This window comes from Vibrio eleionomae (assembly GCF_009874545.1).
GTDB classification, from domain to species: domain Bacteria; phylum Pseudomonadota; class Gammaproteobacteria; order Enterobacterales; family Vibrionaceae; genus Vibrio; species Vibrio nitrifigilis.
The window spans coordinates 1-48,451 of sequence record NZ_WEKT01000038.1; the positions used below are offsets into that span (position 1 = coordinate 1).

Here is a 48,451-nt window from a genome sequence, read left to right on the forward strand (position 1 = left end):
TGATGATGTCAGTGAAGTCTATTTTTCCTTCATGAAAATAGGATTATTGGATGAAAGACAGAAGAGAATTGTTCGACTAAGCTAGGGACAGGTGTAAACCATGTCCCCGGTTTAAAACGTAAACGATGTCCACTTTGTACAGGGGTTANTTCAGCGATCTCTCAGAAAAATATATCTCTAAATCATCTAGTTAAAAAACACACTTCAATATCACGATTTCCTAAGCCACGGACTCGCTGTAAGCCCCCTCCCCAACCCTCCCCAAAGGGAGGGAGCTAGTGCATTACTTACTTTAACAGCAACGAATACCGTTACATCAACGATTAGCAAACACAAAAAAGCCCCGCTAATTAGCGGGGCCTACTTTGTATCTTACTTAATGAATATTGGGATTAACCAAGATTCTTACGTGCGTTTTGGAACATACGCATCCAAGCGCCGTTTTCGCCCCAGTTATCTGGGTGCCATGAGTTCGCGACAGTACGGAATACACGTTCTGGGTGCGGCATCATGATAGTTACACGGCCATCTTCAGTCGTTAGACCTGTGATAGCGTTTGGTGAACCGTTCGGGTTGTTTGGATATTGTTGCGTTGCGTTACCGAAGTTATCCACGTAACGAACCGCTACTGTACCTGATTGTTCAATCGCAGTTAGGTGCGCATCATCGCGAACTTCTACACGACCTTCACCGTGAGAAACTGCGATAGGTAGTCGAGAACCTGCCATGCCATCGAAGAAGACGGAATCAGATTTCTGTACTTCAACAAGTGCGAAGCGAGCTTCAAAACGCTCTGATTCGTTGCGAACGAAACGAGGCCATAGGTCAGCACCTGGGATAAGATCTTTCAGGTTTGACAGCATTTGACAGCCGTTACATACACCTAGAGAGAAGGTATCTTCACGGTGGAAGAAGTTTTGGAACTGTTCACGCGCTTGTGCGTTAAACAGAACAGACTTCGCCCAACCTTCACCAGCACCTAGTACGTCACCGTAAGAGAAGCCGCCACAAGCCACAAGACCGTTGTACTCATTAAGTACTGCTTTACCAGTCAGGATGTCGCTCATGTGAACGTCAACGGCATCAAAGCCAGCACGGTCAAATGCTGCTGCCATTTCAACGTGAGAGTTCACGCCTTGCTCACGCAAGATAGCCATGCGAGGTTTCGCACCAGTTGCAATGTAAGGTGCTGCAATATCTTCGTTCACATCAAAGCTTAGTGACACGTTCAGACCTGGGTCTGTGTTGTCTTTCTTCGCTGCGAATTCTTGGTCAGCACACGCTGGGTTATCACGTAGTGCTTGCATTTTGTGCGTCGTTTCTGCCCAGATAGTACGCAGTTCAGTGCGTGAACGGTCAATCACAACGTCGTTGCCAGATTTGATAACGAATGCGTCAGTTGCTTCTACTTGGCCAATCACGTGTGAACACGCTTCTAGACCAAATTGCGCTAGAGTTGCCAATACATCGTCAAGCTCAGTGTTCGCCACTTGAACAACCGCACCCAATTCTTCGTTGAATAGTGCAGCCAGTGCATCATCACCCAATTTCGCGATATCCGCTTGGATACCACAGTGACCTGCGAACGCCATTTCAGCTAGAGTCACAAACAAGCCACCGTCGCCTTTATCGTGGTAAGCGATCAGTTTGTCGTTACGAACCAAGGTTTGGATAGCGTTGAAGAAGCCTTTTAGCTGTTCTGCGCTGTCTACGTCTGCTGGTTTGTCGCCAAGTTGTTTGTAAACTTGAGCAAGAGCCGTTGCACCTAGGCGGTTTTTACCGTTACCTAGGTCGATAGCGATTAGGCTGGTTTCACCTTTGTCAGTGCGAAGTTGTGGAGTCACTGTCTTACGCACGTCTTCAACGCGAGCAAATGCTGTGATCACAAGAGATAGCGGAGAGGTTACTTCTTTCTGTTCGCCGTTCTCTTCCCACTTAGTCTTCATTGACATTGAGTCTTTACCAACAGGAATCGTTAGACCCAGTGCAGGACATAGCTCTTCACCTACTGCTTTCACTGCTTCGTACAAACCAGCATCTTCACCAGGGTGACCTGCTGGAGACATCCAGTTTGCAGAAAGCTTAATGCGTTTTAGATCGCCGATGTCAGTCGCTGCCATGTTGGTTAGCGACTCTGCTACTGCTAGACGAGCAGAAGCGCCGAAGTCTAGAAGAGCAACTGGAGTGCGCTCACCCATTGACATCGCTTCACCGTGGTAAGTGTCGTAACTTGCTGCAGTTACCGCACAGTTCGCCACTGGCACCTGCCAAGGACCGACCATTTGGTCACGAGCAACCAAGCCCGTTACGCTGCGGTCACCGATGGTGATAAGGAAGGTTTTCTCAGCAACAGCTGGAAGACGCAGTACGCGGTCAACCGCTTCGTTGATTTCGATACCAGAACGGTCAACTGCCGTACCAGTCACTTTCGCCGTCGTTGCTTCACGAGACATTTTTGGCGGCTTGCCAAGTAGAATGTCCATTGGCATGTCAATTGGCGTATTGTCGAAGTGTGAGTCTTCTAGAGTTAGATGACGCTCTTCTGTTGCCGTACCAACCACTGCGTATGGTGCGCGTTCACGTTTACAAATCGCATCGAAACGCTCCATGTTTTCTGGCGCAACAGCCAAAACATAACGTTCTTGAGATTCGTTACACCAAATTTCTAGAGGGCTCATTCCCGGTTCGTCGTTTGGTACGTCACGTAGTTGGAATTTACCACCACGGCCGCCATCATCGACAAGCTCTGGCAATGCGTTAGAGATACCGCCTGCGCCCACATCGTGGATAAACGCGATAGGGTTCGCTTCACCCATCTGCCAACAACGGTCGATCACTTCCTGACAACGACGTTCCATTTCTGGGTTTTCACGTTGAACAGAAGCAAAATCCAAATCTTCAGCTGATTGGCCAGACGCCATTGAAGACGCAGCACCACCGCCAAGACCGATGTTCATTGCAGGTCCACCCAGTACGATTAGGCTCGCACCAACTGGGATCTCTTTTTTCTGTACGTGTTCATCACGGATGTTACCCATACCACCAGCAATCATGATTGGCTTGTGGTAACCACGGATTTCGTCACCAGCGTGAGAGGTGACTTTTTCTTCGTAAGTACGGAAGTAACCAAGTAAGTTTGGACGACCAAATTCGTTGTTAAATGCCGCGCCGCCAAGAGGGCCTTCTAGCATGATGTCTAGCGCATTAACGATACGACCTGGTTTACCAAAATCGGTTTCCCAAGGTTGAACAAATTCAGGAATACGTAGGTTAGATACCGAGAAACCAACCAGACCAGCTTTCGGTTTACCACCGATACCCGTTGCGCCTTCATCACGGATTTCGCCGCCTGAACCTGTCGATGCGCCCGGCCATGGAGAGATAGCCGTTGGGTGGTTGTGCGTTTCCACTTTCATCAAGATGTGTGCATCTTCATGATGGTAACCGTATTCGTTGCTGTCTGGGTTCGGGAAGAAACGACCCACTTTAGAACCTTCCATTACTGCCGCGTTATCTTTGTATGCAGATAGCACGTAATCTGGGTGAGTTTCCATGGTGTTCTTGATCATTTTGAACAGCGACTTATCTTGCTTCACGCCATCGATAGTCCAATCTGCATTAAAGATCTTGTGACGACAGTGCTCTGAGTTTGCTTGAGCAAACATCATCAGTTCGATGTCGTTCGGGTTACGACCAAGCTTAGTGAAGTTCTCAACTAGGTAGTCAATTTCGTCTTCTGCAAGAGCAAGACCAAGGGAAACGTTTGCTTCTTCAAGCGCAACACGACCGCCATTTAAAATATCAACTGGAGTCAATGGTGCTGGTTCTGCGTGGCTAAATAAAGCTTCTGCGGCTTCAAGTTCAGTAAACACCACTTCCATCATACGATCGTGGATAAGCGCTTTAACCGCTTGAACTTGTTCGTCAGTCAGAGGTTGCTCTGATTGAATATAGTAAGCCGTACCGCGTTCTAAACGTAATACAGCATCTAGACCACAGTTGTGTGCAATATCTGTTGATTTAGAAGACCAAGGAGAAATAGTGCCTGGACGAGGAGTCACAAGAAGTAGCTGACCTTGAGACTCGTGTTCTTGAATTGTTGGGCCGTAAGTTAACAGCTTTTCAAGCTTTTCAATTTCCTGACTGTTCAGTTCAGTGCTAAGGTCAGCAAAGTGCATAAACTCAGCATAGATGTCTGTCACAGGTAGGTTTTGTTCACGGCAAGTCTCAAGCAATTTTTGAACTCGAAACTCTGAAAGAGCTGGGGAACCACGCAAAATTCTCATGTGCTTAGGTCTCTATTAACTAGTGAATGAGATAGAAATTGGAATAAATTTAATCTAAACAGTAAGTTAAAGTTTAAAAACTAAACATATACCAATTTCATCTCTGCTATGCGTGCGCATTATAGAGGATTTTTTTTTGTGACGTAACACCAAAAGCAACCGTTTGCGTCATTTTTTTTATGAATTTTGAAATTTGCCCGTTTTGACGACAAATCGTACACCCTTTCACCAATCCACAAAGAATGCACAAAAATAGGAGGGGTCTCTATCCCTTTAAGTCATTAAAAAAACTGACTAATTAGAGGTATTTTAAATCGGTGGTGCGTGATCTTACATCATATTTAACGCGACAATATGACAAAAACTCTGCGTTAATGGGTATACTTACCGAACACAACATACATGGCGTACTGGTGTGTCAGAACTTTGCCAAAAGAGCCGCCTTTGATATAAAGGCCACAATAGCAGTAAAGAGATACCGAATTAATGACAAAGCTTTCTTCCGATACACTGAGCCGCACCCTGCTTCTCATTTTCATCACCCTTTTGTTAGCAGGTTGCCAGATCGACTCAGATCCGAAAAGCGAACTCGACCAAATTCGTGAGCGTGGCGTTTTACGAGTGGGAACACTTAACAACCAACTCTCCTACTATATTGGTACAGATGGTCCAGCCGGGTTAGATTACGAGCTTACCCGTGAATTCGCACGTGAATTAGGTGTGAAATTAGAAATAAAACCAGCCTATCGCCTTTCTAGTTTGTTCCCCGCATTAAAAAACGGCGAAATCGACATCATCGCGGCGGGATTAAGCCAATCGCCCGAGCGCGTTAACGAATTTCGAGCAGGCCCAGCTTACTACTATGTGTCGCAACAATTGGTGTATCAAAAAAATCAGTGGCGACCACGAACGATTGAGCAATTGATCGATCACCAAGACGAATTAGACAAAGAAACCGATGGTAAGCCAATTTTAAGTGTCGTTGAGGATTCTCATTTTGAGAGCACCTTATCGATGCTCAAACACACCTATCCCAATTTTCGCTTTAATGTCGATAAGAACTCAGACATTAATGATCTTCTTAAGCAAGTCTCCCAAGGTGACCTAATGTTCACCATGGCCGACTCGGTACAGGTCTCTCTCGCGCAACGTGTTTATCCCGATCTGGCCGTTGCCTTTGAAATGACAGAAGACCAACCTATCTCTTGGTTTATGCGTAAATCTGATGACGAAAGCCTTTACGCATTGATGATCGAGTTTTTCGGCAACTTAAAACAGTCAGGTTATCTTGCCTCTTTAGAAGAAAAATATATTGGCCATATCGGCACGTTCGATTACGTGGATACGCGAGCATTTATTCGCGCTTTAGATACACGCCTGCTGAAGTGGGCTCCACTATTTCAAAAATATTCCGGAGAATTTGATTGGCGCTTAATCGCGGCAGTCGCCTACCAAGAATCACATTGGAACCCTCGAGCAAAATCACCAACAGGCGTACGCGGTATGATGATGCTAACCCTACCAACTGCACGCAGCGTGGGTGTTGTTAATCGCTTAAATCCAGAACAATCGGTGCGTGGTGGCGTATCCTATTTGCATCGGATGGTCAGTCGAATCCCAGATACGATTCCTGAACACGAAAAAATTTGGTTTGCGCTAGCTTCATACAATGTCGGTTACGGCCATATGATGGATGCTCGCCGCCTCACCAAACTACAAGGTGGCGATCCTAACTCATGGACAGACGTAAAAGACCGCTTACCTCAATTGCGCCAAAAACGCTATTTCCGTGAGACACAATACGGTTACGCACGGGGTGATGAAGCACTTGTCTATGTGGAGAATATTCGCCGTTATTACCAAAGTATTATTGGTCATTTGGAACAGAAACAGATTCTTCCGACCGATGCGAGCACTGATGATTTAACGGTCATTTCTGTTGCCCCGATTACTGATGATAAAACAGTGCTAGGTGACGACCAAACGGATCAAAATGATACTCAACAAGATGAAGATGTGACCACATCCGAAAAAGCCCAATAAAAACCAGAGTTGTCACATAATTATCACTTGATCTTTAGCAATAAAAGCCATACAAAGGTATTGAGCTCGCAAGAAATTGCCCCCATATAGGACATAGCTTGCGAGCCTTTTTGTATCGATATCTATAACTTTGATACATATTCATTATTAACAGATAGCAATATAAACAGATAATAATAAGCCAGTTCAGAATCTCTTCTTTTTGAACATTTCGGAAGCACGACAGATTACGCGCCTCAAGATGGAATACCATTATTTGAGCAACGACGTAGTGCGTGTAAGGAATGAACAAATCTGACTTAGTATTCATCACTGATAATACGGCAAACATCAGCCCACACGAGATGTAACGCGTGGGTGTCATACCAGAAAAGAACGGTAACCGTATCACTGATAAATCTGTCTTAGGGAGTATCGCAAGTAAAAGTGCAAAAAGGCGCGTTCAACCCTAAAGGATAGATAAACAACGGTTGGTACACCGATGAATGTTGTACAGAAAGACACTAGGCCAGTGGGAGGTCTGAAACGATAGAGTTTTATATCTGTGCTTAAACATAGGAGGTTGTTATATGCTTAAACGTAGACAACAATCAAAACTCTTTAAAAAAGCCGTATCAGCCAATCGTCGTCGTCGCATGTTAGCGAACAATAAGAAAAAAGTGATTGCTCGTCATAGAGCGTTCGTACAATTTGTCTGCTGATACTTATAGACCCGCAAACATCTACCTTTGAGTAGATGTTTGCTCACTACCCTTCTTTTTCATTACCTTGTTTATTTTCCTGTTCTACTAAACGCAATTTCTCTGCCTGTCTTTTCGCTTTAATCTCTTTACGACGACGTTTAAAGAACTGTTGTAATTGTGCTCGACACTCTTCTTCTAATAACCCAGACTCAATAGTGGCGTAATGGTAAGAGGCTTGACTATCAAATAGGTTAAGCACCGTTCCAGCTGCACCCGCTTTTAGATCAGGCGCGCCATACACAATACGTTTAACCCGGCTATGCAACAGAGCCCCTGCACACATCGGGCAAGGCTCAAGCGTGACATAGAGCGTCGTATCCAGTAGACGGTAATTTTGCAAAGCTTGTCCCGCAGCGCGAATGACCTGAATTTCTGCATGTCCAGACGCATCATGACTGCCTACAGACTGGTTTCGTCCTTCAGCAATAATGTCACCATCTTTGACCAACACAGCTCCTACCGGCACTTCTCCCTCTAGTTCCGCTTGATGAGCTAGCTCCATGGCTCGGCGCATAAAAGCGACATCGTGTTCTGAAAATGGGCTAACATCTTGTGTCATAGTGGTCTCTCTTCATTTGGGAGCGCGATTATACCGATTCCCCAACATTTTAACCAAACCGTTTTCATTCTGGTTTCTTGCGCTCAGGCATCGGTTAAATGCTCAGCTAAATAATCGAGCATTAAGCGAATCTTAGGAGATAATAACCGATTCTCGGGATATAACGCCCACACTCCTTCCCGGTCATCTTTTAAATTACTGAGCACCTCTTGTAAACGCCCACTTTGTAAGTAATCACTTACATAATAATCGGGCAATTGGGCTAACCCCATGCCTTTGAGTGTGGCATCAAGCAACACGTAGCCGCTATTACAGTTGACTCGCCCACTGACTTTCAGATTTCGTGGATAACCATTCACCTTAAACCGCCAATGATCGTAAGTGCCCACTAAGCACTGATGATAATTCAGCTCAGATAAAGTATGAGGAGTACCGCTGTGCGCTAAATATTCTGGAGTAGCACAGACATATAACTGGCGATTACATAACTTACGTGCAATAAAGCTAGAATCCTCGAGTTGACCAAGGCGTATTGCCACATCAACTCCCTGCTCAATTAAATCGAGCTTTTTATTGGTGAGAATCAGTTCAAGTTGTAACTCGGGATAACTCAAAAGAAAGTCATGCAAAATTGGGGCGACTTTACGTTCACCATAGGTGACCGGAGCGGTCACTTTAATTTTTCCTTTCGGCGTTGCTTGCATTTGCGTGACTGCAAATTCTGCTTGAGCCAATCCTTCAACCAATGAGCGACACTGCAAATAATATAACTGCCCAGCTTCACTCAAAGAGACTTTGCGGGTTGTTCTTTGCAACAACTTAACCCCCAACCGTTGCTCTAATGCATTCACACGCCGACTAACATTCGCCACAGACGTCGATAATCGATTTGCTGCCTGAGTAAAACTCCCAGTATCAGCCACAGTGACAAACTCATTTACCCCTTCCCAACTTGCCATAATTCCATTCATTATTACTAATATGTAAAAGTTATTCTCATTTTGCCCTAATTATCATTCAAATTGGAATAACTATACTGATATTTATCCAAAGTAAGATGCATTCGTCGCATCACGTCACATTATATCAATGAGGGATTACACCATGTCTGAGGATAAATTCATTAAATCACGTGCGGCCGTCGCTTGGGGGCCAAACCAGCCACTCAAAATTGAAGAAGTCGACGTAATGCTGCCGCGCAAAGGCGAAGTATTAGTAAAAATCATTGCTACCGGCGTATGCCACACGGATGCATTTACTTTATCTGGTGATGATCCTGAAGGCGTATTCCCAGCGATCCTTGGTCATGAAGGTGGCGGTATTGTTGAAATGGTCGGTGAAGGCGTGACTAGCGTCGAAGTAGGCGATCACGTAATCCCACTTTACACCGCAGAATGTGGTGAATGTAAATTCTGTAAATCAGGCAAAACCAACCTTTGCTCTGCAGTACGCGAAACTCAAGGTAAAGGCCTAATGCCAGATGGAACAACTCGTTTTTATAAAGATGGTGAGCCTATTTTCCACTATATGGGCTGTTCAACATTTTCTGAATACACCGTTCTACCTGAAATTTCACTCGCTAAAGTAAACAAAGCTGCACCACTTGAAGAAGTGTGCCTGCTTGGCTGTGGTGTAACAACCGGTATGGGGGCGGTGCTAAACACTGCAAAAGTTCAAAAAGGCGATACCGTCGCTATCTTCGGTCTTGGCGGTATCGGTCTTTCTGCCATCATCGGTGCAAAAATGGCTGGCGCAAGCCGCATCATCGGTATCGATATCAACGAAAGCAAATTTGAACTAGCGAAAAAGCTAGGCGCAACCGACTGCATCAACTCTAAAAACTACGATAAACCAATCCAAGAGGTAATCGTTGAAATGACTGACGGGGGTGTAGATTTCTCCTTCGAATGTATCGGTAACGTTAACGTGATGCGTTCTGCTCTTGAGTGCTGTCACAAAGGCTGGGGTGAATCCGTTGTCATTGGTGTCGCTGGCGCAGGCCAAGAGATCTCAACTCGCCCATTCCAATTGGTAACGGGTCGGGTATGGCGCGGTAGTGCATTTGGTGGTGTGAAAGGTCGTTCACAACTACCAGGAATTGTAGACCAATACCTAAACGGTGAATTTGGTCTGCAAGAATTCATCACTCACACCATGAGCCTTGATGAAATTAACGATGCCTTTGACCTAATGCACAAAGGCGAAAGTATTCGCTCAGTGATCCACTTAGTAGAACAGCAATAAAGCTTAAGCCATACCGTCAATGCGGTATGGCTAATTTGCTTACCGCTCAACTTCAGCAACGAATAGGATTGGATTATGGATTTAACCAATTTAAGCCAAGCGAAAGTGTTTGGCGGCTGGCACAAACAATATCAACACCATTCAGCTGTGCTCAACTGTGACATGCGCTTTGCCGTATTTCTTCCTCTTAAAGCCACATCTTCATCCCCTGTTCCCGTTTTATATTGGTTATCAGGCTTAACCTGTACTGATGAAAACTTTATGCAAAAGGCCGCGGCATTCCATAAAGCGGCAGAACTTGGTATCGCCATCGTGGTACCGGATACTAGCCCGCGCGGTGAAGGTGTACCCGATGATCCCGAAGGCAGTTACGACTTTGGTTTAGGCGCAGGTTTCTATCTTAATGCCACTCAAGAACCATGGAAGAAAAACTACCAAATGTATTCTTATGTGGTGGACGAGTTACCTAAGCTTATCGAAGCCAATTTCCCAATTACCGACAAACGTGCCATTGCTGGCCACAGCATGGGCGGACATGGGGCATTAACTATCGGCATACGTAATCCAGAACGTTATGTGTCCATTTCAGCATTCAGTCCAATTTGTCATCCAACAACGGTTCCTTGGGGTGAAAAGGCATTTCGTCACTATCTAGGAGAAGATAAATCAACGTGGCAACAATACGATGCCGTTGAATTACTCAAACACGCTTCGACTAAACTGCCTATTTTGGTAGACCAAGGTGATGCTGATGGCTTTTTAGAAGAACAGCTAAAACCACAAACATTAGTTGACGTTGCCCAAAAGCAACAAGTACCGCTGACGCTGCGGATGCAGCCAGGGTATGACCATAGCTATTTCTTTATTCAAACTTTTATTGGCGAGCACTTAGAATTTCACGCAGCTCGTTTGCTCGCTGAAGATTAACCATCTTGAGATAAAGTAGGACGATATATCGGCAAAACACCTCGTTGATATATCGTTTTTATTTCTATTGATTGTTCGCCAAACTGTTTATCGTTCCAACTTACCTTCAACTCGACTAATTTAAGATGAGCGTTCATCAAAGAGCTGACTCGCCAATGCATCGTGTAAGCATCCACGACTGAATGGCCCGAATGTAACCGTTCATCAAACCATGTTTCTGAATAACTTTGCCGTTGCCACTCAGACAACTGTTCGTGAGCGACTTGGTACGCATGCTGCTTAACCAGAGCCGCATCCTGATGTTGTAGCAAATAAAGGTGACTCTTCATTAAGCCCAGTACACTGAGTGAAATGAGCAACATCGTCACTAATACTTCGATTAATCCTATTCCCTGATGGCGTTTAATATTCATAAAAGCCACCTTGGATTTGATACGCGATATCATTATGCCAATGTATCTGCTGCTCAACACGATAGTGTCCAACCAGGCTTTCAAGTTGGCTATCTTGCCAATGTAACGCCCCCTCTAGACCATATGATTGGCACACATCCAAATTGAAGTGTCTCCCCTGCTGCTTCAAGCCCTCTTTAGCACAGTTGACCATTCCTAAAGCCTGCCAGCGAGAATTCATCAATTGACCATAATTTTTAGCCTGCTTTAAGTGAAACAATTGCGTTTGGTAAGCCGTTGCAGTCAGAGCAAGTAATGCCATTAAAAGCAGGATCACCACCAAAAGTAATGCCGCGCCACTCTGTTTCGATAAATATCCGGTCCTTGCTACCACGACCTTACCCCTTCTGGCGTAACAAAATATCCGTTCGTCCCCCATTGACTCCAATGGTTTGAAAACGCTATGTCAGGGTGTGACGTCAATGCTGCTCGGTAATTAACTGTTATCCATTGACGAATCTCCATGCCTTGAGAAATAGCCTGACTATCGACGACAAAATCTTTTAATTTTATGTAGCTACCGTCGAATATTTGGTAACAAGGAGCGATGCGGGTAGATTGAACGACTTCGCTGAAACTCAATAAAATGGCAGATTCCCTTTCACAAACGAGCAAGTTCTGATTTTCGGGATCATAACGATAAACAACATGAAAATAGGCAGCGGTGGTTACTTCATCAGGTTGAAAGTAGACCACACCAAAAGAGCGATGATCATTGCTGACCGCTACAACATGTGTGACATCTGTAAACGTGGCAGCTTTCCCCTCCTGCGAATTGTAACCCGCTCTATGCAGATCAATCGTTAAAGAGTGCAATGATTGCTCAACATGCTGTTGCAATACGAGAGGTTGTTGAAGAGTCAGTAACGAATGATGAGTTTGAAGAAAATAAGCGGATAAACTGGTTAACGCGAGTGAAGAAAGGGCAAGAGCCACCAAAATTTCCAATAATGAAAAGCCTTGAGATTTAGCAACTAGGATAACCATATACGGATTCCTCTTTACCACAGATTCGTAATCGGCCACCACCGTAAGAAGTAATAAGTTTCAATGCCTTATTTGAACTGATGAAAAACTCAAAGTGGCCATTACTTAACTTTCCTCTTTGACCAAATAGTAATAGCTGCGCCTCAGCATATCGGGCATTAAGCGCCACATGAGGATACCTTGCACCATCTAAAATCAGTAATGGCTTACTGTTGAGGTTAGGGTTTTGCTCCGTTAATTCCAGCAGCCATGCAGAGGTTCCATTAGTTCGAATTATCGAAATAGTGAGCGTTTGCCGTTGCTTTATCGACATGGCTTTTGCCGTATTAACAAATGCAGCTAGATCATGGGCTGCGGACGTCATTCTCGTCTGTTGTAATAGATACCCCGAGCCCAGCCCACCAAGTAGCATTAATAAACTCACCACACATAGGCCAATCAATAATTCCAATAAAGTAAACCCGCGACGCATTTCTCAGAAATCCTCACCACAACTAAAACGCAATCCACTAAAGTATCAGCCTATCAATAATGGTCTGGTTTAACGGCAGGTAAGAAAAAGGGCTGGAGATGATTCGTAAAAATGGCTGTAACGACGTATCCAATCAATCTCAGGGCATGACGCTGATCGAATTGTTGATTGTTGTGATCATTATCGGTGTATTAACCTCGGTGGCTTATCCAAGCTATAGCCAATATGTAAAGAAAAGCTACCGGCAACAAGCCATAAACGATATGGCAAGAATTCAGCTGTATATCGAGCAAAATAGGGAAAATCCAGATGCGATTATGGACAGCGGAATCTGCAACCAATTCTGCCGCACATCACCAGAACGCTATCGTATTGAAATAACAATATCGCCTGATGACTACCTTATTTCTGCCATTCCTCAGGCGAGTAGCGGCCAACGTAGAGATCGTTGTAATGGGGACACGTATACTAGGTTAAGCCTTGCCGAATCTGGCGAGATTCACCCAGAAAAATGCTGGCAATAGGCAGAAAAATCACCAAGATCAAAAAAGACCAGAGCGTTGCCGCAACTGGTCTTTTAGTATCGGATGGATACGATATCGATATTTAGCTCGTTAGGTCATCGAAGAATTTCTTCACACCTTTGAAGAAACCTTCCGACTTGGGTTTGTGCTTATTGCCGTCCTCCCCCAAGCAAGAATCCTCCAATTCACGAAGCAATTCTTTCTGGCGAGCACTTAGCTTCACTGGGGTTTCCACTACCAGCTTCACAATCAAGTCACCTTGAGCTCCACCACGAACACTCTTAACCCCTTTACCACGCATACGGAACATACGGCCAGTTTGCGTTTCTTCAGGCACTTTCAAGTTAACGCGACCATCAAGAGTAGGTACTTCCACTTCACCACCTAATGCCGCCATACCAAAGCTAATTGGCACTTCACAATGTAGGTTGTTACCGTCACGTTCAAAAATCGCATGTTCTTTTACATGAACTTGAACATACAGGTCACCGGCTGGTGCGCCGTGTTCTCCAGCTTCACCTTCGCCTGATAAACGAATACGGTCGCCAGTGTCCACACCTGCTGGAATTTTAACGTTAAGTGTTTTCGTTTTTTGTACGCGACCTTCACCATGACAAGCATCACAAGGGTCTTTAATGATACTGCCTTTACCATGACAAGTTGGACAGGTTTGCTGCACAGTAAAGAAGCCTTGGCGCATCTGCACTTGACCATGACCATGACAAGTTGGACACGTTTGCGGTTGAGAGCCTTTTTTAGCGCCCGAGCCATGACACACTTCACACTCAACGAGCGTAGGAACTTCGATCTCTTTTGTGCAACCACGTACAGCTTCTTCGAGAGTGAGTTCCATATTGTAACGAAGATCTGCGCCACGTTGAGCACGGAAACCACCGCCGCCACCGCGACGACCACCGCCAAAAATATCACCAAATACATCGCCAAAGATGTCGCCAAAGTCCGCGCCACCGCCACCGAAGCCGCCGCCAAAGCCACCAGCACCACCACCGCCTTGTTCAAAGGCTGCATGGCCGTATTGGTCATACGCTGCTTTTTTCTGTGGATCGGTCAGAATTTCATACGCTTCTTTTACTTCTTTAAACTTATCCGCAGCACTTTCATCACCCGGATTACGGTCTGGGTGGTACTTCATCGCTAGACGTTTGTACGCCTTTTTAAGATCGCGCTCTGAGGCATCACGGCTAACGCCTAATACTTCGTAAAAATCACGTTTCGACATATTCTTAGTCACCAATTATTACTGCAAACGGGCTGAGCCGCTCGGTGTTTGTATTGATATAGATAAAGCATCTTGTCGGTCAATCCGACATACTTTTGCTCACATTTGCCTTATCTATAGCCACACTATGTGGACAAACATACGGGCGTAAGAGTTACCTCAAACGCCCGCATCAAACTTCATCACTCTTCATAAATCATAAAGAGTTATCGAAGTAGAAGCCTGTTTTAGAGGGTAAGTCCAGTCATAAAATCATGAACTTACCTAAACAAGCGCCTCGTTACTAACGATTATTTTTTATCGTCGTTAACTTCTTCGAATTCAGCATCAACAACGTCGTCATCAGAAGATGCAGATTGTTGTTCGCCTGCTTCAGCGCCTTGCTCTGCTTGAGCTTTTTGCTGAGCGATTTCCATTAATTTTTGAGATGCAGTCATCAGCGCTTGAACTTTCGCATCGATTTCAGCTTTGTCTGAACCGTTACGAGCTGTTTCAAGTTCTTTTACAGCTGCTTCAATTTTTTCTTTGTCTTCTGCTGGTAGAGCATCGCCTGCTTCAGCAACTTGTTTGTTTGTTGCGTGAATCATTTGGTCAGCTTGGTTACGTGCAGTCGCTAACTCTTCGAATTTTTTATCTTCTTCTTTGTTAGCTTCTGCTTCTTGAACCATTTTTTCGATGTCTTCATCACTTAGGCCACCGGAAGCTTGGATAGTGATGTTTTGTTCTTTACCAGTTTGTTTGTCTTTTGCAGACACGTGCAAGATACCATCCGCATCAAGGTCGAAAGTCACTTCGATTTGAGGCATACCACGTGGTGCAGGGTTAATGCCTTCTAGGTTGAACTGACCAAGAGACTTGTTGTAAGTCGCCTGCTTACGTTCACCTTGCAGTACGTGGATAGTCACTGCGCTTTGGTTGTCTTCTGCAGTTGAGAACACTTGGTGCGCTTTTGTTGGGATAGTTGTGTTTTTCTCAATCAGTTTAGTCATCACACCGCCCATGGTTTCGATACCAAGAGACAGAGGAGTTACGTCAAGAAGAAGAACGTCTTTTACGTCACCAGCAAGTACACCACCTTGAACTGCAGCACCCATTGCTACTGCTTCATCAGGGTTCACATCACGGCGAGCTTCTTTACCGAAGAATTCAGCAACCGCTTTACCAACCATAGGCATACGTGTTTGACCGCCAACCAAGATTACGTCAGTCACGTCACCTACAGATAGCTCTGCATCTGCTAGAGCTACTTTCATAGGCTCTAGAGAACGTTGTACTAGGTCTTCAACAAGAGACTCAAGTTTTGCACGAGTCACTTTGATATTCATGTGTTTTGGACCTGTTGCATCAGCAGTGATGTAAGGTAGGTTTACATCAGTTTGTTGTGCTGAAGACAGTTCAATTTTCGCTTTTTCTGCAGCTTCTTTAAGACGTTGCATTGCAAGCGGATCGTGTTTAAGTTCGATACCTTGCTCAGCTTTGAACTGCTCGGCCAAGTAGTTGATCAAGCGAGTATCAAAGTCTTCACCACCTAAGTGAGTGTCACCGTTGGTTGAAAGAACTTCGAATGTTTTCTCGCCATCTACTTCATCGATTTCGATGATTGAGATATCGAATGTACCACCACCAAGGTCGTATACAGCGATAGTGCGGTCACCGCCTTTTTGGTCAAGACCATAAGCAAGAGCAGCTGCTGTAGGTTCGTTGATGATACGTTTAACTTCTAGACCAGCGATACGGCCAGCATCTTTTGTTGCTTGACGTTGAGCATCGTTAAAGTAAGCAGGTACAGTGATTACTGCGCCAGTCACTTCTTCACCTAGGAAATCTTCTGCAGTTTTCTTCATTTTTTTCAAAACTTCTGCAGAAACTTGAGGTGCAGCCATTTTTTCACCGCGAGCTTCAACCCATGCATCGCCATTGTCAGCTTTAACAATTTTGTAAGGCATGATTTCGATGTCACGTTGAACTTCTTTATCTTCAAAGCGACGACCGATCAAACGCTTAATTGCGAATAGCGTGTTTTCAGGGTTTGTAACAGCTTGGCGTTTTGCAGGTTGACCAACCAGAGTTTCACCGTCTGTGTACGCGATGATAGAAGGAGTTGTACGTTCACCTTCTGCATTTTCAATTACGCGAGGTTTGTCGCCGTCTAGTACAGCAACACACGAGTTAGTAGTACCTAAGTCAATACCAATGATTTTACCCATCAGGCTATCTCCGAATAATTCAATTGTTCGTTTGGCTATATCCCCTTATGTGGGGATGGAGAATGGGCTTTCAACCCTTACTCACAAACTAAACTTTTAAGTTTGCTTCTCTATGCCCACATAGATAAGGGCATAAATATCCTTTTCAAGGGAACCAATGAAAAAAAAACCAATTTCTTCGTTTTTTTTCGCCAGATTCTCCGTGAAAGATGAATAATTCATCAATCTTAATCATTAAATAGAGGCTAATTGCTTTTTTTAAAGGATCTTTGAATGATAAAAATGAAATAAATGGCTAGGTTTTCCTCTAAAAATAATGAATCAAAAAACAATAGATACCCTCCTTTATTTATCACGTAACAAATTTTTTCATCCCTAATTTAGGTAAGACACATCCCTAATTTACCCCTACCTTATGTTGCCTTAGTACAAAAATTCGATTTTGTTCCACGCAAAATCGTGATCCAAACCGATTCTTTATTATCAAAAAACTGACTTTTCTATCATTTAAATGATTTTGATATTGATAATAATTCTCATTGCATTTATCGTTCAAAAATTGTCTATTCAATATCACTAATAAGGAAAGTCAGTAATGAACGATCAGTTCACCTCTCCAGCTTTCGGTAAACCGAGTTATCTTAAGTGGATCATCGCATCTGTATTAGGAACAGCGCCTCTCTTTTATGCTCCCCTCGCTGTCTCTGCAGAAAACACCAATTCGGTAGAAGCGATGGACACCATCACCGTTACTGGCGAAAAAACCAACAAAGATTTAAAACACACCACAACTGCCGTAACCGTTATTGATTCAGACCAACTTGCAAATGGTCAATACAAACAAATTAACGACATCGTCACTTTGGCACCAAACGTGGTTTCAGAGGGATTTGGTAACATTACCATTCGCGGTATTTCTGGTACTGGCGCAGCGACTGGTCAATATGCTTACCTAACTGGTAGCCGTTCACGAGTTGCTACTATTGTTGATGGCGTAACTCAACGTTGGACAGGTTATAGCTACTCTCCATCAGGTCTTTGGGATGCCAAAAGTGTTGAAGTATTGCGTGGTCCACAATCCACTTCACAAGGGACTAACGCGATTGGTGGTGCACTGGTTCAAACCACTAACGATCCAACTTATGAATACGAAGCCGCAGTTCGTGGCGGTTTAGAAAACTACGAAAATGGCAACTTTAAAAAGAACATGGCAGTCATGTTCAATGCGCCTATTATCGATAATGAATTGGCATGGCGTGTTGCTGTCGATGGTTCAACTGGTGAAGGCTGGTTAAACTACGCTCAAAATGATGATGAGCTAGACACTGGCCCGGATGTCAATGATGCTAAAAACTTAAATGTTCGCTCTAAGTTACTTTGGGAACCTAGCGCGATCCCTGGTCTATCCGCCAAACTGACTTACAACTACCATAAGTATAAAGGTGAATTCCTGACTTGGGTAAATGACAGTGATGACGATTACGGCTCTCAAACTCAAACTTTAGCCAGCACCCAAAACGGTAACACTCGTATTCAGGATACGTCCATCCATACAATTGCCACCGATATCAATTATGATTTTGATAATGGTATTTCTAACTTACTGCACATGGATTACCAGTTAGATCATATTACGTTCTACCAATATCCATTAAATAAAACTCAGTTAGATAACAAACTATATACCTTCACGTTGGATGACCGTGTTAACTTTGCAGTACCTGGTTCAGCATGGTCTGGCATGACTGGTTTGTATTTCCAACATGAGAAAAATAATTTTACTGTTGATAATGCGATGAGTTCCTACACCAGTTTTGATAGCTCGGCGAAAAACCAAGTATCTGCTATTTACGGAGAAGCAACTTACGCACTTACTCCTGTATGGAATTTGATTGGTGGTGGTCGTTTAGAGCACAACACCACTGACCGTGACATGGTGTACAACCCAAGAGGAACATCTGCGCACGATATTGATCAAGATGACAGCGACACCATATTCCTGCCTAAAGTCGGTATGACTTACGATGTCACCGACAGCACCACAGTGGGTGGTAACATTCGTCGTGGTTATAACGCAGGTGGAGCAGGTGCGACTATGTCCACTGGTGTTTACTATCAATATTCAAAAGAAACGGTTTGGGCTTATGAGTTAACCTCTAAAACTCAGTTTGGTAACCGCGCAAGCTTAGCAACAAACTTGTTCTATAACGATTACAGTGATTACCAAGCACAATCAAACTCAATCATCACTAACGTTGATTCATCACACACATACGGTATCGAACTAGAAGGGACGTATTGGGCAACCGATAACCTAATGCTGCGTACTGGTGCCGGTTTGATGAACTCTAAAATCGACAATAACAACGCAGGTGACGGTGACGAACTACCATATGCACCACACACTAACGTAAGTGTTGGTTTCACTCAGTACATTGGCGAAAACTTCTCGTTCGGAGCTGATGCGAAATACGTAGGTGAATACTACTCAGATCTAGATAACGACAGCGACTACAAAGCTGGCGATTACATGACTGCTGATGCACGCCTAAGTTACACTTGGGGTGATTTAACTATCGATAGCTACATTAAAAACCTTGCTAACGCAGATATTATCCTACTTAAATCAAGTAGCCCTGTACGCGCTTCTGTAGGCCAAACCCGTACTTACGGCTTGAACCTTACTTACAAAATGTAATTAATTGACTGCCTGTCAATAAAACTAAAGGCGACTGCATTCATTGCAGTCGCCTTTCTTGTTGGTATTCATACCCATTTCACTGTTTTCAGCCAATAAAAAAGGCTAGGTAATTTTCCTAGCCCTTTCCGTCAGCTCAGTGTTTGTTCGAACAAAAAGTTATTTAGACACCATAACCATTGCTGGACGAATCACACGACCATTCAATTCGTAGCCTTTTTGCATCACAAACATCACTGTATTTGGTTCATGATCTGGGCTTTCTTGAATCGACATTGCCTGATGAAATTCAGGATTAAAGGTTTCACCTTCAGGGTTGATCTCTTTAACGCCAAATTTAGCGATAGTATCAACGAAAGTTTTGTGTGTTAGTTCAACACCTTCAAGTAGTGGCTTCACTACTTCATTTTCAGCGTCAGCGGCTTGAATCGCACGCTCTAGGTTATCGACAATCGGCAGTAACTCTTCTGCAAAACGATTCAACGCATATTTACGTGCTTTATCGATTTCTTGCTCTGTACGACGACGCATGTTTTCCACGTCCGCCTTCGCACGAAGTACAGACTCTTGCTGTTCCTTCACACGATCTTCACTAGCCAATAACGCCGCTTCTAACTGAGCAATTTTATCTTCTTGCTCATCAACGACTTCACCTTCTTGGGCAGCCTCTTCATTCCAATCGATATCAGCATCAGTACCTACGGCTTCAGCTTCAACCTCAACCGCTTGCTCTTGCTGCAGCTCTTCTTCTTGGATTTTGTTTTCTTCGTTGCTCATGATATCTCCAGAATTCCACTCTCTATGTGGTTAGGAATTGAATTCTCGTACGTTTCGTGACACAAAAATTCGCATAAAAGTATGACTTGCCTTTATTATGGGGATGAAGATTTCTGATTCAAGCCTAAATAGGTTGGAAAACACATGAAAAAACCATTTGAAGTGATCGCCATCATTGGTAAACCACGAGATCAGCACGCAATTCAAACGCACAGTGAACTTTACCAGTGGTTAACTTCCCTTGGTTATCCTGTATTTATTGATGACCGTTTGGCCGATATATTACCGGACATACCAGAAAAGCAATTTGCGCCTATTTTAGATTTAGGGAAGAAGGCCGATTTAGCCATCGTGGTTGGTGGCGATGGAAACATGTTAGGCGCTGCCCGAGTGCTCTCTCGTTTCGATATATCCGTTATTGGTGTAAACCGAGGTAATCTTGGTTTCTTAACCGACCTTAATCCCGATGAAGTATGTGAAGGTCTAAAAAATGTGCTTGATGGCGAATACCTTGAAGAAGATCGCTTCTTGCTCGAAGCCGAAGTACATCGCCACGGACAAATTAAAAGTCATAATTCAGCGTTGAACGAAGCCGTGTTACATCCGGGTAAAATTGCCCGCATGATTGAATTTGAAGTGTACATTGATAATAACTTTGCATTTTCACAACGTTCTGATGGATTGATTGTCTCAACACCAACAGGTTCAACCGCTTATTCACTCTCCGGCGGTGGCCCTATTTTATCGCCAAGCTTAAATGCGATCACTTTGGTGCCAATGTTTCCACACACCTTGTCGTGTCGCCCGTTAGTCGTTGATGGTAATCGCCGAATTAAATTGGTCGTTTCGCCGAACAACTCTCTCAATCAAGAAGTGAGCTGTGATGGGCAAGTGACACTTCCTGTTTCACCGGGTGATGAAGTACACGTCTATCAAAGCCCCAATGTATTAAAATTGATTCATCCAAAAGATTACAACTACTACCACGTGTTGCGAAACAAACTGGGTTGGTCAAGCAAACTGTTTTAACAACCACATTCGCCGCTCATCAAAAACAAAAGAAGGGCTTTGTTCCTTCTTTTGTCATTTTGAGCCAGTTCACACTTTTATAATCCGTGTGATTTCTCTGCTCAATAAACCAGAAAAATTTCATCTGATCATCTTTACTGTATAAAGAAACAGTATATACTGTTTTCTTATACAGTATTGTTCAACTATACAGGTGCAATAAAATGCTGGCTCATCTAAGTGTAAATAACTTCGCAATTGTGAAATCTTTGCAACTTGAACTCGCATCAGGCATGACCACCATTACAGGTGAAACCGGTGCGGGTAAATCTATCGCTATTGATGCTTTAGGCTTATGTCTTGGCGCACGCGCCGAAGCCAGCATTGTCCGACAAGGTGAAGACAAAACTGAAGTCTGCGCCACCTTTATTCTCGATAACAACGTCAACGCTACCCGCTGGCTTGAGGATAACGACCTTCTTGACGGTAACGAATGTATTTTACGTCGTACCATTACGAAAGAAGGACGTTCTCGTGCGTTTGTTAACGGCAGCCCAGTACCACTTTCACAACTGAAAGCACTTGGCCAGCTACTGATCAATATTCATGGTCAACATGCTCACCAGCAATTGATGAAAAATGAATATCAGCTCACCATGCTTGATCAATATGCAGGCCACACTGAACTGTTGAAAAAAACACGCCTCAACTACCAAGATTGGCGCCAAGCCAACAACCAATTAAAACAACTCAAAGAGAATAGCCAGCAAAACCTAGCTCAGCTACAACTCCTCGAATACCAAATTAAAGAGCTCAATGAACTTGCCATTGGTGAAGAGGAGTTTGCTGAACTGGAACAAGAATATAAACGCTTATCTAATAGCGGCGATCTTGCGATTAACTGTCAGAAAGCCATAGAGCTGATTTATGAAGGTAAAGAGGTCAATGCCTTAAGCATTCTCCAATCAGCCAGTAGCACCCTGATAGAGCTCGCAGAATTGGACAATACACTTGCGTCTCTACCTAATATGGTGGCAGAGGCAATGATTCAGCTTGAAGAAGCCAACAACGAACTACGTAACTATCTAGATGGCATCGATGTCGATCCCGAACGTATGGCATATGTTGAGCAACGCTATTCACGCATTATGTCTCTCGCTCGCAAACATCATGTGCAACCGGAAGAGCTGTATAACCACCATCAAGATTTACTCAACCAAATTTCTGCCTTGGATTGCTCCGATGAAAAAATGGCGCAATACGAAGAAGAAGTAGAAGAAAAGTACCAACGTTTTATCAAGCAAGCGGAAAAACTGCATAAATCACGTTGTCGCTATGCTAAAGAGCTCGATAAATTGATTTCGCAGAGTATGCATGAACTGAGTATGGAAAAAGCTCAATTTAAAATTGAAGTGAATAACCAAGGGCACCCATCACCGTTAGGATTTGATGCCGTCACATTCTTGGTTTCCACCAACCCAGGACAACCTGTTCAACCTATTGCGAAAGTAGCATCTGGAGGTGAGCTATCACGTATGTCACTAGCAATCCAAGTGATTACTGCACAAAAAGTGGACACCCCTAGTCTAATTTTCGATGAAGTTGACGTGGGCATTTCCGGTCCAACTGCCGCAGTTGTTGGGCGAATGCTGCGTAAACTAGGCGAATCAACCCAAGTATTATGTGTCACTCACCTTCCTCAAGTTGCAGGTTGTGGTCATAACCAGATGTTTGTCGCCAAACAGACCAAAGGTGGAATGACGGAAACTCAAATGCTCAAACTCAACGAAGAGCAGCGTATTGAAGAATTAGCACGCTTATTAGGTGGCAGCCAAATTACAGAAACCACCTTAGCAAACGCTAAAGAACTATTGATTGCTGCATAATTCTGGCCCTCTTGTTTGAGAAACATGGCTAATCAATAAGTAACCATCTTTAAAAGAGCAGGCTTATCCTGCTCTTGTCTTCGTTTCACGCTTGTATCCCCCCACCTTTTTCTTTAAAAAAAGCGAGTTTTTTTGTCATTCTTTGCAACCAAACGCAAAATTCGCAGTCTTAAATTGCTCAGGGAACGTTTGAAGTTTTTACTTCTGCTTCAAGCTTGTTTATTATCAGCCAAGTTTTTGAGTCCAATAAATACAGAATTTTGAATATGCAGTTTACCAAGTGGCTTATCGCCCTCCCTTTAGCCGTGACAGCATTGTCTGGCTGCTCAGTTGTAGAACGTTTGGTTTACCGAATCGACATCAACCAAGGAAACTATATTGAACAAAGCGAAGTGAATCAGCTGAAGTTTGGTATGTCTAAAGAACAAGTACGTTACGTGTTAGGTTCACCAATGTTGGTAGAAAACGGCTACCCAAATACTTGGTACTATATTTATCACCACAAACCAGGACACGGTGACGTGGTGCAGAAAAACCTCATCGTAAACTTTAACAACTCAGGAAAGTTGGTGAAAATCGCGGGTGACTATAAAACTGGCAACAGCTTTTTCGAGGGAATCAACTAGAAGTCAAAAACAGCAACGCACGCTGTTATCTTGATTGGACTGCCTGCACGTTTGGGCAGTGTGCTCAAAAGCCAATACCAACAAAAAGCTCGCTTCAATCAGCGAGCTTTTTTAGTATTTGAAAATTGGTATTACTATTTATTATTCGCTTGCGCTTTGGCTTGTTCAGCTCGTTTGCGGCGAATTTCTTTAGGATCGGCGATTAGCGGGCGATAAATTTCAATCCGGTCCCTATCACGCACAGTGGCATCTAACTTCACGTTACGAGAAAAAACCCCAACCTTGTTTTTCGTTAAATCGATCTCAGGGTACATCTCTAGCAGTCCAGATTTATTAATAATCTCTTCTACCGTCAGATCACTTTTCACAACTAAGTTGATGACTCGCTGCTCATGAGGCAACGCATAAACCACTTCTACATGAATCATGTCACTATCGATGTTCACGATTAATACACCTGTTTTGCTCGTTGGGTAAACGCATTCACCATATTATTGGTCAATTCATTAAAAATCTTACCAAAGACCATCTCAATCATTTTGCTAGAGAACTCAAATTCTAACTTGAGTTCCACTTTGCATGCATGCTCATCAAGCGGGGTAAAATACCAACCGCCCTTTAACGATTTAAATGGACCATCCACCAAATCCATGAGGATCGCTTCGCCGTCACGTAATTCATTACGTGTCACAAAGGTCTTCTTAATACCTGCCTTCGATACATCGACCGATGCCACCATCTTTTCATTGGTGGACTCAATAACCCGCGATCCAGAACACCCCGGAAGAAACTCAGGATAGCTCGCGACATCGTTGACCAGATGAAACATCTGCTCTGCACTGAAAGAGACTAACGCAGAACGACTTACTTGATTCATCTATACTCCTCATGATTTTCCCAGACAGTCCGGCGCAGCGATTGTACTGGCATCCCTCACATTGCTCAAGTTTCTGCCATAAATACCTCAATCAAGATGCTGCGCCCCTTGAAAAGAAAAAAATTGCCCTCAACTTAAAGGTAAGCCGAAAAGCGCACTGAACAAGGTCGCTTCATAAAATCAAAGAACGAAACCTACACCGTTTCCAATGCTTGTATTAGTTGTTACGTAAACAGGCAAAAAGAGTTCATTGACAGAATGAGACACCAAGTATCAAGATAAAGAAAAGCGTTTTCATCACCTTAACTAATCCGTATAATGCGCCCACTATGGCAAAGAAGAAATCAAAAGATAAAGCGGGTAGCAATACTATCGCGCTAAACAAAAAAGCTCGTCACGAGTATTTCATCGAAGATGAAATCGAAGCGGGAATCGAGCTTCAAGGCTGGGAAGTTAAGTCACTTCGCCAGGGCAAAGCGAATATCGCAGAAAGTTATGTCTATCTGCGTGACGGAGAAGCATTTATCTCTGGTATGAGTATCATTCCATTGCAACAAGCTTCAACTCACGTAGTCGCTAACCCAACGCGCATTCGTAAACTGTTATTATCACGTCGCGAACTAGACAATCTGTTTGGTCGAGTTAACCGCGAAGGGATGACACTGGTTGCCACAGCAATGTATTGGTCTCGCTCTTGGGCAAAAATCAAGATCGGTGTGGCGAAGGGTAAAAAACTTCACGACAAACGTGACACCCTGAAAGAACAAGATTGGCAACGTCAAAAAGCACGAATTATGAAAAGTGGATTGCGTTAATTGTAACCACTTGAACTTAGGGAGCTAGACAGAAATTTAGATTCTGTTAGTATGCTCCTTAACAACCTGGGGCTGATTTAGGATTCGACGGGAATTTTGCAGTCTGAGGTGCATGCCGAGGTGCGGTAGGCCTCGTTAACAAACCGCAAAAAAATAGTCGCAAACGACGAAAACTACGCACTAGCAGCTTAATAACCTGCTAAGAGCCCATCTGCCCTAGCCTCCGCTTGTAGGACGGGGAGTTCAGATGGTCAAACCCAAACAAGCTGGCGTGGATTCCCCCACCTGAGGGATGAAGCGTAAGATATAATTCAGGTTAGCCATTCGTTAGCGTGTCGGTTCGCAGGCGGTGGTGAAATTAAAGATCGACTAAGCATGTAGTACCAAAGATGAATGATTTTCGGACGCGGGTTCAACTCCCGCCAGCTCCACCAAATCATAGTTTAAAGACGTCCTCGGGCGTCTTTTTTCTTGCCTGCAATAACAATAAATCAATAACTTACAGTCCATTAACGTCTTTTACCGTCTCACACCAGCTTTGATTTTTGGGTCCACTAATGGGTACACTAGAAATGTGTACATTAGCTGGTGGACCCATTATGGCAATAATCACGACTAAACTAACTGATAAAGAGATTAAGTCTGCAAAACCTAAGGATAAAGAATATATCTTGTCTGATGGAGAAGGTTTAAGACTAAGAGTAAAACCTAACGGAGTTAAACTCTGGTTGTTTAACTATAAACACCCAACTAGAGGAACCAGGACTAACCTTGGTCTTGGTGTTTATCCAACAGTTTCCTTGGCAATGGCCCGTAAACTTACCTTGGACAACAAAGAGCTACTTGTACAGGGTTTAGATCCAAAATCAGAAAAAGACAGACAAGAGCAAGTCTATCAAGCTATCCATACTAACACTCTTATCAATGTCGCCAAACGATGGCTCGAAGTAAAACAAGATAGAGTAACAAGTGATTATGCCAAAGATCTCTGGAGCTCATTTGAACTCCATATTTTTCCTTCCCTAGCTGACACCCCAATTACAAAAATTAACGCTCCAGATGTCATCAAGGTCCTACGCCCTATCGAAGCCAAAGGCAGCTTAGAAACAGTTAAGCGTCTAACTCAGAGACTCAATGAAGTAATGACCTATGCCGTCAACTGTGGGTTGATTCAAGCTAACCCTCTTTCCGGTATTAAAGAAGTTTTCAAAAAACCAAAAAAAGAAAACATGGCCGCTCTCGCTCCAGCAGAATTGCCTGAGCTTATGCAAGCCATCGCTACCGCCAGTATCAAGCGCACTACACGTTGTTTAATTGAATGGCAGCTGCATACAATGACTCGCCCTAACGAGGCATCAGGTGCTCGCTGGGAGGAAATAGACCTAGAAACCAAGATTTGGACGATTCCACCAGAACGCATGAAAAAAAGAAGAGAGCATCGCATTCCACTGACAGAACAAATGCTGGCTTTACTGGAAGTCATGCAACCAATCAGTGGACATCGTGAATATGTTTTTCCATCGGACCGTGACCCTAAAAAGCCATGCAATAGCCAAACCGCCAATATGGCTTTAAAACGTATGGGCTTTGCTGGGCGTTTAGTCAGTCACGGATTACGATCATTAGCCAGTACCACGCTCAATGAGCAGGGTTTCGAACGAGATTTGGTTGAAGCAGCATTAGCGCACGTTGATGACAACCAGGTACGTAGTGCTTATAACCGTACAGACTACTTAGAACGTCGCACTCCCATGATGTGCTGGTGGAGTGAGCATATTGAAAAGGCTTCTCAAGGAAGTTTATCAATCACAACCACTCGTAATCTGCGAGCCATTGGTTAACAAACAAAAAATAAAAGTATGAGGGAGGACATAATGTCCTCCTATCTTATGCTCGTTGAATTGAATAAAAATACATTAACCGTACTTAGAAATAATTCCCCTAACTAGCAAATACAGAATGAGTAAATACTGAAGGAAATTCACTCAATCTTTGTTGTATCAAGTTTTGGTTATCTCTTAACATAATCTTCGTAGGTATGTTTGAATTTATCCCATTAAGAACAAGTAATTCTGAAATATTCTTCGCCACAACCCTATCAGCCAAACCATTAGCGTACAGATCGACAGCGAGACTATCACATAAGCCAATTTTTAAAGACGTTTGAAGCTGCTTAACGAGCTCTGCAACTGGAGGGTTACCTAACAAGTTTTCCAATAGATCTGCGCATGCACCGACTACCAACATGACGTCATAACCTAAGCTACTATCACAAATGTCGATTATATTTTCAATTTTAAGTGTTCTCTGCTGTTTTCCTGCCCGAAATTTAAAGCCATCTCGCTTAGCATTTAGTAAGATATTGTTATATGAATCTCCTGAACACCACCATATTGCAACCGACCGCCCTGCGTCTTCGCCAATAAGCTTGCCAAGACTATTATTTGTTCCTAAATATGCAATAAGTGGCCAGAAAAGTGACAACAAACTAAAAATATCTAATTCTTCATCAAATAACTCAATATTCTTTCTTAACCAGGTTTCGATATACTCCAAATCTCGAATTCCAAGCAATGCTTTTCCGTAGCAAAGACGTTTTTCTACCGGCAGCAGCTTCACTTTATCTTCAACATTTCTGAATACTTGTACTAACTTTCGCTTTTCCTCAACATTAGCAATAGAAAAAGCAAAAGTCTTACTGTAAAGCTCTGTTAAAGCCACATCATCATTCATTTCTTCATCGTTTAAATTAGCCAAGAGAAAACTTTCCAAGCTTTCTACATATCTAATTCTTTGATGCATTTGATTCAATAGGTTAGATATATCTAATCCTTGACGTTCGGCCGCTTGAATGAGTAATTTTTCATATTTATCAGGGGAGTCTAAAAATTTCATGGGATCAACAGGAAATGGATCATCGGTAAAAGGTTGAACCAACGTTAAAAGGCTACTGGAGCACGCTTCAGATTTAGAAGGATCCAATAAAATATTCATTTGCTCCCACTGTCTACTCTTTTTTGAGCGACGCTGGTCAAACAATTCCGTATCAGCAAAAATGATACTTCCTTCTGTATGTTTGCCAGCCCTACCAGCACGTCCAAGCAAGTTGTGAAAATCTCTTGTTGAGATGAGTTTTTTCCCTTGAAAGACCCCAGACATGACCAAGTATTTAATTGGAAGATTAACTCCTTGAGCTAATGTTGATGTACATATAACACAACGACCAAGCCCATTTTCCATAGCGTACTCTACTGATATGCGCAATCCATTGGGAATATTAGCACTATGAGGGAGTACACCAAGCTGTATTGACTTGGTCACATCTGCATTCAAACCCAAGTGCAATGCTGAAAGATTCCCAATTTTTTCAATTTCATCTTGAACACTATAAACTAAAGGAGAATCCAGTTGAGGGATAAGTTCTAACGGTTTAATTACTTCTCGACATATTTTTATAACAGAACTTTTTTGACCACAAAAAACAGCAACTGGTCCATACTTTGAAAGTTTTAAACCCAAATACGCAGCAACTAATGATTTGTCACTTTTGGGTGGAAAAAACTGTTGTTTATCATCTTCATCTGCCTTAGGTATTTTTAACGCTTCCATTACCCTCGGAACATAGAATTCTTCTGAGTTGATATCAAATGGCTTAACATAGTGGAACTCTCCCCTTCCTCTTATCCAGCTACAAAATGCAATACTCCGCTCGGTGGAAAGACATTCAGCCCCATTAACAACACTTCCTTCGCCAGCATACAACCAATCTCCAATAGATTGAGCATTAGATAAAACAGCAGAGATCAAAACGTGTTGTGTACCTGACCCTAATTTTCTTTTCAGACTAGTCACAAGTAACTCATACGTAACCCCACGAGCACCAGTATCAAACTGATGCCCCTCATCATAAATTACCAATGATATCTTTTCTGATAATTCTGGTTTATGACGCAATAGATAAACAAGCTTTTCTGGTGTTGCCACCATAACAGTCGGAATAGATACATTATCTATCTCTTGTTCAAATAATTGTTCAAACAATTGAAGATCAAATTCATCTATTTGGGGAATATCATTAAGTTGATTTACTAATACATTTTCGTCAGAAAATGCAATGGATAATGAGCTACTAATTTCTCGACATAAAGATCTAAACGGAGCAATAATCACAGCAACGGTTGATCTCCCAGATAAGAAAGAAGAACGAATAATTAACTCTGTTGACTTTGTTTTCCCTGCACTAGTTGGAAGCTGAATAACAGAAGATTTCCCTATGAATACCCCCCCCTCACCAAGTAAGCGCTGAGCCGGCCAAAATTCCTTGATAAACGATCGTTTTTGCAAGGCAGGTAACCAATCTTCAATCATTAACCCGGTATACTTAGGAAGCATTTCCATCGAAGAATTACTAATTTTCTTATTCACAATAGCAGTGATTATATCGGAAAAAAGTATATCTCTATCGGTCCCTGAGTCATGAACCCGTTCTCTAATTCTTTCTGATATTGAAATAGCTGAATCATCACGAGCATTAAGCGGATTAAAATAGACGTTTAACTCTGTAGCCAAAGATATCATCAGAGACTTATATGAAGAATTGCTTGCTATTTTAGGTGGAATTCTAAATTTACCAATCAAGATCCACTCCAGAAAGAATTCTAACCCTGTATCCGTTAATTCAGTACTTAATGATGCAAGTCTAGAAGCTATAACTGATGAACTTCCAGGCATATCAGCAAGGTAGTATGCAGCAGAAGCTAACAAGCTTAAGTAATAATCGTAACCGGTTTCAAGCTCAGTTTTAACTAAATTGTCAAAATAACTTGCAGCATTACGCAATTCTAATCTAGCCTGTGAAATGGCTACTTCATGATCTTTTTCATCTAACTCCATTCGACATAAATCACCTAACATACCAATAGTCATCAATAGCAATTTCTGCGGGGCAACGGGTAAACGAATATGATCTTCTGGCTCTAAACCAAATTCATTCATTTTGGCTTTAGACTTAGTAATAGCAAGCAATGTATTGGCTGATTGTTCAAATTTCACTTGCGGCCACCTCATATAACACATGAGCTAATGACATTAATTCAGATCCATGAAAAGCAATGAGGTCTAATTCTGCAGAATGTGGATGTTGAGATGAATCTGCATGGGAGAGGAGAGCTGGATCAAAAGCAGAATCAGAACAAACTGCAGCAGCTCCAAAATGTTGTTGATATGGCTGATTAACAGAATCTTGGAATCGATTGATAAGTGGAATACTGGAACGTTCATTGCGATCAAACATTCGTTGTTTTATCCCATTGAGTGATTCAGCAAGCCGAAGCTCATCCTTAACAGAATGGTCGATTGCTTCTTGAAGCATATCTTTAGGTGGACTTGTTAACTTTGATTTCACTTCATAAACCAACAATACATCATTTGCACTATTAGTTGGATCTTGCTTAAAAGCAAGAACATCCGAGCCTTTGGTTGACTCATTTGGAATTGCTTTTCTATCATATCGAGTTCTAGGAACAATATACCCTTGAAGAAACGTTAAGTAATCAGCTACCAAAATCTCTGCGAAATCACCAGCCCTAATACTAGGACCTGGCGCTTTAGTTTTACTTGGAAACTTCATACTTAACAGATAATCAGCATTAGTTTGATTAGGTGCTTTTAAAAATTCAATGTCTGAGTCAAGACAATAATGATTTCTAAAATGCCTTGCCCATTCTTTCATCGTTGCTTGATCGTTAACATCATAATCGAAACGGTATATTTTCGCCTGTTTACCGCAAGCTGTTGTAATAACAGTGCCGGTATCGATCAACCATTTTAGATGTTTGTCTGTCCAGGGCAAAGCAACTGCCATCAGTAATGCTCCTCAATATAACCGTAAGCCTTAGCAAACAGCTCTTTATCTTTTCCTAATCCAAACTGCGCTAGCGTTAAGAGCAGAGCCTTTTGAATCTCTCTTGGGCCACTGTTTGAGCTTTGCCATCCTTCAAAACGCGTAGTTCGAACTATCTTATCGATTTGTTCTACAACATCACCAATCAATTTAGGTGTACTTTCAGGGCGCGTTTCTAAAAACAGTTTAGTTAATGCTTGTTTATTATCTTGTTGGGTAACCGGATGCTCACCAGTTTCACGTTCAGCTTGTACCGTATCTTTTGCCGCATCTAACAAGCCTTTTAACCAATCAATTGCCTTAATCACACCGGCTTCGTAGTCCTGGCGTAACTTTTCAAGTCGCTCGCCTAATGCTACAAATCTAGGGTTACCACTGCCGCGTAATCGGCCCATCAAATCAATTTCTAATTGAGCAGCACGCTTCTTTTGTTCTTTCTCAGTTAGCGTGAAGATGGAATTCTCATCCATGATTAACTCATCAATATCATCACGAATGCGATTGATGTCAGTATGTTCATGAATCATCTTAATGGTTTCAGGCCCTAGCGCCGCCCAAATTAAAGAGCCGGTTTGACCGACCGGACGAACCGATTCATACACCTGAGCCAACCATTTATAATCTGTTCGATATGGATTTAAAAAGACATCTGGGTTTATCGCAGACCACAACTTCGAAAGTACACCAAACGCCGCTGCAAACTCATCGCGTTTATCATTGGTAGGTAAACACTCCTGCGCTGCCATAATGCCTTCAAAACCTTCAAGGGTTCGATCTACATTAGGAAAGAAAGCTAAACACTTATCCATCTGAACTGGTAGTAAGGCTTTAAATGCTTCGATCCCCTCAACAACACCTTCGATTTCATCAGGATTATAGGCCAATGCCGTTCGTAAGTTCTCGAACACACCAAGGTAATCAATGATAAGCCCCATCTCTTTTTTCATACCATCAGTTTCGTACAAACGGTTCGTACGACACATAGCTTGAAGCAAGGTATGATCTCGTAATGGTTTGTCCAAATACATACAGTAACAAATTGGAGCATCAAAACCTGTGAGCAATTTTGCTGTCACAATCAGTAATTGGACAGGCTGATTAGGGTCCTTATAATCCTCGATTAAAGCTTTCTGTTTTTGGTCATCATTGTCGATTTCTTGCCAACGTTCAAAATCAGCCTCTTCGATCGGCAATTCAGGATTTTTGCTCCACTTGAGCCAATCTTTATTCCGTTTACCTTCTTTGCTGCCGCTAAGCTCTTTGATTGGCGCCTGGTCGACATTCATCACAACTTCGACCGCATCAAAACCTAACTTCTGACCTAGCAGGTAATACATCTGTACACAGGCATCACGGTCGTACACCACTACCATGCCTTTCATATGTTTCGGTTTAACATGGGTCGTGAAATGGCTGGCGATATCTTCACTAATTGCAGCCATTCGTTTTGGTGCTTTTAGCATGACCGCTAACTTGCCCGCTCGTTTAGACAACGCTATTTTTTCATCGTCGTCCAAATCATGTTCTTTGGCCATTTCCTCAAAGGCTTCATCAATCGCAGTGCGATCCACTCGCAACTCAGCTAGACGAGGCTCGAATTTAACTGCATTCGTAGCTCCATCTCGAATAGATTGCTTATAACTGTAGCGATTCATGTATCGCCCTTCATCCTCTTCAGCACCAAAGAGTTTGAAGGTGTTGCGGTCAATCCCAGAAATTGGTGTACCCGTTAAGCCGTAGAAATGAGCATTCGGCAACGCCCAGCGCATCTTGTCACCCAAAGAACCCTCTTGAGTTCGATGGGCTTCATCCACCAGCACAATAATATTGTCACGTTTATTCAATCCATCTGGGTTATTCTCATCCATTACCACTTCTTTAAATTTGAAAATAGTAGTAATGAGAATGCCGCGACTATCTTGCTCGATATGTTCGCCAAGCTTTCTACAGCTATTTACTTTGATGAGGTTCTTAACGTCGGCCCCACCGAACGTTTCACTAATCTGGGTATTTAGGTCACGTCTATCGACAACGATTAATACCGTCGGATTTTTTAGATCATTATCGGATCGCAACATACGAGCCGCATATAGCATCAGTAATGACTTACCTGAGCCCTGGAAGTGCCAAATTAATCCTTTTTTGGGATAACCGTTTTTGACTCGTTCAACAATCTGTTTTGCAGCTTCAAATTGAGGATAACGCGGTAATATCTTGATTCGTTTTGGTGGGTTATTTTTGCCTGTTTTAACCGTTGAAAATAGCGCAAAACATTCAAGTAGTTGTAGCAAGGTTTGAGGATTTAATAACCCTTCAACACTATCGAGAACAGTAGCGAGCCCCGGTAGAATCTCATCTCGCTGCTCTGTTTTATGCCAAGGGCCCCAATCTTTCGCTCGCGCATTGATCGCGCCATAAGCGAACGTTTTTCCTTCAGAAGCAAAGCACAATAAGTTAGGCACGAAGAACGGTTCAACATTTTTCCAATAGTGCTTTTGGCCGCCCATAAAATCAGCAGCGCCATCTTGCCAAGTCACACTTGGACGAGTAGCGGATTTTACTTCCCCCACCACCAGCGGGATACCGTTCACGTAAAGAACGATATCGAAGAACACCTCTGTCGCTGCAATGAAGTGAACCTGTTGAGAAACAACAAAGTGGTTGTTTTCAAGGGTATCAAAGTCAATTAGCTTGATAGTAATATGGTCGCCGTTCTCGCCAAACGGTAGGCTTTTCTCTGCCATCAACCATTCATGAAAATTCTCGTTCGCTTTCACCAAGCCCGTGTGCTTGGCTTCCAACATCAAGCCACGAAGTTTGTATATCACTTCATCAGCATAATCGGGGGTTTTAGTGATTTCAGGGTTTAACGAACAAAGCGCGTCTTTAAGCCAAGTATCGACGAAAACATCGTGAGTTTGCTTAGGTAAGCTTTCACCATGGCAGTAATTCCACTGTACTCTGCTTAAGCCTTTTAAGCAGTCAATGATTCCATTTTCTGTGACGGTTTGTTCGTTAAAATTTGACATATTACTCGCTCAACAAGTACGTTTTTATCTCTTCGAGATGATCTATTTTTCCGAATTGCAATCGACTAAATGAATCGAGTTCGTTAAGTGACTTTGCAATTGTCTTTTGTATGGTAATAGGTGGTAAGATAACAGACATATTTAGCCAATTATCTGTTTTAAATAACATTTTTTCAATATGTATCCCAACACTATTAATAAAAAAGTAATTTCTTAATCTTGGGGTTTTAACTAACCAAGAAAAGAAGCTCATATCTAAACCATCTTTCGCATTGAACACATCATATTCATTCGATACTACGCTGCCAGAGAGGGACTTTGGTACTACGCCACAACCGCCATGAACGATTTGTCGTTTTGATATAAGAAAGTCACCTTCTTTTATCTCAAACTGACTTTTTACTTTAATATTTTTGCCAAGAATAACTTCCCGCGCTTCCACGCCACCAAAAGCTCTCCTTGCGACTACAGTCCCGTATTCAGAATCATCAGATAACTTTACAGGTCTGCTAACCTTAACTAGAACGTCTTTTAGTCTCACAACCAAAGAACCTTTCGGACAACGCTCATCAAGATTATCCGTAGGGCTGTATTTTCCTAGAGAACCGCATGTTTTCTGAAGTAGTGATGATATTAGTTGATAAGTTGCTTCAACTTGCTGCTCTACGGAAGTTCTATTTCTCTGAATATTCAACAAATCATCAGCAAGCATTCTTTGCCCAACAAGGTCTGGTAGCGAAAACTCTACTTGCCCTAAATCTTTGAATTTTGTTCTAGGAGATAAAGAGCCTGACGAGGTTTTTATCGCATGAGACCAGACTTTATTTGAATGGATCAAAAATGGAAAAAGTTCTGGGTCAACCACTGACTCATTAGCCTCCAAAACTATGATGTCTCCAGAGCATACTCCATCAAAACTCGCTATTGCTGCTTTTCGTAGGTAAGGGCGTCTCTTGCCAAACAGTATATGGCCTTTTTTAAATACTCGAGTAAAACTAGGTTTATCTTGAGCTACACTCCCCCAACGAGAAAGAGTTAGAGAGTTCGAATCTATATGTTCTAACCCAATATACTTGTCATAACCATCTTTTAAAGGATCTGAGCTAGTAAGTTTCGGCTCTCTACATATATCTTTTAGTTTAATAACTTGCTTATTCATCGCTGCCCCAATTGATACCTAAATCCCCTAACAAACACTTTATTTCTTTTACATGGCAATGAGACTTTGTTTGATCGGCCTTCCAAGACTCTACCGAGGTTCCTATGTTTTGATTCGACTCGCCAGAATCTTGGTAAAGATAGAGTGGTAATGACAGGTTAAAGTTGTACTTTTCTACTTCATCAATACTAACCAAAGTGCACTCTCTTGATTCGCTCGAGGTAGAACTAAAATGATCGCATATGTTTTTTATGTTTTTCTCTGACAAGAAATAATTTGATTTTATGCTAGTTATTTCATTTTTAGCATCGATAAAAAGTATCTTATTCTTCCTGGTCAATGATTTATTCTTGTTAAGAACAACAACGCATGATTCCATCGAAGAGTTATAAAATAGGTTTGGTCCAAGTCCTATAACAGCTTCAATAATATCTGACTCAACTACCTGTTTGCGGATAGCTTGCTCCGAATCACGGAACAGTACTCCATGAGGCCAAAGCATCGCCGCACGACCAGTATCCGGTTTTAAGCTTTTGATGATATGAGTATAGAAGCCGTAATCCGCGCAGCCTTGCGGTGGAACACCGTACATGTTGCGCCCATAAGGATCGGCCGCAAACTTTTCACGGTTCCACTTTTTAATGGAATACGGAGGGTTAGCGAAAATGACATCAAACTGTTTGAGCTGATCGTTCTCGATAAACTTAGGATCACCCAAAGTATCGCCACGCATCACATCAAACTCTTCGATGTCATGAAGAAACATGTTCATACGAGCGATTGCTGATGTTAGAAGATTGACCTCTTGACCATAGAGATGCACGCTGCGCCACTCTTCACCGTGAGAGCGTAAATCCATCACAGCATTAAGCAGCATACCACCGGTACCACAGGTTGGATCATACGCCGTTTCACCAGGTTTTAACTGCATGATACGCGTCATTAAATGCACAACCGTACGGTTGGTATAAAACTCAGCAGCCGTATGCCCGGAATCATCGGCAAACTTTTTAATGAGGTATTCGTACGCTTCACCCAAATCATCTTGAGCAACCGACTTAATTCCCAAGGGGATTTTACTGAAATGCTGAATTAAGTCAGACAACAAGTCATCCGGCAAACGTTCTTTGTTCGTCCACTGCGCATCACCAAACACACCATGTAAACGCTCATTTCGAGATTCAATTAAACGAAGAGCATTTTGCAATGCTTCACCAATATCTTTACTGGTATTACGAATCTTTTCCCAACTTGCTTCTTCGGGAATATCAAAGCGGTGAAACATTTGTGAGATAGCTAGATCTCGATCACCAGTTTGTTTGAGTGCATCAGTCAATTCTTCCGTATAAACATCGGATAATCTCTTAAAAAACAAAAGAGGAAATATGTACTGCTTATAATCCGATGCGTCAATTTGACCGCGAAGGAACTCGGCCGCTCCCCATAGGAGATCTTCTAGATTTTTTTTATTCATTCATCAATCCCTCTTTAATCAAAAGGGCTTCAAGTTCTTGTTCTGCTTTATCTAAGGCTGCCAGTTTTTGCGTAAAATCTTTTAATGCTTCTTCAACAGAGATAGTTTCTTCTTCCAGTGGCTTTTGCACATAGCGAGCGATGTTTAAGTTGTATTCGTTTTCTTTTATCTCACTTAGTGGAACCCATCGAGCAACACCTTCAATATCTTCAGCTTCAGGACCTTTAATTCGCATTTTCTGATAGATATCGTATATATCATCGGCTTGCTTTTCTGATAGGGTGTTTTGTGCTCGGCCTTTGGTATAAATTTCTTCTGCATTAACAATAAGCACGTGATTGTTATGTTCTTCTGGTCTTTGCTTACGAAGTACCAAAATACAAGCCGGAATGCCTGTGCCATAAAACAAATTAGAAGCGACACCAACAATTGCTACTATGCGATTTTCTTTAAGTAACTGCTTGCGAATTTTCCCTTCAGCACCGCCACGGAAAAGCACGCCGTGAGGCAATACCACCGCCATACGCCCCATTTCATTTAACGACGCATACATGTGTTGAACCCAAGCAAAGTCACCATTCGTTTTCGGTGCTAATCCATATTTGCTACGACCATATGGATCCGCGCTCCACTTGTCATGTCCCCATTCTTTCAAACTAAATGGTGGATTCGCGATGACACAATCGAAAGTCTCCAACCGATCATTTTTCAAAAATTTAGGATCACGTAAGGTGTCACCTCGCACAATTTCAAAATCTTCCTGACCATGTAAAAACAGGTTCATTCGTGCAATGGCTTCCGTTGTCAGGTTCTTTTCCTGACCTTTAATCGTTAGCTCACGCGGTTCACCACCACTTTCTTTAACATGGTGAATCGTTTCGAGCAGCATCCCTCCCGTACCACAAGCAGGGTCATACACACTTTCTTTCGCTTGAGGATCAAGGATGTTTACCATTAAACGAACGATGGTCCTTGGGGTGTAGAACTCTCCCGCTTTCTTATTCGCTTTATCAGCAAAACGTTTAATCAAGTATTCGTAGGCGCGCCCCATATCATCATTACGAACATTCGATACGCCTAAATTCACCTTGTTGAAATGGTTTAGTAACGTAGCGAGTAGCTCATCTGATAAGCGCTCTTTGTTAGTCCAACTCGCATCACCAAAAATGCCATGTAGCTGTGGGTTAGAGAGCTCAATACCTCTGAATGAATCTTTTAATGCCTGACCGATATCTTTGGTTTCTGCAAACACATCATTCCAATGGCAAGCTGGTGGAATTTGAATACGGTGAAACATGTCACCTTTTGCTAACTCTTCATCCCCCACTTGTTCGAGTGCGTCAGCCATTTCTTCGTCATACACATCACAAATACGTTTGAAGAAAAGAATTGGAAAGATGTAGGTTTTATAGTCAGAGGCATCTATCGGACCTGTAATGATGTGAGCAGCCTGCCAGAGGTGCGCTTCTAAGTCATCAAGCTGAATTAGGGTCATTGTTGTTTCTTGTTCTCTTCAATCCACGATTCAAGGTCTTCACGTTTAAAACGCCAAGATCCACCTACTTTAAATCCAGGTAGCTTTCCTTCGCTGGCAAGACGATAAGCCGTCTTTTCTGCGAGTTTTAAGTAAGCAGCCACCTCTTTCAAGGTTAAAATTTGGTCTGTCATTTCAAAGTGTTATCTCATGGATTTTTTGTTCAAATTAGATAATGAGAGAATAAAGGAAAATTGAGGAATTGGCAATCGCAGTTCAAATCGCGACATAATATACAATTACAAACTAACTTTATGTTTTTTAGTGTGATTTACCTTTATGTGGCTTACACTTTTTCTTCATTAATAGTTGAGGATCAACATCAATCTTAGCCAGAGATATTTGATAATTGAGTGCTATGAGTGTCTTAAGTGCATTCTTCAATGTTACCTTCGAAAAAAATGGTAACTCTTCTGGAATATTTTTGTTTGTCGCTATTGCGTAAACAATCTGGTAATTGCTGGGATCGGGTCTATTTTGTGGATCTTGTAACTTTATAGACAACGGCAATTTGGGGTTTAGTTTTTCGCGATACCATTAATCTTTAATGAAGGCTTCCGCAGCGACAAATCCTTGAGAGAACAGGTGGCTCAAGGTACTGGAGCTCCGATATAACTTCACATGAATAAACTCATTTCCATTGCGAATCAAATCACAATGCTCTAGCTTGTCATATGGTCCACCGATCTTTATGTTTTTCTTATCCATCAAGCAAAAACTACTATCTTTGTCGACAACATACTGATTGTAATCTTCCTCTCGATCATGATTATAAAGAGGAAATTGATAAGGGTGATTATCTAACTTATTCAGGTAATCATCGACGCTATCCACGAAATTTTGATTTACTTTGTACCAAATACCATTTCTCAAAATGTACTGATTATCGCTGTAAGTAATTTCAGCATACAAACAACGGTAAACAGGCCAACTTTTTACCGACTGATACTCACTATTATTGACATGGACAACATTATGTTTCATTTGCTCAACGGTTGGCACAGCCCCATTCAAATAGGCAACGTAATCATCTAGGGACAGTACGATGTGGCGAGGTGTTCGTTGATAAATATCGAATGAATAACCAATTTGAGTTTCCCAATCGACGATTTCTGGCTCACCTAACCAAAAACCATCATATTGGCCTGTTTCAAAGCAACTATCCAGTTCCATATCGAGGACTTCCAATTCATCGAAATCACGTACTCTATTGATGTTCTCAACCCAACTGAATTGCTCTGGTAGTTTCGCCCGATAACGATGCAAAGCCTCAGACAAAATATTTGGAATATCTGCAAGATTAGTTTCGACAGCTAAGGTTAAAGAATCACGCCCTGTAACATAACTTCCAAACTCTTCCACCAGCGAAGTCCCAGTTATGGCATAAAGCATTTCACTTTCTGAATCGAGATGGAGATTAAAAATATCCACATCCCGTGTACTTTGAGTTCTGGAGTTAAGCGGATTGTGGTCGTAACTGGCTTTATCGAGACTCCTCAACTTGTCTGGATTTACTGAATTCAATGTCACCTTCAATCCAAAATCTCTTTCAATAGCTTCTTGTTGAATCAAATGAAATCCGGTACCAAACGACAATACGAAGGTATTACCTTTCATTTTTACCACAAGTACCGCACCAACATTAGAAGACGTGCCAAACGCTGATGAATCAACTTGATTGCTATTGGTGAATATTCTTGTCCAAGGAGGAATTGTTTTGGGTGGTTGAATCTTGATATACAGTTCCGCAGATTCAACATCTGGCAAATCAAGGTGAATAGGAGCTTTAACATTATCCATCTTGATGAGATCAGTATCCGGTTTGCGACTATCGCGTGCGAGATAAATGGATAGCTTTTCCTTACGAATTTTCTGCGTTGTCATAAAGTATCGCTATCCTCCTCCAACGTCACCAATATGACACAATTAAGGGATATGCAACCAAACACCCCTGTATTTTAGATAAGCACAACTCCATCCATTCATCAACGTCGCTTTCCACCTAAGCTACAGCTTTATCTCCCAAATTCACCAATTTTATAAAGTCTTCATCACCCATCAGCGATAAAACTGCAAAATAACTGCATAGAACACCGGTAGTGATCTATATTCATGACATTAATCCGAAAATCTCATTTGTAACATTTTTGCTACGTGTTTCGAACGCCACTTCCTAATTAACTGGTTAATATTCTGGCGTTGTCTATCGCTTGAATTGACACACGTATCATCCCACTTCAATTGGTGATGTTCAGAGTCAATCATTGCTTCAACAAGTTCCGCTTCATCAAGCTCAATTGCTAACATTAATGGCGTATATCCAAGCATTGCCGTGTTATGTTTAGCGTTAGGTTTCGCCCCTCTTTGAATTAGCAGTCTAGCGATATTTCTAAAATCATCAGCGGTTGTATAACGGAGAATATTGTCCATTTGATACAACGCCATAGCTTCATGTAAACGTTGATAGCATTCCTCAGATTGTTGTTTCTGTACGGCTAATATTAGCTCTCGTAGAGAATATGGCATCAGTCCATTAGCGTTTGCCCTCATCGACTGAAGATTCATTTCAGAGTATTTCATCATCTCCCAGTGCAAAGCATTTTGTTTTGGCCTTGTGTGGTGTGCAATCAGCCCAATCGCGGTGAAAAGTGGTGTTTCACCTGATGTGTCATGCCGTCTATCGACACTGGCCCCCATATCGAGAAGCTTTTCAACAATATCGACTCTACCGGTTTGCACTGCACATCCCAACGGCGAGAGCTTTCTTTTGTCTGTTAAAGTATCCAATACACTCTGTTTGTGTGGTTTTTGGCTAATCAGTTGAAAAAGCGACTCATCCATAGAATTTAGTGGAAATAAATTGACTTGCATTGATTGCACAGCAAGTAAAAGTGCAGAGTCGTTAGTAGCGGAAAATTCATTTACATCAGCACCTGCATTTAATAATTGTTCAACTTCCTCCACCCCTTCATTCATAGCGTAATAAACCAGTTGAGGCATAGATTTGATCATGCCACCAGCTTCTCCGACATTCCAAACCGCATTTGGGTTATCGATATCTAGACTATATTTGCTTTCATCAACTATCCATGGGCCGTAACTGTTGTGAGGATTAGTTGGATAAGTTGCTCCTGGAAAAAATGAATCTTTAGGAAAATGTGAACTGAAAGCGTGGCTAAATGCCATCATTTCCCAAAGCTCAATATCTTCTGGCTTGGATTTATATTCATCAATCCCATGCTGTAGTGCTTTAAAGTCAAAATTCATAATGACGGAGATACGCCTTAGTCGATTAATAAACCTCTTTTTAGGCTCAGAACTACGGCAAGCAACAACGATTGCTTCAGTGACTATTTTTTCTAAGTTAATCACCTGACGATAAAGCACCTTTTCAAACGCTTTTTGATATTCAGGTATAGCCTCTTCCAACTGGCCTGAATGCAAAAGAAAACGTGCTCTCATCCAGTGTAGAAAATATTTGGTATCCTCATTTTTATCATAGAGTGCCGTTTGTTCATCAAGCTGATTTAATAGCTGTTGACATACATTCCTGGATGATTTCCCCTTTTCATGTCTAAGCAGTAAATGTTGAAATAGCTCCTCGGTTGTTTCACCTAACGCTTTATATTGCTCTGTTACTTTTTTACGTTGACCATTAAGCTTTTCAATTAAAATGTTTAAACAGCTTTCTAATGAATGATGTTTAAGTAACTCCAAATCCACGTAACTACACTTGCTAAAGAAATGATCCCAAAGGCGCCCAATAACCAGTCTTGCCTTAAATGTTCCCCAACCATTTCCCATTTCCCAACACTCCCCCATGGAGAGACTTGAAAATTTTGGCAATTCCTTCCCTGTTTTCCATACCCGGATGCGCTCTTTTTGTTCATCAGTGGCATTAGCTAGGAAGCCCTGCCACTCAGTTGAGCGTTCTAAATTTTCCAAAACATGTAGCATCATATTTTTATTGCTCCATGCAACATCTCTTGGAGTTAATCTCATACCATCTAACATATCGCGACACATATATGCGACAAAAAACGTCATGAAGTACCTGTCGATATACTGATGGGCAATACCTGCATTCACACCATCTAATGGGACCTTTCTCATCAAATCGATGTACAATTCAACCACGTCATTAAAAGTATTAAGTACATGATCTGCAAAATAGATATTAACGAGTTTAGTCAGAGGCTCGTGTATTAGCTTCTGTTTCAATACATCCAATTCAAATGGATTGATTTCCAGTTGCTTACAAGCATAATCTAATTTTGTATTGGCTTTAGACTTAGTTCCAAGCCCCTTAGCCAACTCTCTTAATAGGTACTGAATTGAATAGTAAGGCCTTGATATATTTTCTGTGGTCATGCTGTTCGCTCGATATCTTTGGAAAAGTTAATAAATGCTCGTTTATCACTTGGGCTACCTGGTACTGTAATCGTAAATCCAGAAGGTGAAGATAAGCGCCCATGCTTTTTTCGACGTTGGTACTGCCAATTATTTTTAATGAGCTTGCAGATTAACTGATGTATGTCTTTATCGCTGCTGTATTTTTTCAAACTAAGTTATAGGGGCATTACTGCCCCTATCCTCCAATCACTCGTGCTTACTTACCATTTTTAGCGGCAGCAGACTGCGCACGCGCTGCAAAGCTTCCTTTGGGGGTTTGACCACCGCTCGCTTTAGATTGAGTTGATTGAATACGTGAAGCCGCAGCTGGAGTCATCGGGGTAGATTTTGATTTAGACATGTTCATTCTCCTTGTTTGTTGTGAACGAGGAAAATTTAGCAGCAAGAGTAAAACTGAACACCCTTGTACATGGAGAGTGTTTTTTTTTAAATAACACCTAACCATAACCATCTGTTTTTAATCGATAAATTCATTTCACTCTCACGCTTTCTACTTCTGCATTTTCTTTTTCAGCATCCACTCCTATTACCTCTTCGATGCCTTGATAATCATTTATGATTTCTAGATCAGCATCGATGAACTATCTTGCTTCCTGTGGTGATGTGTTTTCATGCAAATATGCTGCGATACCGACACTTAAATCACTTTGAGTTAAAGATCGTTCCAATACAAAATTTGAAAGAGGTAATAGGGGGGCAGAAATACCGTTGATACATACTCGTAACCGTTCCATTTCAGACGTATGCACTTACATCAACAAAATAATTAGTAATTTGATGGGGTATTATCTTACAGCTTCAATTGCCAATGAATTCGCAATCTCATTCCCTCTTATCCCTGAGTGAGCTTTCACTTTTCTGACTTCTACGAACTTACGAGACCGAAGCTCATCAACGACCAGCCATAGCCGACGGTTTTGTACCGACTTTCGATCCGACTTACGCCAACCTTTGCTTTTCCATCCATCTAACCAATCATTAAAGCCTTTCACACAGTAGTCACTAGTCGAATAAATGACATCTCCATCTTTCGAATATTCAAGAGCTTCGAGCAATGCTATTAAGTCGAGCTCTGCATTGTTGGTATCACGTTCAATAGTAAATCTGTCTTGGTATTCAACATACTCATCCTCATCAAGGACAGCCATGCCGATTCCACCTCGTTTACAACCGCCATGGTTATTAGGGGCAGCAACATCAATATAAATAAAGCTAGTCATTTGTATATCTCTCTATATGAAAATGGGTGCGATATTTAATAAATATCGCACCCATTGATTGTTTAATTAACCAACAAGATTTGTGATTAACCCATTGTTATAAAATGAAATTTAATTCACATATATATCATCTTCGTGCATTCACTCATCAATTCCCTTTGGAGGATTTATGCACGAAAACAACTACTACTTTTCTGGTCCTGTCACAGCAGACCGAGTGTTAGAAGCAGCAGCCGAAATCTTAGCGGCTCGTTCTTCTAAACCAACTGATTCCTTTTGTAATCCCACAGTAACTAAGTCCTTTGCTGCCTGTAAGCTGCAAGCCTACGAGCGTGAAGTGTTTGCGGTGATGCTGTTGGATAATCAACACCGTTTAATCGAATTTAAAGAGCTGTTCTTTGGCACTATCGATGCTGCGAGCGTCTATCCACGCGAAGTGGTGAAAGCCGTACTAGCGGTTAATGCTGCCGCAGTGATCTTTGCTCATAACCACCCATCCGGTGAACCTGAGCCCTCTCAAGCTGATAGACGCATTACTACTCGCTTAATCGATGCGCTTGGGCTTATCGATGTTCGAGTATTGGACCATATCGTTGTGGGTGATACTTGTGTGTCATTCGCTGAGCGGGGGCTGCTATGAACCTTTTCAATGCTCCTATCAACTCCCCTTTACTCACTTGTATTACACCACTCCTAAAAGACATCGCGCCTCAAGTCTACAAAGCCAAAGTGACGCTGGTACATCGTCCTTATTTATCCGCCGGGCTTGGTCCGCATCCGGTGGATATCGAGCTAATGCGCGTACTCGGTAAAGAATGGTTCATTAATCGTATCCAAACGTTCAATAAAGAAAGTCCATCCAACAACACGCTTCACGCCAACCTGAACTTTGATTTTCTTCATAACCAATTCCACCAGCCTGATTTGGGCCATGTGGAACTGAATCATCCCTCAATCCAGGAGCTCTACCACTCTTGGCAAGATTCCCTCCTTAAACAAATTCATCAAGGGCTATACGACCACACTACGCTTAGCATCGTCGAAGTGTGGTCATCGTTTCCGTTTTCTACCGTTCAATAAAAGGTCATCACCATGAACACGTTAACTTTCAGTCAGGCACATCGTGCCGTTCCTGTTTCACCTAAGTTTCTTGAGCTCATACAGCAGCAACTAAACCAAACGCAAGACGCCACTGGGTTTATCACGGTTCATTTTCGTGACAGTACCTACAGTAGCGAGCTTGGTGGTTTTCATCCGGTCGAAGTGGGGCTTCGTGAAATGAGCAAAGGCACAGTGGATATTCTCTATATCACTGAGTTTGCTTTTAGTGGGGGCCCCTTCCCTGAGCTAGAACGCTGTATTGATTTCGATATAGGTAATCAAATGGCCTACTCGCAAATGTGTGGCTGGCAAGATATCCAGCATCGAGAAATCAGGGAGTTGTATCAGCTCTGGGAAACGAACTTTCTGAGCTATGTTGAGAATGGTTGCTTAGATGAGATTCAAGTAAAGGTTAATTAGTCGCTTGAGTTTCAACCCCACCATCTCTTAATGCAATTCGTTCAAGAATCCAATCCTGAACTTCACTTTCTACCCATGCTACAGCACGAGCTCCCAGCGACACGGATTGAGGAAATCGACCTTCACTCATCATCTTGTACACGTTAGAACGGCTCATTGCAGTCATTTCCATCACTTCTTTTAATCGCATGAATTTAGTCATTTTCTTATCTCCAATGGTTTAGGTCATATGGAGGGGAAGAAATGTAAATTTTGGGCGTTTAGAAAGTGAACCAACACCAAGAGGCATTTATGTTCAATAAACAAAACCTATTTACGCAGTTAGAGCAGCTAGTTAAGCACTCGGCTTTTTCAGCTGGAGCGAAATCGACCGTGATGCAAAACCTGCAACGTCTTAAATCATCACAATTGAATATCCTAATTACCGGTGCCACTGGCGCTGGTAAGAGTTCAACCATTAATGCGCTATTCGATATGTCGATAGCACAAGTTGGTTACGATGCCGATCCACTCACGCAAGATATCAACTGTTATACACTCAATAACTTGGTTCTTTGGGATACTCCAGGACTCGGCGATGGTGTTGAAGAAGACGAAAAACATCGACAAAAAATAAAAAGTAAGTTGGCCGCCTCGGACTGCTTAGGCCAGGCGCTGATTGACTTGGTGCTCGTCATTGTAGACGGAGGGACTAGAGATTTAGGCACAACTATCTCTCTAATCAATGAGGTATTAATACCCAATCTTGGGCCAAACCCTGAAGAAAGACTCATCATTGCGATTAACCAAGCGGATGTCGCTTTAAAAGGTCCCAATGCTTGGGACCATAAACTTAACCAACCCACACAAGAAGCAAGTAACTTCCTGAATCGCAAAGTTGACTCACTGACTCAACGGATCAAGAAAGCTACAGGGATAACCGTGTCACCTATCTATTATTCAGCTGGTTACAGCCATCCCGGGCACCAGCAACGCCCGTATAACCTGGCTAAACTGCTGTACCTCATTGTAAGCAAATTACCTATCAATAAACGAGTGCTTATCGCTAACCAAACCATTTCTAAGCGTGAATCGAACTGGTCTGACAATGATGCACACGACTACCAAAAAAAGACGACAGAAAGCCTCTGGGAGGCAATAGTCACCAGTTCTTCTTCTGGCGCAACCATCGGTTCTGAATTAGGAGAATTGTTTGGTTCACCAGGTAAGAAAATAGGTACGCTTATAGGTGGCGCACTGGGTGGAATAGCAGGAGGCTTAGGATACCTTCTCGGCTTTTAAGTCAAAATTAAATAAGGGACAAACATCCCTTATTTTTTCTTTATTTTCGGCTTGAACCAATGTTCTTTTGTCCGTTGCCAAATTTTTTAGTTTTAGTTTTTGCAAGATAACTTAATCGTTCAAAGCATTTTTTATACTCATCGCCTTTCTTATCTTTAGCATTTATCCGGTAATCACCATTTTCACAAAAATGAACTAATCCAGCCTGTCCTGGAATACAATTTTCTATAACAGATTCCCATGCATCTTGAATCATTTTAGATAAGTTACGGTCTTTCCCACCAAAAAGACCTTTTGTAAAATACACATCTTTATTTAGACTAATAGCCACATGGTAATGATCGTTATCTGAGTCTTCTCTCTCTTTAACCCAAACATAGCGCATATGTGATTTTCCTTCTTTTCCCTTTCTCTTTAAATCCGCTACTAATCTTGAATTCAGACGAGCAATAAAGGTGGAAATATCAGAGTTTTCTGAAAAACAAAAATACTTGTGTGGATATCTTAAATCAAATCTAAAAACATATAACCTTGAGTGCTCATTCAAACTCATATCAAGAAATTTCTCTATACACTCTAAGTATTCTTTCACTAACTCTGCAGGATAAACTTTCATACCATTAAAATACTTACCTTCAAAAACAGTTAAGTTGCTATTACTAGGTACTCTCATCTCTTACTCCTATGATTCATTCTGTAGATTCATAAGGTAAGGTGATTATGTAAATTAAAGTTGGTTATTAATGGCAGGTAGATTAGATAGGTTAATAAATTGGAGTTACATATATTACTATACCGAAACAATTTTCTACTTCTCATCCTTATTCACATACCATTACAGTTAACATATCCCTCCATGGGTACGATAAAAATAACTCTAAGAAAACATCATTTCATCACTAATAAAAACACTTATCGTTGACCATTATTACCTGGATACAGTTCTACTAAAAATTTACGATTTTCTAACCAAATCTAATTAGCCACCCCAATAAAAATCGCACACCTTGACGGTTAAACACAAAGATAAAGCCTCTATCGAATGAGACAACGTAACTAGGCGACACTAACCCACCTAACACCTTGCTTTGAAAAATTTAAGATTCATACCAGATCTACTATAAGTCTTATGAAGAAACCTTTGTGATACAAGGCTCATAATGAATAATGATTACTTGTCAAACACTTTAAAAACATTTAAAAATTACATAATAATCACTTAAAAATTACTAAGTAATGACATGGTAAACATCATAACATCGACCTCACTAATCAATGATCCTAGATTTCTTTTAGAAATAACACTCAGCTTAGGAAACAATATTGACACGATTAACTTCTCTTCTTTAGAAAATACAAAAAAGTTGATAAAAGAGAATAAAATAGAAGAGATAACAAACAAAGAATTACATTTCAATGAAATTTTCATACCATTATCTGATATAAAATTAAGTGAATTTACAAATCAAGAGTCGATTTATTTTCTCTGGTTTATAATGGTTATTTATACCAAGTGGTCACACCAAATAGAATCACCAAATGATTTA

General features: G+C 42.0%; 40 protein-coding genes, 1 other RNA gene and 1 pseudogene. 17 read left to right on the forward strand and 25 right to left on the reverse strand.

The annotated features are described in order from the left end of the window. Positions 1-392 precede the first annotated feature (392 nt). Complete coding sequence (gene purL, locus F9817_RS16700) at positions 393-4,286, reverse strand: phosphoribosylformylglycinamidine synthase (RefSeq protein ID WP_161157297.1); 3,894 nt, start codon at positions 4,284-4,286, stop codon at positions 393-395. A gap of 486 nt (positions 4,287-4,772) precedes the next feature. On the opposite strand from purL, the gene mltF reads away from it, so the two are divergent. Then, positions 4,773-6,329: a membrane-bound lytic murein transglycosylase MltF gene (gene mltF / locus F9817_RS16705; RefSeq protein WP_161157298.1), complete on the forward strand. Its 1,557-nt coding sequence runs from the start codon at positions 4,773-4,775 to the stop codon at positions 6,327-6,329. A gap of 569 nt (positions 6,330-6,898) precedes the next feature. Continuing rightward, the gene (locus F9817_RS24315) at positions 6,899-7,030 is read left to right on the forward strand and encodes a hypothetical protein (RefSeq protein ID WP_268982039.1); all 132 of its coding nucleotides are present in this window, start codon (positions 6,899-6,901) and stop codon (positions 7,028-7,030) included. 46 nt (positions 7,031-7,076) lie between these two features. Here the strand turns inward: F9817_RS24315 and tadA are convergent, their stop codons facing one another. Both tadA and F9817_RS16715 read right to left on the reverse strand, forming a co-directional pair. Next, positions 7,077-7,631, reverse strand: a complete 555-nt coding sequence (gene tadA, locus F9817_RS16710; RefSeq protein WP_161157299.1) for a tRNA adenosine(34) deaminase TadA — start codon at positions 7,629-7,631, stop codon at positions 7,077-7,079. An 83-nt stretch (positions 7,632-7,714) separates the two neighbouring features. After that, the gene (locus F9817_RS16715; RefSeq protein ID WP_161157300.1) at positions 7,715-8,590 is read right to left on the reverse strand and encodes a LysR family transcriptional regulator; all 876 of its coding nucleotides are present in this window, start codon (positions 8,588-8,590) and stop codon (positions 7,715-7,717) included. A 145-nt stretch (positions 8,591-8,735) separates the two neighbouring features. Here F9817_RS16715 and F9817_RS16720 point away from each other — a divergent pair, with 145 nt between their 5' ends. Both F9817_RS16720 and fghA read left to right on the forward strand, forming a co-directional pair. After that, on the forward strand, positions 8,736-9,875 hold the full coding sequence (locus tag F9817_RS16720) for an S-(hydroxymethyl)glutathione dehydrogenase/class III alcohol dehydrogenase (RefSeq protein ID WP_161157301.1): 1,140 nt from the start codon (positions 8,736-8,738) through the stop codon (positions 9,873-9,875). A gap of 75 nt (positions 9,876-9,950) precedes the next feature. Continuing rightward, positions 9,951-10,802 carry an S-formylglutathione hydrolase gene (gene fghA / locus F9817_RS16725; protein WP_161157302.1) on the forward strand — a complete coding sequence of 284 codons (852 nt, stop codon included), beginning with the start codon at positions 9,951-9,953 and terminating at the stop codon, positions 10,800-10,802. On the opposite strand, the gene F9817_RS16730 is transcribed toward fghA, so the two are convergent. Genes F9817_RS16730 through F9817_RS16745 form a run of 4 tightly spaced genes read right to left on the reverse strand, consistent with a single transcriptional unit; the run spans position 10,799 to position 12,713 of the window. After that, the gene (locus tag F9817_RS16730; protein ID WP_161157303.1) at positions 10,799-11,215 is read right to left on the reverse strand and encodes a type IV pilus modification PilV family protein; all 417 of its coding nucleotides are present in this window, start codon (positions 11,213-11,215) and stop codon (positions 10,799-10,801) included. The two genes, fghA and F9817_RS16730, sit on opposite strands and share 4 nt — an antisense overlap. Beyond that, entirely contained in the window at positions 11,205-11,588 is a 384-nt protein-coding gene (locus tag F9817_RS16735; RefSeq protein WP_161157304.1) for a hypothetical protein, read from the reverse strand. Before F9817_RS16735 ends, F9817_RS16730 begins: the two co-directional genes overlap by 11 nt. After that, positions 11,582-12,241, reverse strand: coding sequence for a prepilin-type N-terminal cleavage/methylation domain-containing protein (locus tag F9817_RS16740; protein ID WP_161157305.1), 660 nt, complete (start codon positions 12,239-12,241; stop codon positions 11,582-11,584). Before F9817_RS16740 ends, F9817_RS16735 begins: the two co-directional genes overlap by 7 nt. Continuing rightward, positions 12,222-12,713, reverse strand: a complete 492-nt coding sequence (locus F9817_RS16745) for a GspH/FimT family pseudopilin (protein ID WP_161157331.1) — start codon at positions 12,711-12,713, stop codon at positions 12,222-12,224. The genes F9817_RS16740 and F9817_RS16745 overlap by 20 nt, the downstream gene beginning before the upstream one ends. 98 nt (positions 12,714-12,811) lie before the next feature. Here F9817_RS16745 and F9817_RS16750 point away from each other — a divergent pair, with 98 nt between their 5' ends. Then, positions 12,812-13,237, forward strand: a complete 426-nt coding sequence (locus tag F9817_RS16750; protein ID WP_427916720.1) for a type IV pilin protein — start codon at positions 12,812-12,814, stop codon at positions 13,235-13,237. 82 nt (positions 13,238-13,319) lie between these two features. On the opposite strand, the gene dnaJ is transcribed toward F9817_RS16750, so the two are convergent. Together dnaJ and dnaK are read right to left on the reverse strand one after the other, a co-directional pair. After that, entirely contained in the window at positions 13,320-14,477 is a 1,158-nt protein-coding gene (dnaJ, locus tag F9817_RS16755) for a molecular chaperone DnaJ (RefSeq protein ID WP_161157306.1), read from the reverse strand. Positions 14,478-14,767: 290 nt separating this feature from the next. Then, positions 14,768-16,684, reverse strand: a complete 1,917-nt coding sequence (gene dnaK, locus F9817_RS16760) for a molecular chaperone DnaK (protein ID WP_161157307.1) — start codon at positions 16,682-16,684, stop codon at positions 14,768-14,770. A 595-nt stretch (positions 16,685-17,279) separates the two neighbouring features. Between dnaK and F9817_RS16765 the strand changes: the two genes are divergently transcribed. Further along, positions 17,280-19,382 carry a TonB-dependent receptor gene (locus tag F9817_RS16765; protein ID WP_161157308.1) on the forward strand — a complete coding sequence of 701 codons (2,103 nt, stop codon included), beginning with the start codon at positions 17,280-17,282 and terminating at the stop codon, positions 19,380-19,382. A 159-nt stretch (positions 19,383-19,541) separates the two neighbouring features. On the opposite strand, the gene grpE is transcribed toward F9817_RS16765, so the two are convergent. After that, positions 19,542-20,159: a nucleotide exchange factor GrpE gene (gene grpE, locus F9817_RS16770; RefSeq protein ID WP_161157309.1), complete on the reverse strand. Its 618-nt coding sequence runs from the start codon at positions 20,157-20,159 to the stop codon at positions 19,542-19,544. A gap of 144 nt (positions 20,160-20,303) precedes the next feature. Here grpE and nadK point away from each other — a divergent pair, with 144 nt between their 5' ends. The 3 genes from nadK (at position 20,304) to bamE (ending at position 23,679) form a co-directional block, all read left to right on the forward strand. Next, positions 20,304-21,188 carry an NAD(+) kinase gene (nadK, locus tag F9817_RS16775; RefSeq protein ID WP_161157310.1) on the forward strand — a complete coding sequence of 295 codons (885 nt, stop codon included), beginning with the start codon at positions 20,304-20,306 and terminating at the stop codon, positions 21,186-21,188. A gap of 203 nt (positions 21,189-21,391) precedes the next feature. Beyond that, complete coding sequence (gene recN / locus F9817_RS16780; protein ID WP_161157311.1) at positions 21,392-23,053, forward strand: DNA repair protein RecN; 1,662 nt, start codon at positions 21,392-21,394, stop codon at positions 23,051-23,053. A gap of 266 nt (positions 23,054-23,319) precedes the next feature. Further along, positions 23,320-23,679 carry an outer membrane protein assembly factor BamE gene (bamE, locus tag F9817_RS16785; protein ID WP_161157312.1) on the forward strand — a complete coding sequence of 120 codons (360 nt, stop codon included), beginning with the start codon at positions 23,320-23,322 and terminating at the stop codon, positions 23,677-23,679. A gap of 134 nt (positions 23,680-23,813) precedes the next feature. Here bamE and F9817_RS16790 read toward each other — a convergent pair whose 3' ends face one another. Beyond that, on the reverse strand, positions 23,814-24,125 hold the full coding sequence (locus F9817_RS16790; RefSeq protein ID WP_161157313.1) for an RnfH family protein: 312 nt from the start codon (positions 24,123-24,125) through the stop codon (positions 23,814-23,816). A 2-nt stretch (positions 24,126-24,127) separates the two neighbouring features. Next, positions 24,128-24,556, reverse strand: coding sequence for an SRPBCC family protein (locus F9817_RS16795; RefSeq protein ID WP_161157314.1), 429 nt, complete (start codon positions 24,554-24,556; stop codon positions 24,128-24,130). Positions 24,557-24,885: 329 nt separating this feature from the next. On the opposite strand from F9817_RS16795, the gene smpB reads away from it, so the two are divergent. The 3 genes from smpB (at position 24,886) to F9817_RS16810 (ending at position 27,212) form a co-directional block, all read left to right on the forward strand. Further along, on the forward strand, positions 24,886-25,371 hold the full coding sequence (smpB, locus tag F9817_RS16800; protein ID WP_161157315.1) for an SsrA-binding protein SmpB: 486 nt from the start codon (positions 24,886-24,888) through the stop codon (positions 25,369-25,371). Between the two features lie 68 nt (positions 25,372-25,439). Continuing rightward, positions 25,440-25,805: a transfer-messenger RNA gene (ssrA, locus tag F9817_RS16805) on the forward strand. Positions 25,806-25,970: 165 nt separating this feature from the next. Further along, the gene (locus tag F9817_RS16810) at positions 25,971-27,212 is read left to right on the forward strand and encodes an integrase domain-containing protein (RefSeq protein WP_161157333.1); all 1,242 of its coding nucleotides are present in this window, start codon (positions 25,971-25,973) and stop codon (positions 27,210-27,212) included. 100 nt (positions 27,213-27,312) lie between these two features. On the opposite strand, the gene F9817_RS16815 is transcribed toward F9817_RS16810, so the two are convergent. The 11 genes and pseudogenes from F9817_RS16815 to F9817_RS16865 form a co-directional block, all read right to left on the reverse strand. Further along, complete coding sequence (locus tag F9817_RS16815) at positions 27,313-30,423, reverse strand: DEAD/DEAH box helicase (RefSeq protein WP_161157316.1); 3,111 nt, start codon at positions 30,421-30,423, stop codon at positions 27,313-27,315. Beyond that, positions 30,413-31,234, reverse strand: a complete 822-nt coding sequence (locus F9817_RS16820) for a Hachiman antiphage defense system protein HamA (protein ID WP_237476276.1) — start codon at positions 31,232-31,234, stop codon at positions 30,413-30,415. The genes F9817_RS16815 and F9817_RS16820 overlap by 11 nt, the downstream gene beginning before the upstream one ends. Further along, the gene (locus tag F9817_RS16825) at positions 31,234-34,302 is read right to left on the reverse strand and encodes a type I restriction endonuclease subunit R (RefSeq protein WP_161157317.1); all 3,069 of its coding nucleotides are present in this window, start codon (positions 34,300-34,302) and stop codon (positions 31,234-31,236) included. Before F9817_RS16825 ends, F9817_RS16820 begins: the two co-directional genes overlap by 1 nt. Before the next feature lies 1 nt (position 34,303). Continuing rightward, positions 34,304-35,461, reverse strand: a complete 1,158-nt coding sequence (locus F9817_RS16830; RefSeq protein ID WP_161157318.1) for a restriction endonuclease subunit S — start codon at positions 35,459-35,461, stop codon at positions 34,304-34,306. Then, positions 35,454-36,935, reverse strand: a complete 1,482-nt coding sequence (locus tag F9817_RS16835) for a type I restriction-modification system subunit M (RefSeq protein WP_161157319.1) — start codon at positions 36,933-36,935, stop codon at positions 35,454-35,456. Before F9817_RS16835 ends, F9817_RS16830 begins: the two co-directional genes overlap by 8 nt. Next, entirely contained in the window at positions 36,928-38,430 is a 1,503-nt protein-coding gene (locus tag F9817_RS16840) for a type I restriction-modification system subunit M (RefSeq protein ID WP_161157320.1), read from the reverse strand. Before F9817_RS16840 ends, F9817_RS16835 begins: the two co-directional genes overlap by 8 nt. After that, positions 38,427-38,603, reverse strand: coding sequence for a methylation-associated defense system helix-turn-helix domain-containing protein MAD1 (gene mads1 / locus F9817_RS16845; protein WP_161157321.1), 177 nt, complete (start codon positions 38,601-38,603; stop codon positions 38,427-38,429). Before mads1 ends, F9817_RS16840 begins: the two co-directional genes overlap by 4 nt. Before the next feature lie 127 nt (positions 38,604-38,730). Next, positions 38,731-40,353: pseudogene (locus tag F9817_RS16850) on the reverse strand (TIGR04141 family sporadically distributed protein). A 234-nt stretch (positions 40,354-40,587) separates the two neighbouring features. Further along, positions 40,588-42,840: an ankyrin repeat domain-containing protein gene (locus F9817_RS16855; RefSeq protein ID WP_161157322.1), complete on the reverse strand. Its 2,253-nt coding sequence runs from the start codon at positions 42,838-42,840 to the stop codon at positions 40,588-40,590. A 238-nt stretch (positions 42,841-43,078) separates the two neighbouring features. Next, positions 43,079-43,222 (reverse strand): hypothetical protein, encoded by a 144-nt coding sequence (locus F9817_RS16860; protein ID WP_161157323.1) that lies wholly within the window; start codon positions 43,220-43,222, stop codon positions 43,079-43,081. A 445-nt stretch (positions 43,223-43,667) separates the two neighbouring features. Beyond that, complete coding sequence (locus F9817_RS16865) at positions 43,668-44,102, reverse strand: RNase H family protein (protein ID WP_161157324.1); 435 nt, start codon at positions 44,100-44,102, stop codon at positions 43,668-43,670. 169 nt (positions 44,103-44,271) lie between these two features. Here F9817_RS16865 and radC point away from each other — a divergent pair, with 169 nt between their 5' ends. Genes radC through F9817_RS16880 form a run of 3 tightly spaced genes read left to right on the forward strand, consistent with a single transcriptional unit; the run spans position 44,272 to position 45,623 of the window. Further along, a complete protein-coding gene (gene radC / locus F9817_RS16870; RefSeq protein WP_161157325.1) occupies positions 44,272-44,742 on the forward strand; it encodes a RadC family protein in 471 nt (156 codons plus the stop codon). Next, positions 44,739-45,182, forward strand: a complete 444-nt coding sequence (locus tag F9817_RS16875; protein ID WP_161157326.1) for a DUF2787 family protein — start codon at positions 44,739-44,741, stop codon at positions 45,180-45,182. Before radC ends, F9817_RS16875 begins: the two co-directional genes overlap by 4 nt. Positions 45,183-45,194: 12 nt before the next feature. Continuing rightward, the gene (locus F9817_RS16880; protein WP_161157327.1) at positions 45,195-45,623 is read left to right on the forward strand and encodes a DUF2787 domain-containing protein; all 429 of its coding nucleotides are present in this window, start codon (positions 45,195-45,197) and stop codon (positions 45,621-45,623) included. On the opposite strand, the gene F9817_RS16885 is transcribed toward F9817_RS16880, so the two are convergent. Next, on the reverse strand, positions 45,616-45,825 hold the full coding sequence (locus F9817_RS16885) for a helix-turn-helix transcriptional regulator (protein ID WP_161157328.1): 210 nt from the start codon (positions 45,823-45,825) through the stop codon (positions 45,616-45,618). The genes F9817_RS16880 and F9817_RS16885 overlap by 8 nt on opposite strands. Positions 45,826-45,914: 89 nt before the next feature. On the opposite strand from F9817_RS16885, the gene F9817_RS16890 reads away from it, so the two are divergent. Beyond that, positions 45,915-46,904 carry a GTPase family protein gene (locus tag F9817_RS16890; protein ID WP_161157329.1) on the forward strand — a complete coding sequence of 330 codons (990 nt, stop codon included), beginning with the start codon at positions 45,915-45,917 and terminating at the stop codon, positions 46,902-46,904. Between the two features lie 40 nt (positions 46,905-46,944). Here F9817_RS16890 and F9817_RS16895 read toward each other — a convergent pair whose 3' ends face one another. Next, on the reverse strand, positions 46,945-47,577 hold the full coding sequence (locus tag F9817_RS16895; RefSeq protein ID WP_161157330.1) for an inovirus Gp2 family protein: 633 nt from the start codon (positions 47,575-47,577) through the stop codon (positions 46,945-46,947). A 568-nt stretch (positions 47,578-48,145) separates the two neighbouring features. Between F9817_RS16895 and F9817_RS24090 the strand changes: the two genes are divergently transcribed. Beyond that, positions 48,146-48,451 (forward strand): hypothetical protein (locus F9817_RS24090; protein ID WP_237476277.1); only part of this gene is annotated, 306 nt, incomplete at its 3' end.

Bases quoted from the DNA above. Each gene is read 5' to 3' on its own strand.
- purL (WP_161157297.1), bottom strand. From the start codon at position 4,286: ATGAGAATTTTGCGTGGTTCCCCAGCTCTTTCAGAGTTTCGAGTTCAA.
- mltF (WP_161157298.1), top strand. From the start codon at position 4,773: ATGACAAAGCTTTCTTCCGATACACTGAGCCGCACCCTGCTTCTCATT.
- F9817_RS24315 (WP_268982039.1), top strand. From the start codon at position 6,899: ATGCTTAAACGTAGACAACAATCAAAACTCTTTAAAAAAGCCGTATCA.
- tadA (WP_161157299.1), bottom strand. From the start codon at position 7,631: ATGACACAAGATGTTAGCCCATTTTCAGAACACGATGTCGCTTTTATG.
- F9817_RS16715 (WP_161157300.1), bottom strand. From the start codon at position 8,590: ATGGCAAGTTGGGAAGGGGTAAATGAGTTTGTCACTGTGGCTGATACT.
- F9817_RS16720 (WP_161157301.1), top strand. From the start codon at position 8,736: ATGTCTGAGGATAAATTCATTAAATCACGTGCGGCCGTCGCTTGGGGG.
- fghA (WP_161157302.1), top strand. From the start codon at position 9,951: ATGGATTTAACCAATTTAAGCCAAGCGAAAGTGTTTGGCGGCTGGCAC.
- F9817_RS16730 (WP_161157303.1), bottom strand. From the start codon at position 11,215: ATGAATATTAAACGCCATCAGGGAATAGGATTAATCGAAGTATTAGTG.
- F9817_RS16740 (WP_161157305.1), bottom strand. From the start codon at position 12,241: ATGGTTATCCTAGTTGCTAAATCTCAAGGCTTTTCATTATTGGAAATT.
- F9817_RS16745 (WP_161157331.1), bottom strand. From the start codon at position 12,713: ATGCGTCGCGGGTTTACTTTATTGGAATTATTGATTGGCCTATGTGTG.
- F9817_RS16750 (WP_427916720.1), top strand. From the start codon at position 12,812: ATGATTCGTAAAAATGGCTGTAACGACGTATCCAATCAATCTCAGGGC.
- dnaJ (WP_161157306.1), bottom strand. From the start codon at position 14,477: ATGTCGAAACGTGATTTTTACGAAGTATTAGGCGTTAGCCGTGATGCC.
- dnaK (WP_161157307.1), bottom strand. From the start codon at position 16,684: ATGGGTAAAATCATTGGTATTGACTTAGGTACTACTAACTCGTGTGTT.
- F9817_RS16765 (WP_161157308.1), top strand. From the start codon at position 17,280: ATGAACGATCAGTTCACCTCTCCAGCTTTCGGTAAACCGAGTTATCTT.
- grpE (WP_161157309.1), bottom strand. From the start codon at position 20,159: ATGAGCAACGAAGAAAACAAAATCCAAGAAGAAGAGCTGCAGCAAGAG.
- nadK (WP_161157310.1), top strand. From the start codon at position 20,304: ATGAAAAAACCATTTGAAGTGATCGCCATCATTGGTAAACCACGAGAT.
- recN (WP_161157311.1), top strand. From the start codon at position 21,392: ATGCTGGCTCATCTAAGTGTAAATAACTTCGCAATTGTGAAATCTTTG.
- bamE (WP_161157312.1), top strand. From the start codon at position 23,320: ATGCAGTTTACCAAGTGGCTTATCGCCCTCCCTTTAGCCGTGACAGCA.
- F9817_RS16795 (WP_161157314.1), bottom strand. From the start codon at position 24,556: ATGAATCAAGTAAGTCGTTCTGCGTTAGTCTCTTTCAGTGCAGAGCAG.
- smpB (WP_161157315.1), top strand. From the start codon at position 24,886: ATGGCAAAGAAGAAATCAAAAGATAAAGCGGGTAGCAATACTATCGCG.
- F9817_RS16810 (WP_161157333.1), top strand. From the start codon at position 25,971: ATGGCAATAATCACGACTAAACTAACTGATAAAGAGATTAAGTCTGCA.
- F9817_RS16820 (WP_237476276.1), bottom strand. From the start codon at position 31,234: ATGGCAGTTGCTTTGCCCTGGACAGACAAACATCTAAAATGGTTGATC.
- F9817_RS16825 (WP_161157317.1), bottom strand. From the start codon at position 34,302: ATGTCAAATTTTAACGAACAAACCGTCACAGAAAATGGAATCATTGAC.
- F9817_RS16830 (WP_161157318.1), bottom strand. From the start codon at position 35,461: ATGAATAAGCAAGTTATTAAACTAAAAGATATATGTAGAGAGCCGAAA.
- F9817_RS16835 (WP_161157319.1), bottom strand. From the start codon at position 36,935: ATGAATAAAAAAAATCTAGAAGATCTCCTATGGGGAGCGGCCGAGTTC.
- F9817_RS16840 (WP_161157320.1), bottom strand. From the start codon at position 38,430: ATGACCCTAATTCAGCTTGATGACTTAGAAGCGCACCTCTGGCAGGCT.
- mads1 (WP_161157321.1), bottom strand. From the start codon at position 38,603: ATGACAGACCAAATTTTAACCTTGAAAGAGGTGGCTGCTTACTTAAAA.
- F9817_RS16855 (WP_161157322.1), bottom strand. From the start codon at position 42,840: ATGACCACAGAAAATATATCAAGGCCTTACTATTCAATTCAGTACCTA.
- F9817_RS16860 (WP_161157323.1), bottom strand. From the start codon at position 43,222: ATGTCTAAATCAAAATCTACCCCGATGACTCCAGCTGCGGCTTCACGT.
- F9817_RS16865 (WP_161157324.1), bottom strand. From the start codon at position 44,102: ATGACTAGCTTTATTTATATTGATGTTGCTGCCCCTAATAACCATGGC.
- radC (WP_161157325.1), top strand. From the start codon at position 44,272: ATGCACGAAAACAACTACTACTTTTCTGGTCCTGTCACAGCAGACCGA.
- F9817_RS16875 (WP_161157326.1), top strand. From the start codon at position 44,739: ATGAACCTTTTCAATGCTCCTATCAACTCCCCTTTACTCACTTGTATT.
- F9817_RS16880 (WP_161157327.1), top strand. From the start codon at position 45,195: ATGAACACGTTAACTTTCAGTCAGGCACATCGTGCCGTTCCTGTTTCA.
- F9817_RS16885 (WP_161157328.1), bottom strand. From the start codon at position 45,825: ATGACTAAATTCATGCGATTAAAAGAAGTGATGGAAATGACTGCAATG.
- F9817_RS16890 (WP_161157329.1), top strand. From the start codon at position 45,915: ATGTTCAATAAACAAAACCTATTTACGCAGTTAGAGCAGCTAGTTAAG.
- F9817_RS16895 (WP_161157330.1), bottom strand. From the start codon at position 47,577: ATGAGAGTACCTAGTAATAGCAACTTAACTGTTTTTGAAGGTAAGTAT.